41 protein-coding genes are annotated in these 44,563 nt (G+C 59.5%); 22 read left to right on the top strand and 19 right to left on the bottom strand.

Annotated elements, in window-relative coordinates; genetic code table 11:
* Window positions 1-81: 81 nt before the first annotated feature.
* The 3 genes from ccoM to VD17_RS26365 form a co-directional block, all read right to left on the bottom strand.
* The gene (ccoM, locus tag VD17_RS32925) at window positions 82-195 is read right to left on the bottom strand and encodes a cytochrome c oxidase subunit CcoM (RefSeq protein WP_010462558.1); all 114 of its coding nucleotides are present in this window, start codon (window positions 193-195) and stop codon (window positions 82-84) included.
* Between the two features lie 144 nt (window positions 196-339).
* Window positions 340-501 carry a hypothetical protein gene (locus VD17_RS32345; protein ID WP_095128014.1) on the bottom strand — a complete coding sequence of 54 codons (162 nt, stop codon included), beginning with the start codon at window positions 499-501 and terminating at the stop codon, window positions 340-342.
* 100 nt (window positions 502-601) lie between these two features.
* The gene (locus VD17_RS26365; protein WP_046056394.1) at window positions 602-943 is read right to left on the bottom strand and encodes a hypothetical protein; all 342 of its coding nucleotides are present in this window, start codon (window positions 941-943) and stop codon (window positions 602-604) included.
* A gap of 252 nt (window positions 944-1,195) precedes the next feature.
* On the opposite strand from VD17_RS26365, the gene rapA reads away from it, so the two are divergent.
* Complete coding sequence (rapA, locus tag VD17_RS26360; RefSeq protein WP_046056393.1) at window positions 1,196-4,042, top strand: RNA polymerase-associated protein RapA; 2,847 nt, start codon at window positions 1,196-1,198, stop codon at window positions 4,040-4,042.
* A gap of 162 nt (window positions 4,043-4,204) precedes the next feature.
* Here the strand turns inward: rapA and VD17_RS26355 are convergent, their stop codons facing one another.
* On the bottom strand, window positions 4,205-5,554 hold the full coding sequence (locus VD17_RS26355; protein ID WP_046056392.1) for a spinster family MFS transporter: 1,350 nt from the start codon (window positions 5,552-5,554) through the stop codon (window positions 4,205-4,207).
* 288 nt (window positions 5,555-5,842) lie between these two features.
* Here VD17_RS26355 and VD17_RS26350 point away from each other — a divergent pair, with 288 nt between their 5' ends.
* Entirely contained in the window at window positions 5,843-8,125 is a 2,283-nt protein-coding gene (locus tag VD17_RS26350; protein WP_080932077.1) for a putative bifunctional diguanylate cyclase/phosphodiesterase, read from the top strand.
* On the opposite strand, the gene VD17_RS31890 is transcribed toward VD17_RS26350, so the two are convergent.
* A complete protein-coding gene (locus tag VD17_RS31890) occupies window positions 8,016-8,912 on the bottom strand; it encodes an NAD(P)-dependent oxidoreductase (protein ID WP_080932076.1) in 897 nt (298 codons plus the stop codon). The two genes, VD17_RS26350 and VD17_RS31890, sit on opposite strands and share 110 nt — an antisense overlap.
* 196 nt (window positions 8,913-9,108) lie before the next feature.
* On the opposite strand from VD17_RS31890, the gene VD17_RS26335 reads away from it, so the two are divergent.
* The gene (locus VD17_RS26335) at window positions 9,109-11,310 is read left to right on the top strand and encodes a hypothetical protein (RefSeq protein ID WP_046056390.1); all 2,202 of its coding nucleotides are present in this window, start codon (window positions 9,109-9,111) and stop codon (window positions 11,308-11,310) included.
* A 295-nt stretch (window positions 11,311-11,605) separates the two neighbouring features.
* Here VD17_RS26335 and VD17_RS26330 read toward each other — a convergent pair whose 3' ends face one another.
* Window positions 11,606-11,911 carry a DUF2288 domain-containing protein gene (locus VD17_RS26330; protein WP_046056389.1) on the bottom strand — a complete coding sequence of 102 codons (306 nt, stop codon included), beginning with the start codon at window positions 11,909-11,911 and terminating at the stop codon, window positions 11,606-11,608.
* Between the two features lie 338 nt (window positions 11,912-12,249).
* Here VD17_RS26330 and VD17_RS26325 point away from each other — a divergent pair, with 338 nt between their 5' ends.
* From VD17_RS26325 to VD17_RS26305, 5 genes are all read left to right on the top strand, one after another.
* Window positions 12,250-13,377, top strand: coding sequence for a branched-chain amino acid ABC transporter substrate-binding protein (locus VD17_RS26325; protein WP_046056388.1), 1,128 nt, complete (start codon window positions 12,250-12,252; stop codon window positions 13,375-13,377).
* A 232-nt stretch (window positions 13,378-13,609) separates the two neighbouring features.
* Window positions 13,610-14,533 (top strand): high-affinity branched-chain amino acid ABC transporter permease LivH, encoded by a 924-nt coding sequence (gene livH, locus VD17_RS26320; protein ID WP_046056387.1) that lies wholly within the window; start codon window positions 13,610-13,612, stop codon window positions 14,531-14,533.
* Window positions 14,530-15,786 carry a high-affinity branched-chain amino acid ABC transporter permease LivM gene (locus VD17_RS26315; protein WP_046056386.1) on the top strand — a complete coding sequence of 419 codons (1,257 nt, stop codon included), beginning with the start codon at window positions 14,530-14,532 and terminating at the stop codon, window positions 15,784-15,786. Before livH ends, VD17_RS26315 begins: the two co-directional genes overlap by 4 nt.
* Entirely contained in the window at window positions 15,783-16,550 is a 768-nt protein-coding gene (gene livG, locus VD17_RS26310) for a high-affinity branched-chain amino acid ABC transporter ATP-binding protein LivG (RefSeq protein ID WP_033059026.1), read from the top strand. The genes VD17_RS26315 and livG overlap by 4 nt, the downstream gene beginning before the upstream one ends.
* Complete coding sequence (locus VD17_RS26305; RefSeq protein WP_008147292.1) at window positions 16,551-17,252, top strand: ABC transporter ATP-binding protein; 702 nt, start codon at window positions 16,551-16,553, stop codon at window positions 17,250-17,252.
* A 195-nt stretch (window positions 17,253-17,447) separates the two neighbouring features.
* On the opposite strand, the gene VD17_RS26300 is transcribed toward VD17_RS26305, so the two are convergent.
* A complete protein-coding gene (locus VD17_RS26300) occupies window positions 17,448-18,356 on the bottom strand; it encodes a LysR family transcriptional regulator (protein WP_046056385.1) in 909 nt (302 codons plus the stop codon).
* A gap of 105 nt (window positions 18,357-18,461) precedes the next feature.
* Between VD17_RS26300 and VD17_RS26295 the strand changes: the two genes are divergently transcribed.
* The 3 genes from VD17_RS26295 to VD17_RS26285 all read left to right on the top strand — a co-directional run bounded on the left by VD17_RS26295 (window position 18,462) and on the right by VD17_RS26285 (window position 21,608).
* Window positions 18,462-19,061, top strand: a complete 600-nt coding sequence (locus VD17_RS26295; protein WP_046056384.1) for a short chain dehydrogenase — start codon at window positions 18,462-18,464, stop codon at window positions 19,059-19,061.
* A gap of 172 nt (window positions 19,062-19,233) precedes the next feature.
* Window positions 19,234-19,899: a COG3650 family protein gene (locus tag VD17_RS26290; RefSeq protein WP_046056383.1), complete on the top strand. Its 666-nt coding sequence runs from the start codon at window positions 19,234-19,236 to the stop codon at window positions 19,897-19,899.
* Window positions 19,900-19,994: 95 nt separating this feature from the next.
* Window positions 19,995-21,608 (top strand): NAD(P)/FAD-dependent oxidoreductase, encoded by a 1,614-nt coding sequence (locus tag VD17_RS26285; protein WP_046056382.1) that lies wholly within the window; start codon window positions 19,995-19,997, stop codon window positions 21,606-21,608.
* Between the two features lie 139 nt (window positions 21,609-21,747).
* On the opposite strand, the gene VD17_RS26280 is transcribed toward VD17_RS26285, so the two are convergent.
* Window positions 21,748-22,842 carry a PLP-dependent cysteine synthase family protein gene (locus VD17_RS26280; RefSeq protein ID WP_046056381.1) on the bottom strand — a complete coding sequence of 365 codons (1,095 nt, stop codon included), beginning with the start codon at window positions 22,840-22,842 and terminating at the stop codon, window positions 21,748-21,750.
* 238 nt (window positions 22,843-23,080) lie between these two features.
* Between VD17_RS26280 and nhaA the strand changes: the two genes are divergently transcribed.
* The 3 genes from nhaA to VD17_RS26265 all read left to right on the top strand — a co-directional run bounded on the left by nhaA (window position 23,081) and on the right by VD17_RS26265 (window position 25,801).
* Entirely contained in the window at window positions 23,081-24,268 is a 1,188-nt protein-coding gene (gene nhaA / locus VD17_RS26275) for a Na+/H+ antiporter NhaA (protein ID WP_046056380.1), read from the top strand.
* Window positions 24,269-24,389: 121 nt separating this feature from the next.
* Window positions 24,390-25,574: a colicin E3/pyocin S6 family cytotoxin gene (locus VD17_RS26270; protein ID WP_046056379.1), complete on the top strand. Its 1,185-nt coding sequence runs from the start codon at window positions 24,390-24,392 to the stop codon at window positions 25,572-25,574.
* Window positions 25,571-25,801 (top strand): DUF7683 domain-containing protein, encoded by a 231-nt coding sequence (locus tag VD17_RS26265; protein ID WP_046056378.1) that lies wholly within the window; start codon window positions 25,571-25,573, stop codon window positions 25,799-25,801. Before VD17_RS26270 ends, VD17_RS26265 begins: the two co-directional genes overlap by 4 nt.
* 83 nt (window positions 25,802-25,884) lie before the next feature.
* Here the strand turns inward: VD17_RS26265 and VD17_RS26260 are convergent, their stop codons facing one another.
* Window positions 25,885-26,349 carry a glycine zipper 2TM domain-containing protein gene (locus VD17_RS26260; protein ID WP_046056377.1) on the bottom strand — a complete coding sequence of 155 codons (465 nt, stop codon included), beginning with the start codon at window positions 26,347-26,349 and terminating at the stop codon, window positions 25,885-25,887.
* A gap of 169 nt (window positions 26,350-26,518) precedes the next feature.
* On the opposite strand from VD17_RS26260, the gene VD17_RS26255 reads away from it, so the two are divergent.
* Window positions 26,519-26,755: a hypothetical protein gene (locus VD17_RS26255; protein ID WP_046056376.1), complete on the top strand. Its 237-nt coding sequence runs from the start codon at window positions 26,519-26,521 to the stop codon at window positions 26,753-26,755.
* Between the two features lie 5 nt (window positions 26,756-26,760).
* Here VD17_RS26255 and pdxH read toward each other — a convergent pair whose 3' ends face one another.
* The 5 genes from pdxH to dinG all read right to left on the bottom strand — a co-directional run bounded on the left by pdxH (window position 26,761) and on the right by dinG (window position 34,718).
* Window positions 26,761-27,408 carry a pyridoxamine 5'-phosphate oxidase gene (gene pdxH, locus VD17_RS26250; RefSeq protein ID WP_046056375.1) on the bottom strand — a complete coding sequence of 216 codons (648 nt, stop codon included), beginning with the start codon at window positions 27,406-27,408 and terminating at the stop codon, window positions 26,761-26,763.
* Window positions 27,409-27,432: 24 nt separating this feature from the next.
* On the bottom strand, window positions 27,433-28,557 hold the full coding sequence (locus tag VD17_RS26245) for an OmpA family protein (protein ID WP_046056374.1): 1,125 nt from the start codon (window positions 28,555-28,557) through the stop codon (window positions 27,433-27,435).
* A 113-nt stretch (window positions 28,558-28,670) separates the two neighbouring features.
* Window positions 28,671-29,816, bottom strand: a complete 1,146-nt coding sequence (locus VD17_RS26240; RefSeq protein ID WP_046056373.1) for an EstA family serine hydrolase — start codon at window positions 29,814-29,816, stop codon at window positions 28,671-28,673.
* 139 nt (window positions 29,817-29,955) lie between these two features.
* On the bottom strand, window positions 29,956-32,478 hold the full coding sequence (locus VD17_RS26235) for a beta-galactosidase (RefSeq protein ID WP_046056372.1): 2,523 nt from the start codon (window positions 32,476-32,478) through the stop codon (window positions 29,956-29,958).
* A gap of 95 nt (window positions 32,479-32,573) precedes the next feature.
* Window positions 32,574-34,718, bottom strand: a complete 2,145-nt coding sequence (gene dinG, locus VD17_RS26230) for an ATP-dependent DNA helicase DinG (protein ID WP_008153901.1) — start codon at window positions 34,716-34,718, stop codon at window positions 32,574-32,576.
* A gap of 367 nt (window positions 34,719-35,085) precedes the next feature.
* On the opposite strand from dinG, the gene VD17_RS26225 reads away from it, so the two are divergent.
* On the top strand, window positions 35,086-35,550 hold the full coding sequence (locus tag VD17_RS26225; RefSeq protein WP_046056371.1) for a CopD family protein: 465 nt from the start codon (window positions 35,086-35,088) through the stop codon (window positions 35,548-35,550).
* A gap of 171 nt (window positions 35,551-35,721) precedes the next feature.
* Here the strand turns inward: VD17_RS26225 and VD17_RS26220 are convergent, their stop codons facing one another.
* From VD17_RS26220 to VD17_RS26205, 4 genes are all read right to left on the bottom strand, one after another.
* Window positions 35,722-36,480 carry a hypothetical protein gene (locus VD17_RS26220; RefSeq protein WP_046056370.1) on the bottom strand — a complete coding sequence of 253 codons (759 nt, stop codon included), beginning with the start codon at window positions 36,478-36,480 and terminating at the stop codon, window positions 35,722-35,724.
* Window positions 36,473-36,751, bottom strand: a complete 279-nt coding sequence (locus VD17_RS26215; RefSeq protein ID WP_046056369.1) for a DUF1145 domain-containing protein — start codon at window positions 36,749-36,751, stop codon at window positions 36,473-36,475. The genes VD17_RS26220 and VD17_RS26215 overlap by 8 nt, the downstream gene beginning before the upstream one ends.
* 148 nt (window positions 36,752-36,899) lie before the next feature.
* Window positions 36,900-37,616: an OmpA family protein gene (locus VD17_RS26210; protein ID WP_046056368.1), complete on the bottom strand. Its 717-nt coding sequence runs from the start codon at window positions 37,614-37,616 to the stop codon at window positions 36,900-36,902.
* 90 nt (window positions 37,617-37,706) lie between these two features.
* The gene (locus tag VD17_RS26205; RefSeq protein ID WP_046056367.1) at window positions 37,707-38,402 is read right to left on the bottom strand and encodes an OmpA family protein; all 696 of its coding nucleotides are present in this window, start codon (window positions 38,400-38,402) and stop codon (window positions 37,707-37,709) included.
* A gap of 191 nt (window positions 38,403-38,593) precedes the next feature.
* Here VD17_RS26205 and VD17_RS26200 point away from each other — a divergent pair, with 191 nt between their 5' ends.
* Genes VD17_RS26200 through VD17_RS26185 form a run of 4 tightly spaced genes read left to right on the top strand, consistent with a single transcriptional unit; the run spans window position 38,594 to window position 40,317 of the window.
* Window positions 38,594-39,091, top strand: coding sequence for a DUF6231 family protein (locus VD17_RS26200; protein ID WP_046056366.1), 498 nt, complete (start codon window positions 38,594-38,596; stop codon window positions 39,089-39,091).
* 4 nt (window positions 39,092-39,095) lie between these two features.
* Window positions 39,096-39,572: a YchJ family protein gene (locus VD17_RS26195; RefSeq protein ID WP_046056365.1), complete on the top strand. Its 477-nt coding sequence runs from the start codon at window positions 39,096-39,098 to the stop codon at window positions 39,570-39,572.
* Window positions 39,573-39,616: 44 nt separating this feature from the next.
* On the top strand, window positions 39,617-40,111 hold the full coding sequence (locus VD17_RS26190) for an LEA type 2 family protein (RefSeq protein WP_046056364.1): 495 nt from the start codon (window positions 39,617-39,619) through the stop codon (window positions 40,109-40,111).
* Window positions 40,108-40,317 carry an SEC-C metal-binding domain-containing protein gene (locus VD17_RS26185; RefSeq protein WP_007906737.1) on the top strand — a complete coding sequence of 70 codons (210 nt, stop codon included), beginning with the start codon at window positions 40,108-40,110 and terminating at the stop codon, window positions 40,315-40,317. Before VD17_RS26190 ends, VD17_RS26185 begins: the two co-directional genes overlap by 4 nt.
* A 200-nt stretch (window positions 40,318-40,517) precedes the next feature.
* Here VD17_RS26185 and VD17_RS26180 read toward each other — a convergent pair whose 3' ends face one another.
* Window positions 40,518-41,075, bottom strand: a complete 558-nt coding sequence (locus VD17_RS26180; RefSeq protein WP_046056363.1) for a cysteine hydrolase family protein — start codon at window positions 41,073-41,075, stop codon at window positions 40,518-40,520.
* Between the two features lie 146 nt (window positions 41,076-41,221).
* Between VD17_RS26180 and VD17_RS26175 the strand changes: the two genes are divergently transcribed.
* Both VD17_RS26175 and VD17_RS26170 read left to right on the top strand, forming a co-directional pair.
* Complete coding sequence (locus tag VD17_RS26175; RefSeq protein ID WP_046056362.1) at window positions 41,222-41,866, top strand: glutathione binding-like protein; 645 nt, start codon at window positions 41,222-41,224, stop codon at window positions 41,864-41,866.
* 208 nt (window positions 41,867-42,074) lie between these two features.
* Window positions 42,075-44,525, top strand: coding sequence for a penicillin acylase family protein (locus tag VD17_RS26170; protein WP_046056361.1), 2,451 nt, complete (start codon window positions 42,075-42,077; stop codon window positions 44,523-44,525).
* Window positions 44,526-44,563: the final 38 nt, after the last annotated feature.

Genomic DNA, 44,563 nt, shown 5'->3' with positions numbered 1-44,563 from the left:
TGCGCCCATGCTGGGCGCACAAAAAAAAGGGCAACCGAAGTTGCCCAAAATGCCTTGCGTGCTCATTGCTTCCAGAAAGACCTACGGTTTGCGCTTATGCGAATCCTTCCAGATAAAAAATCCAAACCCTGCAAAAAACAGAACCATGAGGCCGACTGTCAGCACTCCGGCGATCACCACGTTGTCGAAAAACATGATTGGCCTCCTGCACTTGCCTTGTTGCGATGGGGCTAAGTTAACCAATCAGGCAGGCGAAAGAATTGACCGGGATCAATGTCGCCCGAGACTGGGCGTAAAGGAGGGGAAATAACTGACCTGCATCAACCGATGCAGGGTGTTTCAACGCTTTTTCGGTTTGTTCTTCGGCTTTTTCTTCGCTTTACCCAACGGCATGGCGTGCTCGAACGCCTGGCGTACTTCGTTCAGGCGCTTTTCGTTAAGGTCATGAACTCGCTTGGCGCGTTCGGCGTTGAGGTCGATCAGCTTGTCGTCTTGGCTCATGGTGTTCAGTGAATCGCTTGGAATGAAGTTCAGTTGCCGTGTCTGCAGGCAAGGATGTACCAATAATGCGGTCTGAGGGCGGCGCTGACCAGCCGTGACCTCAAATCTGGATATCGACCCACAACCCCTGGCGCGGCTGATCTTCCATCAATGGCGCCACTGGCACGGTATTGTCGGCATTGAGCTCATCACCGGGAATCGCGAGGTGTTCTTCAGGATCTTCATCGGCTTCGCGGCGGCGCCTTTGCTGTTCCTGCTTGCGGCGCTGTTCCTCGCGCAGCTGAAACGCCGCCTCTTCCGGATCGCGCTGTTGCAGGTCGATGGTGCTTTCGTTGGAGCTTTCCTGCACCGGCACCACGGGCGGAATATCCGGCCGCTGGCGAACCGGATCGTGCTGTGAGGTGATTGGCACGGCACTCAAGGGGAGCATCGGTGGCAGCATAATTATTAGTCTCCTGTCAGCAGGCTGTCGGCTGCGGGGATGGCGACTTGAGCCATCGGTCGCAAACTGTGACCCGTTTGGCACTTGTAGGAGCTGCCGCAGGCTGCGATCTTTATCGGACAACAAAGAACTCAAGCGTTCCCCAAGATCAAAAGATCGCAGCGTTCGGCAGCTCCTACGCCGTAAACCTTTTGGTCTGGAGGGCCGATTCCGTTAAGATAGCCCGCTTTTTCAAGGTGGGAGTCAGGCAGCATGGCGCAGCAGTATCAACCGGGGCAACGCTGGATCAGTGACAGCGAAGCCGAGCTGGGTTTAGGCACCGTTCTGGCACAGGACGGCCGCTTGTTGACCGTGCTCTACCCGGCCACTGGCGAGACTCGCCAGTACGCGCTACGGAATGCGCCCCTTACCCGCGTGCGGTTTTCGCCGGGTGACTCGATCACTCACTTCGAAGGCTGGAAACTGACCGTCCAAGAAGTCGACGACGTCGACGGCCTGCTGGTTTACCACGGCCTCAACGGGCATAACGAAGTGGTTACCCTGCCGGAAACCCAACTGTCGAACTTCATTCAGTTCCGTCTGGCCAGCGATCGTTTGTTCGCCGGGCAGATCGACCCGCTGGCCTGGTTCTCCCTGCGCTACAACACCCTGGAACACACCAGCCGCCAGTTGCAGTCCGCGCTTTGGGGCCTCGGTGGCGTGCGTGCACAACCGATTGCGCACCAGCTGCACATCGCCCGTGAAGTCGCCGACCGCATTGCGCCGCGGGTTCTGCTGGCGGACGAAGTGGGTCTGGGTAAAACCATCGAAGCCGGTCTGGTGATCCATCGCCAACTGCTCTCGGGCCGCGCCAACCGCGTGCTGATCCTGGTTCCGGAGAACCTGCAGCACCAGTGGCTGGTCGAGATGCGCCGCCGCTTCAACCTGCAAGTTGCGCTGTTCGACGAAGAACGCTTCATCGAAAGCGATGCCGCCAACCCGTTCGAAGACACCCAGCTCGCGCTGGTTGCACTCGAGTGGCTGGTGGAAGACGAGAAGGCCCAGGACGCGCTGTTCGCCGCCGGTTGGGACCTGATGGTCGTCGACGAAGCGCACCACCTGGTGTGGCATGAAGACAAGGCCAGCCCTGAATATTCGCTGGTTGAGCAACTGGCCGAAGTCATTCCCGGCGTCCTGCTGCTGACCGCGACCCCGGAACAACTGGGTCAGGACAGCCACTTTGCGCGTCTGCGCCTGCTCGACCCGAACCGTTTCCATGACCTGCATGCCTTCCGCGCCGAGAGCGAAAACTATCGCCCGGTGGCCGAAGCCGTTCAGGAGTTGCTGGACAAGGGGCGCCTGTCGCCTGAAGCGCACAAGACCATTCACGGTTTTCTCGGCAACGAAGGCGAAGCCTTGCTGACGGCGGTCAACGATGGCGACACCGAAGCCAGCGCCCGCCTGGTCCGCGAACTGCTTGACCGCCATGGCACCGGCCGCGTGCTGTTCCGCAACACCCGCGCCGCCGTGGCGGGTTTCCCGGAGCGCAAGCTGCATCCGTACCCGCTGCCATGCCCGGACGAATACCTCGAACTGCCGTTGGGCGATCACGCCGAGCTGTACCCGGAAGTCAGCTTCCAGGCCCAGCCGGACGCCAACGAAGAAGAACGCTGGTGGAAATTCGACCCGCGCGTCGAGTGGCTGATCGATCAGCTGAAGATGCTCAAGCGCACCAAAGTGCTGGTGATCTGCGCCCACGCTGAAACCGCCATGGACCTGGAAGACGCCCTGCGCGTGCGTTCCGGCATTCCAGCCACGGTCTTCCACGAAGGCATGAACATCCTCGAGCGTGACCGCGCCGCGGCCTACTTCGCCGACGAAGAATTTGGCGCGCAAGTGCTGATTTGCTCGGAAATCGGCAGTGAAGGTCGTAACTTCCAGTTCTCGCACCACTTGGTGCTGTTCGATCTGCCGTCGCACCCGGACCTGCTGGAGCAGCGTATCGGTCGTCTGGACCGGATCGGCCAGAAGCACATCATCGAACTGCACGTGCCGTACCTGGAAACCAGCCCGCAAGAGCGTCTGTTCCAGTGGTACCACGAAGCGCTGAATGCGTTCCTCAACACCTGCCCGACCGGCAACGCCTTGCAGCATCAGTTCGGCCCGCGCCTGCTGCCGCTGCTGGAAAATGCCGACGACGGCGAGTGGCAAGCGCTGATCGACGAAGCCCGCACCGAGCGCGAGCGTCTTGAAGCCGAGCTGCACACCGGCCGCGACCGCTTGCTGGAACTCAACTCCGGCGGCGCTGGCGAAGGTGATGCGCTGGTCGAGGACATCCTCGAACAAGACGATCAATTCGCCCTGCCGATCTACATGGAAACCCTGTTCGACGCGTTCGGCATCGACAGCGAAGACCACTCGGAAAACGCGCTGATCCTCAAGCCGAGCGAAAAAATGCTCGACGCCAGCTTCCCGCTGGGCGACGACGAAGGCGTGACCATCACTTACGACCGCAACCAGGCGCTGTCTCGCGAAGACATGCAGTTCATCACCTGGGAACACCCGATGGTGCAAGGCGGCATGGACCTGGTCTTGTCCGGTTCCATGGGCAACACCGCCGTGGCGCTGATCAAGAACAAGGCGCTGAAACCTGGCACCGTGTTGCTGGAACTGCTTTACGTCAGCGAAGTGGTTGCCCCGCGCTCGCTGCAACTGGGCCGTTACCTGCCACCGGCCGCCCTGCGCTGCCTGCTCGATGCCAATGGCAACGACCTCTCGGCCCGGGTGTCGTTCGAAACCCTTAACGATCAGCTGGAAAGCGTACCGCGTGCCAGCGCCAACAAGTTCATCCAGGCCCAGCGCGATCAGCTGACGCCACGGATCAACGCCGGCGAAGAGAAGATCTTCCCGCGTCACGCCGAGCGCGTGGCTGAGGCGCAGCGTCGTCTGGCCGCCGACACGGACGAAGAACTGGCGCGCCTGACCGCGTTGCAAGCGGTCAACCCGACCGTGCGTGACAGCGAACTGGTTGCCTTGCGCAAACAGCGCGAGCAAGGCCTGGCCATGCTCGATAAGGCTGCGCTGCGACTGGAGGCGATTCGGGTGTTGGTGGCGGGTTAACTCCCCTGCTCCACCGCTAAAACAAAGAAGGCCCGCAGCGATGCGGGCCTTTTTTTTGTCTGCTTGATTGTTCCGGTGTTGCTGATGGCCTCATCGCGAGCAAGCTCGCTCCCACAGGGGAATGCATTCCAAATGTGGGAGCGAGCTTGCTCGCGAAGGCGATTAGGCAGTCACCGCAGAACCCACAGGCTCAACCACCGCCACCAACCCTTCCTTCATCCGCTTGGCATCGCGCACAAAACACCGCGAAGCCAGGAACAGAAACACCATGGTGAAAAACAGCGCCACCGGGATCAAATACATCGCGTCATGCAAGCCGACAGCCTTGAACGCCTCGGTCATCTGTTCAGCACCGGCCGAGAGCATCGCCGTATGCGCAAAGTGGTCGGACAATGCGCCCACCACCACCGGCCCCAAACCACCGCCCAGCAAATACAACCCGGCAAAGAACAGCGCCATGGCCGTGGCCCGCAAGCGCGGCTCGACTACGTCCTGAATAGCGGTGTAAACGCAGGTGTAGAAGTTGTAGGCAAACAACCAGCCCACACTGAACACCGCCACAAATACCCCGATCTCGATCCGCCCGGAATGCAGCGCCCAAGCCGTGCACACCGTCGAAATGATCAAGCTGAACGCGGCAAACAGCAGTCGCCCATTGGCCACTCGCTGGTGAATCTTGTCAGCCACCCAACCGCCCAGTGTCAGACCGAACAACCCGGTCACGCCAACGATCACCCCGGTCGCCACCGCCGCTTCCTGCAACGGCATCAGGAAATAGCGCTGCAGCATCGGCACCAGAAACGAGTTGCAGGCATAGGTCGCGAAGTTGAAGCACAGCCCCGCCATTACCAGCCACAGGAAAGTCGGCACCGCCAGCACTCGGCGGATCGGCCGGTCTACGCGCTCCTGCGAGACTTGCACACTCTCTGCGGCGCCGCGTTTCGGTTCTTTGATGTAGAACATGAAGATCGCCAGGATCAGCCCCGGCACTGCCGCGATAAAGAACGGCGCGCGCCAGCTGTCGAAGGCCTTGACCATGGCGCCGATGGTGAAGAACGCCAGCAGCAGCCCCAACGGCAGCCCCAGCATGAAGATACCCATCGCCCGTGCCCGGCGGTGGGCCGGGAACAGGTCGCCGATCAGCGAGTTGGCGGCCGGTGCGTAACTGGCTTCACCGATGCCGATGCCCATGCGCACGATCAAGAAAGCCCAGAAACTCCCCACCAGTCCGTTGACGGCTGTCAGCCCGCTCCACACCGCCAGGCCCCAGCCCATCAACTTACTGCGCGAACCGGTATCGGCCATCCGCCCCAGAGGCAGGCCGGCAATGGCATAAACGAGGGTGAATGCGGTACCGATGATCCCCAGTTGAAAGTCGCTGAGGTGCCATTCCATGCGGATCGGTTCGATGATGATGGCCGGAATGGTGCGATCGAAGAAGTTGAACAGGTTGGCCAGGAACAGCAGGAACAGAATGCGCCAGGCATTCGCCGCTTGGGTCGAGTTCTGCATGGGTCCGTCTCTTTTATTGTTATTGGGGCTTCACTGCCAACGCATCCGAGCCCGGAACCTGCAATCTAGTCAGGCCCGCCTGAGCTGTCTGTCACTATTTGTAAAGCTGATATCCACCCATGGAGGATGTCGCAGCTGATACACCATTTATTTCCAAACGCACTAACGCTCATTCCAAAATGGTTAGCGCCAATTTGCCACTATCGTTTGCACTCTAAACACGCCTTCTATACTCCAAAGCATTCGCCAGCGTTCATGGCGTCAGCCAGGATGACAATGGGGCATGCTATGGAGTGGCTTGGTTTGCATTTCATTACCGAGCTGACGGCGAACGGCCAGGTAATACTCAACAGCACACATGACCCTTTTCTGGTATTGCTGGCCTATTTGGTCGCCTGTGTCGGCAGCTTTGCCACATTGGACATGGCCGAAAGGGTCGGTCACGTGGAAAAACCCGCCTCGCAGCGGCTCTGGCGCTGGGTGGGTGCCAGTTGCCTGGCGGGTGGGATCTGGGCCATGCACTTCATTGGCATGCTCGCGTTTCAGGCGCCGATCGACATTCGATATGAATTACCCATCACGCTCCTTTCTCTGTTGATTGCCCTGCTCGCCTCGTGGCTGGCCATGCATACGCTCAGTCATCCCCGCCTGAGTTTTTGGCAATATCTCCAGGCGTCGATCTGCATTGGCCTGGGCATCGCCACCATGCATTACGTGGGCATGACCGCCATGCGTTCGAGTGCGATGGCCTATTACCAACCCACGCTATTCGCCCTCTCCATTGTGATCGCTATCGGTGCCAGCCTTGCAGCCCTGCTGATATCAAGTCATCTGCGCGACGGCACCGGCCTGCTCCATCAACTGCTCAAATACAGCGCCAGTCTGGTACTCGGGGCAGGCATCATCAGCATGCACTTCACCGGCATGGCCGCCTTCAATCTGGTGCTGCCCGCCGACAGCCTCCAGCCGCCGCCCGGCGTAAACAATCATCTGCAACTGGGACTGACGGTGGCGATCATGACGCTGCTGATCATCGGCAGCAGCATCAGCGCGGCGCTGGCGGACAAGAAGTTGCAAAACAAGGAGCGCGACCTGCAACGGGTCAACGCCCTGCTCAGTCAACTGGACCAGGCGAGGATGTCGTTACAACAGGTGGCGCACTACGACCCCCTGACCAACCTGATCAACCGTCGTGGCTTCAACCAGATCTTCGCCGAGAAGCTCATGGAGAAAACCAACGAAGGCGGCATGCTGGCGGTGCTGTTCCTGGACATCGACCATTTCAAGCGGATCAACGACAGCCTCGGCCATGATGCCGGCGACGAATTGCTCAAAGTCCTGGCCACCCACATAAAGTGTTCGGTACGCAGCCACGAAGATGTGGTTGCGCGCTTCGGAGGCGACGAGTTTTGCATCCTCATCGGCCTGCATGATCGTGATGAAGCGCGGCACATGGCCCAGCGCATCATGGCGAGAATGAAGGAGCCCATCGAGCTCTCCGGACGGCGCATGGTCATGACCACCAGTATCGGCATCAGCTTGTTTCCGGAAGATGGCAAGACCTGTGAAGAGTTGCTGAAAAACGCTGACCTGGCGCTGTATCAGTCCAAGGACAGCGGGCGCAATGGCCTGAATTTCTTCAGCGAGGACCTGAAAACCCGCGCGACGCTGGAACTGCAACTCGAAGAAGAACTGCGCCACGCCCTGCGCGAAAACACCGGGCTGATGCTCTATTACCAACCGATCTATGACCTGAAAACAGCTCAGGTCAGCAAACTTGAAGCGCTGGTGCGCTGGCAACATCCGGTTCACGGGCTGCTGGCACCGGACCGGTTCATTGCCATCGCCGAGGCTAACGGCCTGATCGCCGAACTGGACAACTGGGTCCTGCGCAAAGCCTGTGAGGATCTGGGCGAGTTGTCGCGTCAGGGTTGCGAAGAACTGCGCATCGCCGTGAACTGCTCACCCCTGAACCTGGCGCGCGAAGAATTGGCCGATGAAATCGAACACGCGCTACGGGTCGCCGGAGTGGCGCCGCAGCGGCTGGAACTGGAAGTGACCGAAAATGCGCTGATGGGCAACATCGCCAATACGCTGGTGTTGCTGCTCCAGATTCGTGCCCTCGGCGTGTCGCTGTCGATTGATGACTTCGGCACCGGTTATTCATCACTGGCCTATCTCAAACGGCTGCCACTCAACACGCTGAAGATCGACCGCTCGTTCATACAGGACATTCCCAAGGCCACCCAAGACATGGAAATCGTTCAAGCAATCATCGTCATGGCCCACACGCTGCAGTTGCAGGTGGTCACCGAAGGCGTCGAAACCCTTGAGCAATACGAGTTTCTGGAGCGTAACGGCTGCGACTTCGTGCAGGGTTACCTGCTCAGTCGTCCAGTACCGCTGGCGCAATTGCGTCCCGTGCTGAGCGAAATCAACCAGCGCAAGCGCCCGCACACTGTCAGCCCTTTGAGTCTGGCTCGCGGTACAACTGCACTAGCGTCGACGGATCTTTTTCCAGAAATCCCTGGCTCCCATGCAGTCGCATCAGTTGTGCGGCCAGTCCACTGATCGGCGTGGCCGAGCCTTGCTCACGGGAAAACTTCACCGCGGTATCGAGATCCTTGAGCAGCGTGCGCACATGCCATTTCACCGGTTCGAAACGGCTTTCGGCCATTTGCGGCCCCAGGATCTGCAAGGGTTTTGAATCGGCAAACCCGCCTGCCAGAGCCTCGGCGATCAGACTGGCCTGCACCCCGGAACGCTCGGCCAACGCCACCACTTCGGCGATCACCAGCGCGTTGCAGGCGACGATCATCTGATTGCAGGCCTTGGTCACCTGCCCCGCTCCGACGGCGCCCATGTGGGTCACGCGCTGGCCGAGGCTCAACAGCACAGGCCTGACGCGCTCAAGGTCCGCCGTTTCACCGCCCACCATGATCGCCAGGCTGCCAGCCTCGGCACCGACCACTCCACCGGACACGGGTGCATCCAGCCAGCTCATGCCGGTTTGGCTGACCAGCGCTGTCGCCATTTCCCGCGTCGCGGTAGGTTCCAGGCTGGAAAAATCCACCAGCAATTGACCGCTTTTCCCACCCTCGGCAACCCCGGCCGGGCCAAACACCACCTCACGAACCACCGAGGTGTCCGCCAGGCACAGCATCACCACGTCGGCGTGCCGGCACAGCTCAGCCGGCGTGGCGACCTGTTGTGCACCGGCCTCGACCAGCGGCGCGCACTTGGCTGGATTGCGGTTCCACACCGTCAGCGGATAACCCGCTGCCAGCAAGCGCCGGCACATTGGCAAGCCCATCAGGCCGACCCCGGCAAACCCGAGCGAAGGTAACGATGCCATCATCTAGCCTCCTTTTGATTAAAGATTGGCGAATATTGGCCGATTCATCATGACTTAGGAAAGGATTCCCCCGAGTGATGCTCAGGTTTTAACCCTGACGCTTGGGCAAAATACGCGCTAAAAAGACGCGAGTTCTTATTCAGTGAAGGTTCGACGACACCGTGTCGCCGAGCCAACCAGCCCAGGTACATGGCGCCCAATGACTTCTAAAAATAATCCGGCCACTACGGTTTCCGACCTGACACTGAGCCCCGCGGCAAACAGCCCCTCATCGTCGAAGCCATTGATCCCGTCACGTCCGCTGGCCAGTCAGCAATACCTGTACTTCACCGAAACCAACACCGACCGCATCCTCGACAATCTCGACGGTCTGCGCGACATGGTGTTCCCGCGCCCACCGCATCTGGAAGGCGACAGCGAACATCACAGCGATCAGGAATTCCCGTCGGTGTGCCTGATCGGCTTGGGCCGCTGCGGTTCGAACATTGCGCTGGACGTCGCGGAACTGGTGTACAACGCCCGCAAGTTCTACCTCAACGAATTCAATAACGAAGATCGCCAGTCGCCGGACAAACGCTTCGCCGAAAAGGGCTACAGCCCGGCACAGTGGATTCGCAACAACTTGCGTCTGGGGCCGAACAAGGCCACCAAACCGGTGTTCCTGGTAGAACCGCTGGTCATGCTCGGCGACCTGGACAAAGACATCGCCGGCCGCATCCGTTTCTCGCGCAAAGGCGAAAAAAGCGGATTCCTGCGCGACTACAGCAAAATGAAAATCATGGACTTGTCGGAAGTCCACGCCGGTGGCGCCGGTAACGCACCGATCCTCGGTCAGTACCTGGCCAAGATCATCCTGAACAAGGACACCCAGCGTTTCTCCAGCCCTGACTGGAAGATGATTCACTCGTACCTGATCGACAGTTGCGGGATCAAGGCCAACCAGTCGCGCCTGTATTTCTCGATCTTCAGTGCCGGCGGCGGTACCGGTTCGGGCATGGCCTCGGAATTCGGCCTGGCCCAGCAGCACTCGTACATGAACAAGACGTTCGACACCAAGCCGATGGACGAGCACGACGGCAAGAGCGGTCATTCCTTCGTCTTCGAGCCGATCTTCACCAGCGGCATCTGCGTGTTGCCGAACATTTCCGATCACCGCAGCGAAATGTCCGAGGCGCTGCACATCAACGCCGGTCGCCTGCTGTGTAAATACCTGTCGGAAGAGTGGGACTTTTCCTACAACTTCGCCAACGAAGACAGCAGCGAAGCCAGTGTGATGGGGCGTATCCGTCCATGGAACGCCATGATGCTGATCTCCAACGACATCATGCGTTACGCCGAAGAAAGCGATGACGGCAACATTCAGAACATCGACGTCAACGCGATGGAAAAGCACGCCAACCAGTACATCTCACAGCAGATCTTCAACATTCTGACGGCTCAGGCGGTCACCACCGACTACGACCAGAACTATTTCCGTCGCGCCGGCATCGACATTGGCGAAACCATTCGCCTGGACGCCAACGACCTGTTCATGAGCCTGGCCGGCCCGGTAGCGATTGCCTACGCCGAGTCCGTGGTGCCGGAAACCCCGCCACCGAGCAGCGACAAGTTCAAGGTGTTCGAGAAAGAACCGCAGCGCCTGAACATCGACGACCTGTTCTTCCGCTCCATCGACTTGCCGCACTTCAACAAAGTGACCCAGGCGATTGAAGGCATCAGCCTGTTGCCAATCGAATCCAAGCGCTATCGCGCCTCGCTGGAGCAGTACAAGAATTCGGGATACGACGCGGCCGCGTTGCACGACCTGCACTTCTTCAAGAACTGCTCGTCGGTGGTCTCGATCGTTTCGTTGCCCAAAGACTACAAGCTGTCCTACATGGACTTGAACCGGTTGAAGACCCACCTCAACAGCCTGTTCCCGAACACCACGCTCAAGCGTTACGCGCTGGTCATCGGCGCCTCGGCCAACCTGTCGCTGACCACCCTGATCGCCAAGAGCCCGTGCCTGTCGGACGACTTCCTGACGCTGATCGTGGCCTTCATCAAGCGTTGCTTCGCTAAAACCCCGTACCGCTTTGACGAAACCCTGGATAACTCGATCCTGGACTTCATCATTAATGAAGAGTTCGACGAAGACCGGATCGACGAGCTGCTGAATGAGTTCGAGAACCCGGCGAAGATCCTCGACACCAACTGGTACGCGATCAAACCGATGTACGAGAAGAAGTACCGCGAACTGATCAACGACAAAGACAAGTTCGTCTCGATCAATGACATTCGTCTGTCCCGGGATTGCGTGAAGAAGTCGATCAAGTACTTGCGCGAGATTTATCGTCATCGCATTGGCAAGACCAAGGTTATTTCGCTGAATAACCATACCGGCAAGACGTTCTCGGTCTGACGCCAGACCCAGTCGCCGCCATCGCGTGCAGGCTCACTCCTACATTTGGAATGCGTTCCCCTGTAGGAGTGAGCCTGCTCGCGATGAGGCCCTCAAACTCACTGAAGATCTCAGCCTTTCCAACATCCAGAAACAATTAAGCAGCCCTCAAGCTGCTCGATAAACTGTTCCCGTTACGTTTACGTCACCGTGATGCTGGCCACGCCTGTGGCCTTTCTCTACGGCAACATGCCATCACGCTACTCACCTACACACTTTTCTTCGCCGGAGCTACGCACCAACTAAGTGCACTGATTCAGCTCGTCGCCCTTTCCTGGATCAGAATCCACGGCGAAACGACCACTGCCCACAACTGCGGATCACGTTCAAAAAGATCCAGCGCCCGCGTTTCAGACAGCTTGGCCACCTTGTCGGCGGCCAGCCAGGCAGCCACTTTCTCGCCTTCATCGGTCGCTACTGCCTCTGCTGCAGCAATCAAATCCAGACCGGGATCGACCCACAATAGGGCACCCTTGGCGAAGAACGGCTCAAGCTCTTTCCAGGTAATAGATGCGGTTTCACCAAGCAGCTTGGCATAGAGGGTGCTAGGTTCTTGAGTCATGGGTCCTGTCCGGAAAAGAAATCGACGTAATCATAACGTTGGTGGTCTGGCAGAAAAACCCGGATGCAATAGAGTTACCGATTGAAAACAGCAGGAAAGCCAAGGATTGCTGATATTTCAGCTATAACCCCCGCCGCCATTCTGTCTTTTTCTTTCAATAAAGCGACACCCTCAGGTTTTGCCCCCTGGCGCCAGCTTCCCAGGCTAACAATTGGCGCTCTACACTGTACCGGTACAGTTGCCGGGGGCATTTTCCGGAGGATATCGAAGATATCTGACCCGGTTCTGCTGCTACGGCGCCAGGACTATAAAAACTACAACAGTAAGAGTGGAGCACTATGACTAAGGCTACTAAGCAGATTTCCAAACTGTTTGCCGCTATGGTTCTGGCCGGGGTTGCCAGCCATTCGTTCGCAGCTGACACCATCAAGATCGGCATCGCCGGCCCTAAAACCGGCCCTGTAGCCCAATACGGCGACATGCAGTTCAGTGGCGCCAAAATGGCCATCGAACAGATCAACGCCAAAGGCGGCGTAGACGGCAAGAAACTCGAAGCCGTTGAATACGATGACGCCTGTGATCCAAAACAAGCGGTAGCGGTCGCGAACAAAGTCGTCAACGACGGCGTCAAGTTCGTGGTCGGTCACCTGTGCTCCAGCTCCACTCAACCGGCTTCGGACATTTACGAAGACGAAGGCGTGATCATGATCACCCCGGCTGCCACCAGCCCGGACATCACTTCCCGTGGTTACAAAATGGTGTTCCGCACCATCGGTCTGGACAGCGCCCAGGGCCCTGCCGCCGGTAACTACATTGCCGATCACGTAAAACCGAAAATCGTTGCTGTTCTGCACGACAAACAGCAATACGGTGAAGGCATCGCCACTGCCGTGAAGAAAACCCTGGAAGGCAAAGGCGTCAAGGTTGCCGTGTTCGAAGGCATCAACGCCGGCGACAAAGACTTCTCTTCGATGATCTCCAAGCTCAAGCAAGCCAACGTCGACTTCGTCTACTACGGCGGCTACCACCCGGAGCTGGGTCTGATCCTGCGTCAATCCCAGGAAAAAGGCCTGAAAGCCAAGTTCATGGGTCCGGAAGGCGTGGGTAACGACTCCATTTCGCAGATCGCCAAAGACGCTTCCGAAGGCCTGCTGGTGACCCTGCCGAAATCCTTCGACCAGGATCCGGCCAACATCGCCCTGGCTGATGCGTTCAAAGCCAAGAAAGAAGACCCGAGCGGTCCGTTCGTGTTCCCGGCCTACTCGGCTGTGGAAGTGATCGCCGACGGCATCAAGGCTGCCAAGTCCGAAGACACTGCCAAGGTGGCTGCTGCCATCCACGCAGGCACCTTCAAGACTCCGACTGGCGACCTGAGCTTCGACGACAAGGGCGACCTGAAAGACTTCAAATTTGTGGTTTACGAGTGGCACTTCGGCAAACCTAAAACTGAAGCCAAGCCTCAGTAAGGCGTTGCCTGACTGACTGCCAACAAAGCCCACGGCGTGCCGTGGGCTTTGTTTTACGAACGTATTGGGCCGCGCTGGCGTGATCCGCCAGTCTCCCCACCTGAAAATCTCAAAACCGTCATCAGCGGTTCGCTGGCAAACCTCGCGTTCGAAGTGGATGCAGATCCACGGGGCTCGAGCGGGAAAATGACTCCACCAGTGAAATGCGTATCAGGTTTTTAGGAGCGCTGTAATGCCTGACATCTATCACTTTTTCCAACAGCTGGTTAATGGTCTGACCATTGGCAGCACGTATGCCCTGATCGCCATCGGCTATACGATGGTTTACGGCATCATTGGAATGATCAACTTCGCCCACGGCGAGGTGTACATGATTGGTTCCTACGTGGCGTTCATCGCCATTGCGGGCCTGTCCATGATGGGACTCGACAGTGTTCCGCTGTTGATGACCGCCGCTTTCCTCGCGACCATTGTCGTGACCAGTGCCTACGGTTACAGCATCGAACGGATCGCCTACCGCCCTTTGCGCGGCAGCAACCGTCTGATTCCGCTGATTTCCGCCATCGGTATGTCGATCTTCCTGCAGAACACGGTTCTGCTGGCGCAAGACTCCAAGGACAAATCCATCCCCAACCTGATCCCCGGCAACTTCGCCATCGGGCCAGGTGGCGCACAAGAAGTGCTGATTTCCTACATGCAAATCGTGGTGTTCGTGGTGACCTTTGTCGCCATGCTCGGCCTGACGATGTTCATCTCCCGCTCTCGCCTGGGTCGCGCCTGCCGTGCCTGCGCCGAAGACATCAAGATGGCCAACCTCTTGGGTATCAACACCAACAACATCATCGCCCTGACCTTCGTCATCGGTGCCGCACTGGCAGCCATCGCGGCTGTGTTGCTGAGCATGCAATACGGCGTGATCAACCCGAACGCCGGCTTCCTGGTCGGTCTCAAGGCCTTCACCGCAGCGGTATTGGGCGGTATCGGCAGCATTCCCGGCGCCATGCTCGGCGGGATCGTGCTTGGGGTGGCGGAAGCCTTTGGTGCCGATATCTTCGGCGACCAGTACAAGGACGTCGTGGCGTTCGGCTTATTGGTTCTGGTGTTGTTGTTCCGGCCAACCGGCCTGTTGGGCCGTCCGGAGGTTGAAAAAGTATGACTAGGAATCTTAAACAGGCGTTGTTCAGCGCCTTGCTGGTGTGGGCCGTTGCCTACCCGGTACTCGGTCTGAAACTGACCATTGTCGGCATCAACCTCGAAGTCCATGGCACCAGCACTACAACGCTGATCACCATCGCCGTGTGCTCGGTGCTGATGTTCCTGCGGGTGTTGTTCGACCAGCAGATCAGCTCGGCCTGGAAAGCTTCGCCGAACCTGCCGGTGATGCCCGCCAAGGCCAGTACATTCCTGACCCTGCCGACCACCCAGCGCTGGATCATCATCGCGTTGATCATCGGTGCGCTGGTCTGGCCGTTCTTCGGCTCCCGCGGTGCGGTGGATATCGCCACGCTGGTGCTGATCTACGTGATGCTTGGCCTGGGCCTGAACATCGTGGTCGGCCTGGCCGGTCTGCTCGACCTCGGTTACGTCGGCTTCTATGCCGTCGGCGCCTACAGCTATGCGCTGCTGTCGCACTACTACGGTCTGAGCTTCTGGATCTGCCTGCCAATCGCCGGGATGATGGCGGCCACCTTCGGCTTCCTGCTCGGCTTCCCGGTCCTGCGTCTGCGCGGTGACTATCTGGCAATCGTGACGCTGGGCTTCGGTGAAATCATCCGTCTGTTCCTGCGTAACCTGACCGGCCTCACGGGTGGTCCGAACGGCATCAGCAACATCGAGAAACCGACGTTCTTCGGCCTGACCTTCGAACGTAAAGCCGCTGAAGGCCTGCAGACCTTCCACGAGTACTTCGGCCTGGAATACAACTCGATCAACAAGGTGATCTTCCTTTACCTGGTCGCCTTGTTCCTTGCCCTGTTCGCGCTGTTCGTGATCAACCGCTTGCTGCGCATGCCACTGGGCCGTGCCTGGGAAGCGTTGCGTGAAGACGAAATCGCCTGCCGTGCGTTGGGTCTCAATCCTACCGTCATCAAGCTCTCCGCCTTCACCCTCGGTGCGTGCTTCGCCGGTTTCGCCGGCAGCTTCTTCGCCGCGCGTCAGGGCCTGGTGACACCGGAGTCCTTCACCTTTATCGAGTCGGCGACCATCCTCGCCATCGTGGTGCTGGGTGGCATGGGCTCGCAACTGGGCGTCGTACTCGCCGCCACGGTGATGATCCTGTTGCCGGAAATGATGCGTGAGTTCAGTGAATACCGCATGTTGATGTTCGGCGCCTTGATGGTGCTGATGATGATCTGGCGTCCTCAAGGTCTGCTGCCTATGCAACGCCCCCACATGGAGCTGCGCAAATGAGCCGCGAGATCCTTAAAGTCGAAAATCTGAGCATGCGCTTCGGCGGCTTGCTGGCGGTCAACGGCGTAGCCCTGAGCGTGAAGGAAAAACAGGTCGTGGCACTGATCGGCCCCAACGGCGCCGGCAAGACCACCGTGTTCAACTGCCTGACCGGCTTCTACCAGCCGAGTGGCGGCAGCATCCTGCTGGACGGCGAGCCGATCGAAGGCCTGCCCGGCCACAAGATCGCCCTCAAAGGCGTGGTGCGCACCTTCCAGAACGTGCGGTTGTTCAAGGACATGACAGCGGTCGAGAACCTCTTGATCGCCCAGCACCGTCACCTGAACACCAACTTCCTGGCAGGCCTGTTCAAGACCCCGTCGTTCCGCAAGAGCGAGCGCGAGGCCATGGAATTCGCCGAATACTGGCTGGACAAGGTCAACCTCAAGGCCTTCGCCAACCGTCCGGCCGGCACCCTGGCCTACGGTCAGCAACGTCGTCTGGAAATCGCTCGCTGCATGATGACCCGCCCGCGGATCCTCATGCTCGACGAACCGGCCGCCGGCCTGAACCCGAAGGAAACCGAAGACCTGAAGGCGCTGATCAGCATGCTGCGTGAAGAGCACAACGTCACCGTGCTGCTGATCGAACACGACATGAAACTGGTCATGAGCATTTCCGACCACATCGTCGTGATCAACCAGGGCACGCCTCTGGCCAACGGCACGCCTGAACAGATCCGCGACAATCCCGAAGTGATCAAAGCCTACCTGGGGGAAGCGTAAATGCTGCAATTCGAAAACGTTTCCACCTTCTACGGCAAGATCCAGGCCCTGCACAGCGTCAACGTCGAAGTCCGCCAGGGCGAGATCGTGACCCTGATCGGCGCCAACGGTGCCGGCAAGTCGACCCTGCTGATGACGCTCTGCGGTTCGCCGCAAGCCCACAGCGGCAGCATCCGCTATATGGGTGAGGAATTGGTCGGCCAGAGCTCCTCGCAGATCATGCGCAAGAGCATCGCAGTCGTGCCGGAAGGTCGTCGGGTGTTTGCCCGTCTGACCGTGGAAGAAAACCTCGCCATGGGCGGATTCTTCACCGACAAGGGCGATTATCAGGAACAGATGGACAAGGTTCTCGGACTTTTCCCACGCCTGAAAGAACGCTTCGCCCAACGCGGCGGCACCATGTCCGGCGGCGAACAGCAAATGCTCGCCATCGGCCGTGCGCTGATGAGCAAACCCAAGCTGTTGCTGCTCGACGAACCTTCGTTGGGCCTGGCACCGATCATCATCCAGCAGATCTTCGACATCATCGAACAGCTGCGCAAGGATGGCGTGACGGTGTTTTTGGTGGAGCAAAACGCCAACCAGGCGCTGAAAATCGCTGACCGTGCATACGTTCTGGAGAACGGCCGGGTGGTGATGACAGGCACCGGGGAAGCGCTGCTGACCGACCCGAAAGTTCGTGAAGCGTACCTGGGTGGTTGAGTCTTCGCGGTAACCAAAAAACGGCCTTCGGGCCGTTTTTTTTGTGCATGCTGCAATCTCAAAAACAATGTAGATCCCTGTGGGAGCGAGCTTGCTCGCGATAGCAGTGTGACAGTCAACATTGATTTCGACTGACCCTCTGCCATCGCGAGCAAGCTCGCTCCCACAGGTTTTTTGTTCTGGCGGACATTGTCGTTAAAGCCGATCCAGCGCTTCACCGCTGCGCTTGAACCATCCAATCAAGTAATCCGCCAGCACTTGCGTACGCTTCGGCAAACCGCCCTGATAGGGATGCACCAGGTACATCGGCATGCGGCGGGTCTGATAGTCACGCAGGAGCCAGCGCAAACGGCCGTCAGCCAATTCCGCTTGCAGCAAGTAGGACGGCAACCGCGCAATGCCGGCGCCGGCCAGTGCCGCTTTTTTCAGCAAGCTGTAATGGTTGCTGGCGAACGGTCCCGACACCCGTACCCGCAACAATTCGTGTTGCTGGTGATAGAGCCACTCTTCGCGACCGCTGTAGTGACTGTTGAGCAGACAGCGGTGTTCAGCGAGTGCTTGAGGCGTCAACGGTTCGCCGTATTGCTCAAGGTAAGCCGGGCTGGCGCAGGTCATTTCGTGCCAGGCTAAAAGCGGTCGGGCTACCAGGCGCTCGTCATTGCCCACTTCGGAGCGAACCGCGAGATCAAACCCGTCGCGGGACAAATCACGGTAGCTGTTGCTCAGGTCCAGTTCGATCTGCACCTCGGGATATTTGCCAGAGAACTCCAGCAACAAGCCATCGAAGAAGGTTTCCCCCAGCGAAACCGGAACCGTCATACGCACCGGTCCAGCCATATCGTCCTTCAACCGCGCCAATGCCTGACGCGCCCTTTCGACTTGGACTACGAGCGCCTGGGCTTGCGGCAACAGCGCCGCACCCGCAGCGGTCAGGCTCAAACGGCGAGTGGTGCGTTGCAGCAGCACCACTGAAAAGCGCGATTCCAGTTGGCTGATGCGCTTGGATAACTGCCCCTTGCTGCACCCCAATTGCTGCGCCGCCAGGGTAAAGCTCCCCGCTTCGATCAACACCGCAAACGCCGCCAGATCATCCATCTCGCTCATGGATTGTTTCCATTTGAAAACCAAAGATTGCCTATTAGCGCGCTTATCAACAGAAAAAACCACTCTAGACTTCAACCTCGTTTAACCACTTCGAGAAACAGCACGATGAAAATTCTTTTGATAGGCGCAGGCGGCACCATCGGTTCGGCGGTCGACAAGGAGCTGTCCGAGCGTCACGAGATCATCCGCATCGGCCGCAACAGCGGTGATTTCCATGTGGATATCAGCGACAGCGCTTCGATTCGCAAGCTGTTCGAGCAAACCGGCAAGTTCGATGCTCTGGTCTGCGCCGCCGGCAACGTGACCTTCGCCCCCCTCGGTGAAATGACCGAAGAAAGCTTCGCGCTGGGCCTGAAAGACAAGTTGATGGGCCAGGTCAATCTGCTGCTGATCGGCCGCGAGTTCGCCAATGACGGCGCCTCGTTCACCTTCACCACTGGCGTGCTCAGCCACGACCCGATTCGCAGCGGCGCCTCGGCAGCGCTGGTCAATGGCGCCCTTGACAGCTTTGTCCGCGCCGCAGCGATCGAACTGCCTCGCGGTCTGCGCATCAATTCTGTGAGCCCTAACGTACTGGTCGAGGCCATGGGCAAATACGCGCCGTATTTCCGTGGTTACAAACCGGTTCTGGCAGCGGATGTGGCATTGGCCTACGCCAAAAGTGTGGAAGGCCTGCAAACAGGTCAGACCTTTCACGTGGGCTGAGCACTCCACTTTGTAGGAGCTGCCGCAGGCTGCGATCTTTTGACTGCTACGAAAATGTTGAAGATCAAAAGATCGCAGGCTTCGCCAGCTCCTACAGAAAGCAAGCGCAATGCAGGGTTGTGATGAACGGTCAGGCTGAGTAACGTGGCGGCACTTGTCTGGAGACTCAAAGATGCGTGCTGCCCGTTCCTTAGTCCTTGTTGCCCTGCTTCCGTTGTTCGCCGCTTGCCAGTTGCTCGATGGCCCGCGTGAAAGTGCCTCCCACGCGGGCCAGACCCGCATGCAGGGCCAGTTGACGGCTGCCGACGGCAAGTTGCTGTTCCAGCCGTGCAACGAGCAGCGCAGTTATGTGGTCAACGACACCGGCGGCACCAGCGTCCTGCAAGAGGCCGCAACCTTGGCCGACGCCCAGGGCAAGCTGTTTGCCGACGTGCGCGGCAGTATCGTAGCCAGTGGTGCCGACAGCCGCCTCGATCTTGCGCAGCTGTACCGCGTCGAGCGCTCGGGCACCGCGTGCAACGATCCGAATTTCAAATTGCTGATCCTGCGCGCCGCCGGCCATGGGCCTGAATGGAACGTGAAAGTCAGCGGCAAAGGCATGGTCATCGAGCGCGCCGGTCAGCCGCCATTGGCCGTGCCCTACGTTGAAGAGCAACTGGGCGATGGCCGCTTCAACCTCAGCACCGAAGCCAATAACCAGCGCATCGAACTGTGGGTTGCACCGCAACGTTGCGTCGACAGCAGCACCGGCAGTGTCCAGCACATGAGCGCCGAACTGCGCGTCGACGGCCAGGTTCAGCGTGGCTGCGGGTATTTCGGCGGATCGCGTAACGACTGATCGTTTTAGCCTCACGGGAATCATTCTTTGAGGCTTATAATCGCGGGCTTCAAACGCCTTGGCGCAGTTGTGCGCCCCGCGAACCGGATCCTGTCATGTTACGAATCACCGAACTCAAGCTGCCGATCGACCATCCCGAAGAAGACCTGCGCCCTGCCATCGTGCAGCGCCTGGGCATCACCAGTGATGACCTGCTCGACTTCACCTTGTTCAAGCGCAGCTACGATGCGCGCAAAAAGTCCTCCGAACTGTGCTTCATCTACACCATCGACCTCAACGTTCGCGATGAGGCGGCGGTGCTGCACAAGTTCGCCGATGACCGTAACGTCAACGTGGCGCCGGATGTCAGCTACAAAGTGGTCGGCCAGGCGCCGGCTGATCTTGAGCAACGTCCTGTCGTCGTGGGTTTCGGCCCGTGCGGGATTTTCGCCGGGCTGCTGCTCGCGCAAATGGGCTTCAAGCCGATCATCCTCGAGCGCGGCACCGAAGTGCGTCAGCGCACCAAGGACACTTGGGGTCTGTGGCGTAAAAGCGTGCTTAACCCGGAATCCAACGTGCAGTTCGGTGAAGGTGGCGCGGGGACGTTCTCTGACGGCAAGCTCTACAGCCAGATCAAGGACCCGAAGTTCATCGGTCGCAAAGTCCTGCACGAGTTCGTCAAAGCAGGCGCGCCGGAAGAAATTCTCTACGTCAGCAAACCGCACATCGGTACGTTCCGTCTGACCGGTGTTGTGGAAAACATGCGTGAGCAGATTCGCGCGCTGGGTGGCGAAGTGCGCTTCCAGCAGCGCGTGACCGACGTGTTGATCGAGGACGGCCAACTGGTCGGCGTCGAACTCAATGGCGGCGAGCAGATCCATTCGAAACACGTGATTCTGGCCCTCGGCCACAGCGCCCGCGACACCTTCCGCATGCTCCACGGCCGTGGCGTGTTCATGGAAGCCAAGCCGTTCTCGGTGGGTTTCCGCATCGAACACCCGCAATCGCTGATCGACCGCGCGCGTCTGGGCAAGTACGCCGGCCACCCGAAACTCGGGGCTGCGGACTACAAACTGGTGCACCACGCCAGCAACGGACGCTCGGTCTACAGCTTCTGCATGTGCCCGGGCGGCACCGTCGTAGCAGCAACATCCGAGCCGGGCCGTGTGGTCACCAACGGCATGAGCCAGTACTCGCGTAACGAGCGCAACGCCAACTCCGGGATCGTCGTCGGGATCACCCCGGAAGTCGATTATCCGGGCGGCCCGCTGGCGGGTATCGAGTTGCAAGAACGCCTGGAATCTCACGCCTTTGTGCTGGGCGGCAGCAACTACGAAGCGCCGGCGCAACTGGTCGGTGACTTCATTGCCGGCAAGCCGTCCACCGAGCTGGGCAGCGTAGAACCGTCTTACAAACCAGGGGTTGCCTTGGGTGATTTGGCGTTGGCCTTGCCAGCGTTCGCCATCGAAGCCATTCGCGAAGCCTTGCCGGCGTTCGAGAAGCAGATTCGCGGTTACTCGCTGCACGACGCCGTGTTGACCGGGATCGAGACGCGTACGTCGTCACCGCTGCGGATCACCCGTGACGAGTCGATGCAGAGCCTGAACGTGAAAGGCTTGTTCCCGGCCGGTGAAGGCGCGGGTTATGCGGGCGGGATTCTGTCGGCGGGAGTCGACGGGATTCGGATTGCTGAAGCCGTGGCCCGCGACATCCTCGGCCTCGAGGCCTGATACAAATCCCTTGTGGGAGCGAGCTTGCTCCGGGCGGCGTTCCGACGATAGCGGTAGATCAGCCAACAATTCTGTTGAATGTTAATCCGTCATCGCGAGCAGGCTCGCTCCCACATTGGATCTTCAGTGCTGAACAATCTCAGATGTTGGCGCGCAGCACGCTGGCCGGCAGCGGCTCGCCGCGCTCAACGCTTGCCGCGACGGCATCCATCAAACCACTCAACTCATACCCTTGAGCCTTGAGCCAAGCCTGATCGTAATAGGTGGTGGCATAGCGCTCGCCGCCATCACACAGAATCGCCACGATTGACCCCGACTCCCCCGCCGCCGCCATCTGCTGGGCCGCCATCAACGCGCCGATCAGATTGGTCCCGCTCGACCCGCCGACCCGACGTCCCAAACGCTGCGCCAGGTAATGCATGGCCGCCAGCGACAACGCGTCCGGCACTTTGACCATCGCATCGATCACTTTGGGCAGGAACGACGCTTCCACCCGAGGCCGGCCAATGCCTTCAATCCGCGAACCGCAATCCAGGCGCAGACTGGCGTCGCCGGTCTGGTAGTAATCGAAGAACACCGAGCGCTCGGCATCGGCGCAGAGCACGCGGGTGCAATGTTGGCGGTAACGCACGTAACGGCCCAGCGTCGCGGTGGTGCCGCCAGTGCCGGGGCTGGAAATCAGCCAGGTCGGCTCGGGGTGCAGCTCGAAACGCATTTGCTGGAAGATCGACTCGGCAATGTTGTTGTTCGCCCGCCAATCGGTAGCGCGCTCGGCATAGGTGAACTGGTCGATGAAATGCCCATCGTGTTCGCGAGCCAGGCGTTCGGATTCGGCGTAGATCTGCGTCGGATCGTCGACCAAGTGACTCTTGCCGCCGTAGAAAGCGATCTGCGCGATCTTCTCTTTGGAGGTGGTCGCCGGCATCACCGCAATGAACGGCAAGCCCAGCAAACTGGCGAAGTACGCCTCGGAAATCGCCGTCGAACCGCTGGACGCTTCAATCACCGGCGCCCCGGGTTTGAGCCAGCCGTTACACAGCGCATACAGAAACAGCGAGCGCGCCAAGCGGTGCTTCAGGCTGCCGGTGGGATGGCTGGACTCATCCTTGAAATATAACTCGATGCCCGGAAAACCCGGCAGCGGCAAGGGAATCAGGTGGGTGTCGGCGCTGCGCTGGAAGTCGGCTTCGATGATCCGGATGGCTTCGCGGGCCCACTGTCGGTTGTCGCTCATGGTGGTTTTCTCGTTGAGTCGGCCTTGTTGCAAGGCTCAGCTGACAAGCTTAGGAAAAAACCTACATCACGCACAGGTACAGCTGAGGTTCAATACGCCGGACAACTGCTAGGCTCAGGTCCTTGCCGTCGTTCGTGTTGTAACGGTATATAACAAAAAAGAATATAACTTTTGTTTTAACAACTAACGGTACGGGTTAGGGTGTGCCACCTTTTGAATTCATCGATGGAGAGCGACCTTGCCTCTGCGTAGCACTTTCACGCGTTTCTTCCAGTTGGAAGCTGCCAGCGGACTGTTATTGATTGCCGCTGCGGCCCTGGCTTTGATCATCAACAATTCCCCACTGTCGTGGCTTTACAGCAGTTTTCTGGACACTCCGGTAGTGGCGCAGGTCGGCGCGTTGCAAATCGCCAAACCGGCACTGCTGTGGATCAACGATGGCCTGATGGCTCTGTTTTTCCTGCTGATCGGCCTGGAGGTGAAGCGCGAAGTCCTCGACGGCCAGCTGTCGAAACCGTCGCAAATCGTCCTGCCCGGCGCAGCGGCGATTGGCGGCATGGTGGTGCCGGCGCTGGTCTACTGGTTTCTGAACCGCGAAGACCCGGCAGCCCTGGGTGGCTGGGCCATCCCGATGGCCACCGACATCGCCTTCGCCCTTGGCGTACTGGCCCTGCTGGGTAAGCGGGTACCGGTGTCGCTGAAACTGTTCCTGATGACTTTGGCGATTATTGACGACCTCGGTGCAATCATCGTCATTGCGATCTTCTATTCGGGTACGCTCTCGACCCTTTCGCTGACTCTGGCCGCGACGTGCATCGTGGCACTGATCGCGATGAACCGGCTCGGGGTGGTCAAGCTCGGGCCGTACATGATCATCGGTTTGATCCTCTGGGTTTGCGTGCTCAAGAGCGGCGTTCACGCGACACTGGCCGGTGTCACCCTGGCCTTCTGCATTCCCCTGCGCACGAAAAACGCCGAACCGTCGCCGCTGCTGACCCTCGAACACGCCCTGCATCCATGGGTGGCCTACGGCATCCTGCCGCTGTTCGCCTTCGCCAACGCCGGCCTGTCCCTGAGCGGCGTGACGGTCGAAAGCTTCACCCACCACGTACCGATGGGCATTGCGGTCGGCCTGCTGCTGGGCAAGACCCTTGGCGTCTTCGGCCTGACCTGGCTGGCGGTGAAAATCGGCATCGCCGCCCTGCCCCAAGGCGCTAATTGGGGCCAGGTGCTGGGCGTGGCAATCCTCTGCGGCATCGGCTTCACCATGAGTCTGTTTGTCGGCTCCCTGGCGTTTGAACCGGGTGTCAATGAATACGCCGGGATGGATCGGATGGGGATTTTGACCGGGTCGATTCTGGCCGCATTGATTGGTTATGCGGTGACGGCGGCAGCGAGTCGCAAGAGCACCGCGCTGCAATCCTGATAAACAGAGACAACTCTTAGAGTCATTCAGGACTCGTCCTACAGCCACGATCAGCCTCGTTCGTTAACGTCGCACAGCCCCTTTTCTGGGGGCTGTCGACGTACGAACGCAAGGAAGATCAGTGGCTGGCAATAAGGACATTCCCCGGGTTCAGAACCCACCCTCAGGCGACGGGCATCACGTCACTCACCGCTTCATGACGGCCACCGAACTGGCCGCGCGGGATGCTAGACAAAACGCTTACGACGCCATGCTCGCGAGGCAAGACGCCTACGAACGGAGTCGTGAGATTGCTGCGAAAAAGAACGAAACCGTTCGTGCGGGGTGTGTCTTCGCCAAGTCCTGCAAGCTGCCGGACGCCATCATCGATTACTCGAATCCTTCGGGAATGGTGCCCACCGACAGCCTCAAAGACTACGGAGAAGTCGCCTGGTTCGGCGCTCGTGAGGTAGACGACGCCGGGCTGCTGAATCTTGAAACCATCAGTGGCAGTACCGTCTCACTCGGCATTGGCCGACTTGCGCTTCATGGCCCGACTCTCGCCGCTCCAGTTGCCGCACTTGGCGCTGCCGGATCCATCGCATTAGCCACTGTGGTCGCGCTGTTCTGGACGCCCAACCTGGGCGACAGTGCGCTCTATACCGAAGATCAACTGCGCGCCCTGAAACAGGCCAGAACCCGTGTGCGTCTGCAGGTCGAACAACAAGCTGACGGCAGCCTCAAGGGTTATGCGTTTTACACCGGCAAGAACCGCGATTGGGAAATGGTTGATGTCGCGCAGTTCAGCTGGCGTGACAGTCGGCAGGTGGCGGATCTGGGGGATGGCGTTGAGCTGATCTGGACGCCGGCGGTGGATGGTTCGGACATTCTTGGTATTCCCGCTTTGGAAGCGGCACCACAAGCACCGCACATTTGGGTTTATCCGCCGACGAAAGCGGCTGACAGCATTATCGTGAATCCGGTGTATCCGCCTGATTACAAGGATTTCATTCTTGTGTTTCCGGCGAATTCGGGGGTGTTGCCGGTTTATATTGTGGTCAGTGTTTCTAACCACAAATATTATCCGGCGCCAAAGGGACTGACCGCTTTTCCCGATGCTACGAGAGCAACTCGTAAGACCCCAATTAAAGGTGGTGGCGGCCTTAGAAAACGCTGGAAAACTCCAAATGGGAAAATTTTTGAATGGGACTCACAGCATGGGGCTGTCGAGATGTACGACAAACGTGGCCGTCATCTCGGTGAATATGATCCGACTACTGGCGAGCAGACCAAACCAGCGGATAACACTAGGAAAGTAGAACCATGATTTACGTTATAGAGGCATTTGATAAAAAAACCGAACTCCTCGCATTCGAAGAAGAGTTGCCGAACGGCTACGAAAAAGAATTAAAAGCAATTATGGGATGGACAACGGATCAACAAGGCTGGGAGGGATACAACCTCACGACCGAGCAGCTTGATGCCTTGGAAGAAATACTGGGGAAGAAAATATACGACCCAGCCTATCTTTTTCAACTGACCTGCAACGTTTAGAAATTGCAGCGCCTGTTTCTCATCCCAAACAAAAAACCCCGACCAGTCACCTGATCGGGGTTTTCTTTTACCCGTATTCCCGCTTAGTGCGAAACGCGGCTAGTCCCATCAACAGTGGCAATCCGCACTCGCTCGCCAACGCGGAACACTTCATTTTCCTGAACCTGTTGTACGTAGGCGCGCATGCTGCCGTCGTCTTCGCGAACGGTGATTTCCACGCCTTGGGCGCGGGTCAGGCCTTCTTCTGTGGCTGAGCCGATCAGGCCGCCAGCAACGGCGCCGATAACTGCAGCAACGATGCTGCCGCGACCGCCACCGACCGCGCTGCCGCCAACACCACCCACCGCCGCACCGGCAAGGCCGCCGATAGGGGTTTTGGTGCCTTCGATTTTGACCGGTCGCAGGGATTCGATGGTGCCCATACGAACGGTCTGCACGCGACGCGCTTCGTCACGGGAGTAGGAGTCACCGGTCAGGCTCGATTGGCAGCCAGTGAGCAACATCGCCATCGTGGAAAAGGAAGCAACCAGCAGAACAGACTTACGCATAGCATCAACTCCAAAGGACAGGTATTCATTAAACTCCGCAGCTTGACGCCTGTCACGGCCCTGCCCGGATAAAATTGGTTTGATTCAGGCCCGGTACAGGGCGCTACCACGAACTTGACACACAGTAGCGGCAAATTCCGCAATCTGCGCCACAGAACCAAGGATTTTCATGGATTACTTCATCATTGTCATCACCACCGTTGCCGGATTGTATTTCCACTGGTGGCTATACGTGCGGATCAAACGCTGGATGGACCGCGATCTGGCGTTGGCCCTGGCGGGTAAAGACGATCAGAAAAAGGCGTTCATGCTCCAGCAACTGGCGAACGCTCAAGCGCAGAAGATCAAGCGCCGAGACCTGCCGCAGTGGCTTGAAGCCGCTGCGGCAGGTTATCCCGATCGGTAGACGGTTTAAGGTGCCAGACGTTCAAGAATCCAGTCGGCGCCCTGCAAACGATAGTTGAGGCGATCGTGCAGGCGGCTCGAACGGCCTTGCCAGAACTCGATGCGCTCCGGTAACAAACGATAACCGCCCCAGTGCTCAGGGCAATGAGGTTGCGTGTCGCTGAAACGCTGCTCGGTGTTCTTGAGCAGCGCTTCCAGTTCGGCGCGATCGGCGATCACCCGGCTTTGCGGCGAAGCCCAGGCACCGAGGCGACTGCCCAGCGGCCGGACCTGGAAGTAGGCGTCGGACTCGTCAGGCGTAACCTTCACCACCCGCCCTTCGATGCGCACCTGGCGCTCCAGGGCCGGCCAGAAAAAGGTCATGGCCGCGAACGGATTCGCGGCCAGATGCTGGCCCTTGGCGCTGTCGTAGTTGGTGAAGAAGGTGAAGCCCTGCTCGTCCAGCCCCTTGAGCAGCAGAATGCGGCAATGCGGCCGACCGTCCTGATCGACAGTGGCCAGGGTCATGGCGTTGGCTTCCACCGGCGCCTGCTCGGTTTTCACCGCGTCGGCGAACCAGTGATGGAACAGCGCGAATGGCTCGGCCGGGGCTTGCGCCTCGGTCAGGCCATCACGGGTGTAGTCGCGACGCATATCAGCCAGGCCCTGGGTCATGGCGCATTCCTTTTGGTTAACGAATCACTTTTTTACAGTATCGGCGGATTCGGCGACTTTTTTCGTGTCGGCAGCGGCTTTGGCCGGCGCAGTCTTTTTCGCTGGAGTCGCGGTTTTAGCCGGTGCCTTCTTGGCGGCGGCTTTCTTGGCCGGGGCTTTTTTCGCCGCAGGCACATCGGCTTTCTTCGCGGCTGGTGCCGGAGTGACTGGCTTGACCACTGGCTTGGCGTCCTGGGCAGCGACCAACTTCACTGGCGCCGGGGCTGGCATGTTGTACTTGCTCAGCAACGCGACCATGGTGTTTTGCGGGGTCACCAGCAGTTCGACGCGACGGTTCAAGGCACGGCCTTCATTGCTGTCGTTGGCAGCACGCGGGGCTTCGCCACCCATACCGCGCAGCATCAGGCGATCACGTTGCAGACCGCTGAGGCGGAAAATCGCTGCCACGGCCTGGGCACGTTCCTGGCTCAGTTTCACGTTGGCCGGTGCGGAGCCCGACGTATCACTGTGACCGAGAACCAGCACGGCAGTTTTCGGATCGACTTCAAGGATTTTCGCGACGCGAGTGAACGGGCCGAGAGTCACCGGCAGCAGCATGGCCGGACGGTCAGGGTTGAACGAGCCCTCTACAGGCGCGGTCACCACCAGCACGTTTTCACGGCGCTCGAGTTGCAGGTTGCTGCCCTTGATCGCTTCGCGCAGGCGCGGTTCGTAGTCGTCGAGCCAGGCTTGGGTAACTTTAGGATCAGGCATTGGCACGACTTTAGCGGTGCTTTGCTCTTTGCCGCCGAACGGCCACCACCATTTGCCACCTGCATCGGCCTCAGTCTTGGCCTTGGCCACCTCGACCGGTTTGGCTTCAGGCTTGGCTTCAGCTTTCACCTCAGGCTTGGCTGGCGTCTTGTCGGCACTGTCATCGGAGCCGAACGGCCAGTACCAATGACTGGCGCTTTCAGTCTTGGCCACCGGCGCGGTTGCCGCAGGCTTCAGAGGTGCCGGGGCCGGAGCTGGAGCCGGGGTTTTAGCGGCGACTTTGTCGGAGGACCCGAACGGCCACCAGCTGCTGCCATCCGAGTCATTTTGTGGGGTTTGTGCGCAACCGGTAATAGCGAAGCACAGGGCCAAAGCGAGGGTTTTATTGGAAGACATTGGATATCCACAAAATGAAGTAATGAACTATCAGGCCGGAGTGACCCGGATAAACAGACGCTTGGAAATCAAAAAGGCCTTGGGGTTCCGGCCCTGGAACCCCTGAGCGCGTTTTACAGACAAGTGGCCAGTGCGCGCACAAGCTTTTGTGCGCGCGGATCCATCAAGACGTACGGCCCCAGGGTATTTGTCACAAAGCCGAAGGCCACATCGTGTTCCGGGTCGGCAAAACCGGTGGAACCGCCCGCCCCCGGATGACCGAACGCACGAGGGCCGAGGCCGTAGGTGGCGTTGGGGACGTCCGGTTGATCGAGCATGCAACCCAGGCCGAAACGGGTCCGGGTCAGTAATGTCTTGTCCTCACCGACGCTGTGCTCACGCGTCATTTCGTCGAGCATTTCGCTTTCCAGCAAGCTGCCGTCGAGCAGACCGGCATAGAACCCGGCCAGGCTGCGGGCATTGCCGTGACCATTGGCGGCGGGCTGCTGCATGCGTCGCCACTCGGGTTTGTTGGTGCTGGTCATGATCGACGGCGGGTTAGTGAACGCCCTCGTGGTCATGGCTGTTGGCTCGCGCATGGTCACTTGCAGCAAGCGCTGGGCCGCGGCATCGCCGACATTGCCCTTGCCACGGGCGATGTGCGCCACGCGATGGAACTCCTGGTCCGCCAGGCCGACGTGGAAATCCAGCCCCAAAGGCTTCGCGACCCGCGCCACGATGGACTCACCCGGCCCACGACCGTCAGCACGACGCAGCAACTCACCGACCAGCCAGCCGTAGGTGATCGCGGCGTAACCGTGACCGACGCCCGGCGTCCACCACGGTTCTTCGGCGGCCAGGGCATCAACCATGGTTTGCCAGTCGTAAAGGGCTTCCGGGGCCAACAGCTCACGCAGTGCCGGCAGACCGGCCTGATGGCAGAGCAATTGACGCAGGGTCACGGACTCTTTGCCGGCGGCGGCGAATTCGGGCCAGTAGCGGGCAACCGGGGCATCCAGTTGCAGCTTGCCTTCGGCCACCAGTTGCAGGGCGGTCACCGCGGTAAAGGTCTTGGTGCAGGAGAACAGATTGGCGATGGTGTCGCTGTTCCAGGCTTCGGTGCCATCCTTGTCAGCGTTACCGGCCCAAAGATCGACCACGGTTTCACCGCCAATCTGGATGCACAACGCTGCGCCACGTTCCTGTGGATCGTCGAACAGCGCCGCGAAAGCCTCACGCACCGCTTCGAACTTCAGCTCGTAAAAACCCTGAATCTGCACCCGCAACTCTCCGATATAAAGCTCTACAAAGTGGCCCGCATTGTTCCAGCCCTAGCGGGTTTTGGGAACTGTGACGGGCTGGGCGGTCGCCATACCGCCCGGCGAAAAACACTCAGAAATTCAACGTACCTGTCAGCACTCAGTGGCCATTGCCGGAATGCCCACCCGCATGGCCAGCGCCCTGCCCTGCGCCTTTGCCAGCCTCGCCTTTTTTGCCGCCCTCAGCTTCGTGACCGGTTTTATCCGCCTCAGCCTTGGCCTTCTCGGCCTCTTTGCCGAGCTGATCGACGGTCTGCAAATTGCTCTTGCGCACGCTATCGACGAAACCCTGGAACGGCAGATCGGTAATGCCCACCAGGCCAAAATGCCCGTTCTCACCATCCAGCAGACGACCGGTGACCGGTTGATCAAGGTATTGGAACCAGTGAACGCCGACGATCGACGGTTCGCTCATCGCCTGTTTGAGGAAATTGGCGTAAGCCGCCCCACGGTCTTCCTCCTTAGCCAATTGCGTCACGCCGCCCCAGAACGGGCCACGATCGGCCGAGCCGAAGTTGAACTCGGTGATCAGCACCGGTTTGTCCAGACTGCGCAGCTTGGCGAAGTCGTAACCGTCCTGCGGTTGCAGGGTGTACATGTTGAAGCTCAACACGTCGCAATACTGCGCGCAGGACTCAACCGCTTCCGGGGTGCTGATGGCAAACCGGCCACCCAGCAACAGCTGATTCGGCGCGTGCCACTTGAGTGAATCGGAGAGGGTCTTGAAGTACGTGTCGGCGAAAACCTTCTGGAAGTATTTGAAGTCGGCTTCGATTTCCGGGTGTTCGGCGCTTGGCAGCGGCGGCACGAAGCCTGGGTCTTCCATCAATTCCCAGGCCGGCAAATCAATGCCCCAGGCTTTGGAAAGGCCCGCCTGATTGCGGTATTTATCCCGCAATTGCTTGAGGAATGCGCGCTTGGCCGGCACGTCGGTGGTCATTTTCAAGGTGCCATAGGCTAAGGCGTAACGGGCTTTCGGGTCGTCGCCCGGACCGGCCCAGGCCAATTCGTTATCGGCAAAGTAGCCTATCAGCCATGGATCATCGCGATGATCGCGCGCGGCGATGGCCACGGCACGTTCGGTGGCCATGGCGAAACGCGGGTCAAACGGGTCGGGCATCCCCCCCCACCAGTCGGTGCCAGTGCTGATGCTGGCGTAATCGCCGACGATCGACAGCGGCAAGGTGTACGGCACACGGTCAGCGCTGGCCAACGCCGGGGCGCTCCAGTTGCCGATGGTGTTGAAGCCCCAGGCTTGCAGGCGATCAAGGGTGTGGCTGGCCCAGCGTTGTTCATCAACCACCGCTTTGCAGGGTTCGGCAGGTGTTTGCTCAGCTGCTTTAGCGGCGGTCGCTTCAACGGCGCCGGTCTTGGCGGCTTCGGCGACACCGGATTCGGCCGTCGAAGGCGCAACAGGTTGCTCGGCGGCCTTCTCGGCCGTTGCCTCAACGGCGTCGGCCTTGGCGGCTTCAGCGACACCCGCTTTGGTGTCGCTGCCCTGGGCGCAAGGCGCGCCATACAGACGCTGCAAGTTGGCGCCATAGAAGTCGTACCAACGACCGGCATTGTAGCCTCGGCCCTGATCGACACCGTTGCCGCCCCGGTTGTCGCCTTCGCCATAGTGGCTGGCCAGCGGCTCGTCGGGTTTGGGCAGCGATTCAAACATCCACTCGCGGCCGGCGACGTAGGTCTGATCGACGTCCGGGGTGACGGTGTTGACCCCGAGCGAATAGAACGGATGGCCTTCCGGGGTCACCAGGTACCAGCGACCGTCGCGTTTTTCGGTGCGGAAAAATCCGCTGGCCTTGAATGCCGGGCCTTTGTTCCAGCCACCAAACTTGTCCAGGGACGACTTCTCGCGCTCGGCCAGCCAGGTTTTCAGTTGCTGCTGTTCCTTGGCCGCGGCGCTTTTCAGTTGCTCGTCGCTGCTGACTTTCTCAGGCCATTTGGCCCGGGTCGACTGGCCGTAAGCGTCTACAAGACCGCCAAAAGCCGCTTGAGTCACCGCATCGCCGTCCTGTACGCCAAAGCGCTCAAGCAAAATGCTTTGCGCGACTTTCGGCTGATCCATCGACAAGGTCACCGACACCACCTCGCTGCGTTCCAGCTCACCGGCGCTGCTGGCCAGCAATACGCGCTGCCCCTCAAACGTCATCGGCATCGGCGGACCCGCTTTCAGGCCCAGGCTCAATGGCGTAAAGGGCTGCAGCGGCACCAACAAGGTTTGTGCAGGGCCGGCCGGCAAGTCGACGCGGCTGACTAACGTCTTGCCGTCGTTGCTCTGGATTTTCACGTACAGGGTCACAGCCCAGTTCATTGCGCTCTGAATCCGCAAACTCATGAAGCCCGACTGCGACCAGTCCCAGGCGCCCGTCTGCGGGGTCAGACGCAAGGTCGGTTGTGCCACCGGGTTGAACGTCACCCGACGCAGCACTTCGCCTTCGGCCGTTTGCTCGGCGTTGGATTGCGGCAGGCTGGCATCCTGAGTCGCCACCTGGACCACATCGGCGGGGCGCACAAAGTTGAACAGCGTCTGTTGGCCGGCAGGGGCCGCCAGCAACGGGGCTGCGAACATCAGAGTGAAAACGGCAGGTAACGAACGGCGCAGCGAACGGCGAATCATGAGAACGAAATTCTCCCTAACGACCCAGATGGGCCCGTGGAAAAGCGATGGCAGAGAGATAGACAACGCGGTGGGCAAAATTGCCCACCGGTGTATCAGGAAATTTCACGACGGAAGGGTGGCAACGCATTGAGGATTGCCTTGCCGTAACGCTGGGTGACCAGACGTCGATCGAGCAAGGTGATGGTGCCTCGGTCTTCTTCGGTGCGCAGCAAGCGACCGCAGGCCTGGACCAGCTTCAGCGAAGCGTCCGGCACGGAGATTTCCATGAACGGATTGCCACCCCGAGCCTCGATCCACTCGGCCAAGGCTGCTTCGACCGGATCATCGGGCACCGAGAATGGAATCTTGGCGATCACCACGTGCTCGCAATAGGCACCGGGCAAGTCGACCCCTTCGGCAAAACTCGCCAAGCCGAACAACACGCTGGAATCACCACCATCGACCCGCGCCTTGTGCTTGTTCAGGGTTTCCTGTTTCGACAGGTTGCCTTGAATGAACACTTGCTTGCGCCAGTCACGATCAAGGCCGTCGAACACGTCCTGCATCTGTTTGCGCGAAGAGAACAGCACCAGGGTGCCGCGCGAACCTTCCACCAAGGCCGGCAAATCACGGATGATCGCTGCGGTGTGGGCCGGCGCATCACGCGGATCGGCCTTCAGGTCCGGCACTCGCAGCACGCCAGCGTCGGCATGATGGAAGGGACTTGGAACCACAGCGGTCACGGCTTTTTTCGGCAGGCCGGCGCGCATGCGGAAGCGGTCGAAGGTGCCGAGCGCGGTCAGGGTCGCGGAGGTCACCAGAGCGCCGTAAGCCACGTTCCACAAATTGCGACGGAGCATTTCCGCCGCGAGGATCGGGCTGGCGTTGACCTCGATGTCGAACAGCGAGCCGCTTTCGGCCAGGGTCAGCCAGCGGGCCATCGGCGGGTTGTCTTCCGGGTCTTCAGCGGTGAAAGCGACCCACAATTCCCAGTTGCCCGAAGAGCGGGACAACAGGCTGCCGAACAGCGGGTACCACTCTTCAGCCTGGTTGCTGGCGATGCCGATGTTGACCTCGCCGTCCATGCCTTCCTTGAGCAGTTCGGTGAGCCGGGTGAACAGGTCAGTCAGACGGGCAAAGCCCTTCTTCAACTCGACGCCCATTTCGCGCATGTGCTCGGGAATCACCCCGCCGACGAAGCGATGACGCGGCCGCTCGCGACCTTCGACGTCTTCACCGGGTTTGAAATCGGCAACCTGTTCGCAGGCGCTGAACATGAATTGCTGTTGGGTTTTGATTTCCCGTGCCAGTTCCGGCACCTGTTCGATCAACTTGCCCAGGTCGCCCGGCAGAGGATGCTGGGCCAGCAATTTGGTGAGGTTCTTGGCGGTGGTTTCCAGCCAGTCGGCGGTGGAACGCAGACGCGTGTAATGGGCGAAATGGCCGATGGCCTTGTCCGGCAGGTGGTGGCCTTCGTCGAACACGTAGATGGTGTCGCGCGGGTCCGGCAGCACGGCGCCGCCGCCCAGCGCCAGGTCGGCCAGGACCATGTCGTGGTTGGTGACGATCACGTCGACCTTGCCCATGCCTTCGCGGGCCTTGTAGAAGGCGCACTGGCCGAAGTTCGGGCAATGACGGTTGGTGCACTGGCTGTGATCCGTGGTCAGGCGCGCCCAGTCGGCATCTTCCAGGGCGGTGGACCAACTGTCGCGGTCGCCGTCCCACTTATTGCCGGCGAGTTTCTCGATCATGCTGGTGAACAGCTTCTGACTGGCCTCGTCGACCTCGATCTTGAAACCTTCTTCTTCGAACAACTGCGCCGTAGCGGTTTGGGCGTGACCTTCCTGGAGCAACATGTCGAGCTTCGACAGGCACATGTAGCGCCCACGGCCCTTGGCCAGGGCGAAGCTGAAATTCAGCCCGCTGTTGCGCATCAGGTCAGGCAAATCCTTGTAGACGATCTGCTCTTGCAGGGCCACGGTGGCCGTGGCGATCACCAGGCGTTTGCCGGCGGCCTTGGCCGTGGGGATGGCGGCCAGGCTGTAGGCCACGGTTTTGCCGGTACCGGTGCCGGCTTCCACCGCGACAATCGCGGGGTCGCCACTGCGCCGGCCTTCGTCGTCGGTGTCGATGTCGCCGAGGACCTTGGCAATTTCGGCGATCATCAGGCGTTGGCCGTAGCGCGGCTTGAGGCTCTTGGCTTCGAGAAAACGCGAGTAGGCGCCCTGGATCGTGGTTTTGAGTTCAGTGCTGATCATGGATTGTCGGGCGCAAAAAACGCTGGATAAATTTTCAGTGGTTTGGGGGGCGTTCTCAGTTAGTTTCCACGCCGCGTTGTTGCCTTAAAGCGAGCCAGGCAAGGCGCAGGCCGCTGGAAATGGTTGTTCCCTTTCCAAGGCCTGCAACGCAGCCTGGCTCGCTTTAAGGCACAACCCGAAGGGCCGGGCCTGCTGTTGTGCAGGGCTGCGTTGCTCGAAGCTTATTTGGAATGACCAAACCACGCTTCTCGCGCCTTGCCCTGCACAACAGCAGACCCGGCGCGGCGCGGAAACTAACTGAGAACGCCCCCTGATTCGGCGGCTATCATACCCCGCTAATTAATCCCGCGCAGAACGGAGTACCCCAATGACACCTTTTGGCATCGTTTACACCCTGCATGTCCTGTCCGCTCTGGTGTGGGTGGGCGGCATGTTTTTCGCCTGGATGGTCTTGCGCCCCGCGGCGATGAAGGCGCTGGAGGGCCCTGCCCGGTTGAAGTTGTGGGTGGAAGTGTTTCAAGGTTTTTTCCGCTGGGTCTGGGTCGCGGTGGTGCTGTTGCCGGTCAGCGGTGTGGGCATGATTCATTTTCAGTACAGCGGTTTTGAAGCGGCGCCGCGGTATGTGCAGGTGATGATGGGGTTGTACGTGGTGATGACGGCGCTGTTTATCCGGATTCAGGCGTTGTTGTTGCCGGAATTGCGTACGGCGGTGGCGGCGCAGGACTGGCCGACCGGGGCTGCGACGCTTGGGAAAATTCGCAAGTTGGTGGGGATTAATCTGATTGTCGGGTTGGTGCTGGTGGCGATTGCTGCGGCGCGGCCGATGTTTTGAGAAAAAGATCAACATCCCCCTCACCCTAACCCTCTCCCCAAAGGGGCGAGGGGACTGATCGAGGTGTTCATTCGAGCTACATCGACCTGAACTACCGAGTCGAACTCAGGCTTTGAAAAGCAAGGAGATCGGCCCCTTTCCCCCTCTCCCCACTGGGGAGAGGGGTGGATCTTATAAACGCTGAACAGTCACCGAACCCGCCGCACCGGCAGGCCCCGGCTGACCGTCAGCGCCAGGGCGGCCGCTCTTGCCGCCATCGGCCTTGTAAACGAAGCAGCCCTTGGCCTTGCCACCCGCGCCCGGCTTACCGCCAGGCCCGGCCACACCACCGTCACCGCCAGCCACCTGAACCTTGATCAGTTCCGCCGGGAAATCACGTGGCACTTCCAACCGAACCAGTGCACCCGGAGCGCCGGGCTGACCGTCGCTGCCATCACTGCCATCGGCACCACGACCGGCCTGGCCCCAAGTGCAACCCGGTGCCTGACCGTTGGCCCCATCGAGACCGACGAAACCCGGTGCGCCTGCGCCGCCGCGAGCGTCTACCAACAATTGCGGCGCTCTCAGTGCCTTGATCTGCAAGTTCAGGTTACGCCCGGAGCGGGCTGCCTTGAGGTAAGTCCCCGGCGCGCCGCGAGCCGTGATTTGGCTGCCTTCCGACAACTGCGCACGAATGACCTTCAGCTCAAGCGGCTGTTCGCCGGGTACGATGGCGATCCGCGCTTCACGACCCAGACGCAATTCACCGACGGATACCTCGGTCACATTCGAGGGAATCAACAACGTGCCGTAGTCGGCCACTTCCAGGCGTTCCAGCCGCAAGGTGCTGGCAGTGTTGGGCAAACGCATCAGCGAGTTGGTTTCGACGCTCACCACCTGGGCGCAGGCCAACGGGCTGATGAGTGCAGCGAGCAGACAAAGTTTACGCATGGGAAGCCTTAGGCGCGGTCGGAGCCGGGATGGTTTGCAGGTGGAAAACGCCGAAAAAAAGGATCTTCAGGCGATCAAGCCAAGGGTGGGCGCGACCTCTGAGGCTGCGGGAACAGAACACCGCCTCAAGAAGATGAAGGCATGCCAGCAGGCCGCCGGCCAGATCGACCAGCAGATGCAGAGGATTGACGAACGGCGTGAGCTGATTGACCAGCACCACCAGCCAGAACAGCAGGGTCAACAACTTCCCCAGCCCCCAAAACACGTTCATACGCTCCCCCGCTGAGAATTATTCTTTGCGCGCACAGTAACGGCTTCCACGCGGGATAAGCCAGAGGGCAACGGAAAATTCTTCGTGAAGACCGCCGAATGGCCGCCGAACCGATATTAATTGTCGTCCGACGGCTCTATCACGTGGCTCAGCGATTGACGTGCAACTCCACCCGACGGTTTTTCGCCCGTCCTTCTTCCGTTTCGTTATCGGCCACTGGCTGACTTTGGCCCTTGCCCTCGCTGGTGAGCTTGTTCGGTGCCACGCCCTGACTCAACAGGTAGGCCGCCACGCTGCTGGCGCGACGCTCCGAGAGTGCCTGGTTATAGGTGTCCGAGCCGATGCTGTCGGTATGACCGATCACCTTGATGCTCACCACATCGTCGCTTTGCAGTTTGGGCATCAGCGAATCCAGCTTGCTCTGCGCGGCAGGGGTCAGTTCGGATTGGTTGAAGGCAAACAGTACGTCGCCCGCGTCGCTCAGGGTGATGACCTCCGATTGCACAGGTTCAGGTTTCACTCTGGCCGGGTACTGCGGCAATGGGCAACCATGATGTTCGACGGGGGTATTGGCCGGCGTATCTGGGCAGCGATCGCGTCGATCGAAAACACCATCGCCGTCTTCGTCGCCATCCTGGGCGTAACAGATCAAGCCACCGGTCAAGATACCAAGCGCCGCCCCACCGGCCGCCCAACCGCCACTTTCGAGAGCGCCCAGACCGCCACCGACCAGGCCGCCGATAACGCTGCAGATTGGCCAGGTTCGTTGATTGAGGGGGGCAGTGCCATCGCTGTGAGTAGCGCAACCGGTCAACAGGCTGCCCAGCAGCACAACCGGCAAGACGGTCCGTGTGAAAACACTCATGGTGAAAGCTCCTGTGTTACCGGCCAATGCCGGTCACACAGGAGTAAAGACCCGCATCCGCGACTGCACAAGCCGCGGAGTACGAGGGGTTTAGCGGTTGATTTTGATTTCCGTGCGACGGTTCATCGAGCGGCCGTCAGCGGTTTTGTTATCGGCAACCGGTTGGCTTTCACCGGCACCGGTAACAGACACGAATTCGCTACGGGGTACACCTTGGGAAATCAGATATTCAACCACCGAGTGTGCACGACGATCCGACAGTTTCTGGTTATAGGTATCGCTGCCCACGCTGTCGGTGTGACCGGTTACAGTCAGTTGGGCGTTAGGCGCTTCCCCTTTCAAGCGAGTGGCGATTTTATCGAGTACCACTTTGTCGGCAGGGGTCAGTGTGGCTTTGTCGAACTGGAAGTGAACATCGCGAATGACGATGACTTCTTCTTTAACCACAGCCGCTTCTTCGACCACTGGCGCAGGCACCGGTGGAGGGCAACCATCGGCATCGACGCGTACGCCTCTAGGTGTACCCGGGCACTTGTCGCGGCTATCCGGCACGCCATCGCCGTCTTCGTCGCCATCACCGTGAACCCAGCAATAGGCCGCAGCCGTGCCGCCGACGAGCAGCGCGCCATACCCCGCCCATGCCGAGCTCTCGGTCGCGCCGAGACCTGCACCCACGACACCACCAACCGCCGCACAGGTCGGCCAGTCGGTTTTCTGCAAACCTGCGCAACCAGTCAACACACTGGTTAGCAGAACCAAGGGTAATGCTGTGCGAACTATGCTCATCTAGTTTTCTCCTGAGGGGATCGGCTTAGAACCGATTCAGGTAGTAAAGACCCGAGTTTTAATCTCCGCCAGCAATAGGCCATTGCAGTTTTGTCCCGTGTTCACAGTAGATCGACGCTTTTGGCACAAACCACCTCTAGGCCCGGCCCTTTGAGCAGGCTAGTCTTGGCAGCTCTGATTGAGGATCTTCGATGATTGCAGGTATTTCTTCGCGCACGCCCCAGCAGGCGTTGGCCGCTTTGCTTGATCTTTACGCCCCCGCGCGCCTGTTGCTGATTGGCGCCAGCGAGTTCCCCGCGCTGGAAGCCTTCAAGTTGGCGCACCCGGACACTTGTGTGGCCCATGCGGCACCCGGGGCGTTGCCGGCCGAACTGGCGGCGCGCCGGTTTGACCTGGCGCTGGTGGTCGATTGCCTCGAACACTTGCCCAAACGCGATGGCCTGAACCTGCTTGGCGGGATCCGCAACCTCAACGCCAGTCGCATCGCGGTGCTGGCGGACTTGCCGGCCAGCGGCTGGCAGGAAACCGATTTTTTCTCCCTGGCCCTGCAAGCCAGCGAACGCTTCCAGCGCGACGATCAAGTGCTGACCCTGTTCACCTATGATTTGCTTGACTACAAACAAGTCCCCGACTGGCTCAACTCACGGTTCTGGGCCAATCCGGAAAACTTCGGGAAATATTGGTGGTAACGCAATGAGTACATCCATTTGCCCCTGCGGTAGCGGCACCCCGCTTGATGCCTGCTGCGGTCATTACCATGCCGGCCATCCGGCGCCGTGTGCCGAAGCCTTGATGCGTTCGCGCTACAGCGCCTACGTACTGGGGCTGATCGACTATCTGGTGGCGACCACCCTGCCCGCACAACAGGCAGGCCTGGATCGACAGTCCATCAGCGACTGGAGCGCCCAAAGCACCTGGCTGGGCCTCGAAGTGGAAAGCTCCGAGGTTTTGGGCGGTCAGCCGGAACATGCCTTCGTGACCTTTACCGCGCGCTGGCACGACGGCAGCGGTGAACACAGCCACCGCGAGCGCTCGTCGTTCGTGCAGAACGCCGGCCGCTGGTATTTCATCGACCCCACCGTACAACTCAAGGCCGGACGCAATGATGCATGCCCTTGCGCCAGTGGGCAGAAGTTCAAGAAGTGTTGTGCGGGTTATTTCAGCAGTTGAGGTAATCGCAAGCGACTAGACTGGGCATCAAAAGGAGTCACTCCATGCTCAGTCAGCGGCGCGTCTTTCAAACCCTCACCCTGCTCCTGTTTCTGGGGCTCGGGGGCTGCGCGTCCTGGTTCGGCGACGATGAACCGGAACCGCAGGTGCATCTGGTCAAGGTCGAAGTCGTCCAGGCTAAACTGATGCAGCAACGATTCCTGCTGCACTTTCGCATCGACAACCCCAACGACAGTGACCTGACGGTGCGGGGCATCGAGTACCGCATTCACTTGGGCGAGATGCTGCTGACAGAAGGTGAGCACGAACACTGGTTCACCGTCGGCCCCAAACGCAGTGCCTACTTCAAAGTGCCGATCCGCACCAACCTGTGGCCCAAGGTGCGGGATCTGGTGAAACTGCTGAAAAAACCCGACCAGCCCATTCCCTATCGTCTGGAAGGTGAACTGGAAACCGGTTTATTCATCGCGCACTACGTGCACCTGGCGCGCAATGGCGTGATAATCCCCGCCGATTTAATTCCGGAGCAAAACCGATGACCCAGCAACCCCATGTCCATGGCCCTGACTGCAACCACGATCATGACCATCACGACCACCATGATCACGACCATGGCCATGTCCACGGCCCGAACTGCGGCCACGCCCACCAGGAACCGGTGCGCAACGCCCTGAAAGACGTCGGCCGCAACGACCCTTGCCCCTGCGGCAACGGCAAGAAATTCAAGAAGTGCCACGGCGCTTGATGCTTCGGGCGAAGAGCTTCTTCGCCGGTTGAATCGCCTTCGCGAGCAGGCTCGCTCCCACATTTGAACTGCACCAGGCCCAATTATGCGGCCACTGCAAATCCCTTGTGGGAGTGAGCTTGCTCGCGATGGCGTCGGCACATTCAGTATCGCGTTGTCAGTTAGACCGCTATCGCGAGCAAGCTCGCTCCCACAGGTTTTCAGTCAGCCTTCAAAATCTGCGCAGTGCTGACGACCGTCGCATATTCCCCGTGCAAATTTCCTAGCGACATCGCATGTACTTCCTCGGCTGAATGAGCTTTACCAAAGTAGTCAGTCTTGTCGAAGGTGAAACACGCATCCTCCGCCACCCACGCATCAAACCCCAGATTACCGGCCGTTCGCGCCGTGGATTCCACCGAATTGTTAGTCGCTACGCCAACGATGACCAACTGAACGATCCCCGCCTCTCGCAAACTTTTCTCAAGCCCCGTCGCACAAAACGCATCCGGCACCTGTTTTTGAATCAGCTGCTCACCGGTCTGTGGCTGAAACCGCTCCTGAAATTCCACCCCTGATTGCTGCGGCCAGAACACTGAGTCAGGTGAACGGGACAGGTGCTGTACATGAATGATCGGTCGCCCGGTACGACGCCAATGCGCTAACAAATCGAGGATTCGCTGCTCGGCCTGAAGATTATTTCGGCGACCGAGTTTGGGGTGCAGGATGCCTTTTTGTTGATCGATGATGATCAGCGCCGCGTTTGTTTTGAGCTCCATGCCGGTTTTTCTCATGCGAGGTCATTGAATTCCCCGCACTTCAGCATCACCTGTTCCTACAGGCAAGCTATCGAACGCAAACAGGACGACCTGATGCCGGCGTTTGCTGTCCGCAAGTAACGACATCTTTTGATTTGGAGTACTCCATGATCGACCTGTATTACTGGACCACCCCCAACGGCCACAAAATCTCGATATTCCTGGAAGAAGCCGGCCTGCCGTACAACGTGTATCCAATCAACATCAGCCAGAATGAGCAGTTCCAGCCTCACTTTCTAAAAATCTCCCCGAACAACAGAATCCCGGCCATCGTCGATCTCGAGCCAGTCGATGGCGGCGAGCCTTTATCACTGTTCGAGTCCGGGGCGATTTTGCTGTACCTGGCAGAGAAAACCGGCAAGTTCCTGCCCAAAGACCTGCGTGGTCGCCAGCAAGCGCTGCAATGGTTGTTCTGGCAGATGGGTGGCCTCGGGCCGATGGCCGGGCAGAATCATCACTTCAGCCAGTTCGCGCCAGAGAAAATCCCCTACGCGATCAAGCGCTACATCGACGAAACCGCCCGCCTCTACGGGGTACTCGACAAGCAGTTGGCCGATAAAGACTTCGTCGCCGGCAGCGAATACAGCATTGCCGACATGGCGATCTACCCATGGATCGTTTCCCACAAGTGGCAGAGCCAGAACCTGGAAGACTTCCCCAACGTGCTGCGCTGGTTCAACCACATCCAGAGCCGTCCGGCGACGGTGAAGGCGTATGCCCTCGCGGCCAAGGTCAATCCGCCTAAATCCTGATGGAAGATCAAAAGATCGCAGCCTCGTTTCACTCGACAGCTCCTACACGGTTTTGCATTCCCTGTAGGAGCTGTCGAGTGAAACGAGGCTGCGATCTTTTGCGTTTGGCAGACAATTCCTGAAATAACCTGACACCCCGCTTGCGCGGCCACCTCCTGCTCACTAACGTAGCGCCTTTAATGACGCTACCCCCCGCAGGAGCTTTGCCATGGCCTCGCCAGCCCTTACACATTTTCTTCCCCGGTTCGGCGTTGCCGCAGCAGTGGCCGGTGTTTTGAGCCTGACCGGTTGTCAGACCTGGAACACTCAGGACACCCTCCCGCCGACCACCGGCGTACAGCCGCTCAAGGGCCTGGCGCAAAACGTTTCGGTACGCCGCAATGCCATGGGCATGCCGTTGATCGAAAGCAATACCTTCCACGACGCACTGTTCACGCTGGGTTACGTGCACGCCACCGACCGCATCACGCAAATGGTCACCCTGCGCCTGTTGGCTCAGGGCCGTTTGTCGGAGATGTCCGGCTCGGACCTGCTCGACGCTGACCGCTACATGCGCGCCGTCAATTTGAAGAAAAGCGCCGACGAGCTGTACAAGGCGTCTTCGCCACGCCTCAAACGCTTCTTCGAAGTCTATGCCCGCGGCGTCAACGCCTACCTGTTCCGCTATCGCGACAAGCTGCCAGCGGACCTCGCGGCCACGGGCTACAAACCTGAATACTGGAAGCCGGAAGATTCGGCGCTGATTTTCTGCCTGCTGAACTTCAGCCAAGCGGCCAACCTGCCGGAAGAGATTGCCTCGCTGATGCTGGCCCAGACCGTCAGCACCGACAAACTCCCGTGGCTGACGCCGTCCGCTCCCGATGAAAAACTGCCGCTGGCCGAAGCTGAAAAACTTCAGGGCATCAAGCTCAACGGACAAATCCCGGGCCTGGCCGAGATCAGCAAAGCCACGAGCCAACTGTCCGATCTGAATCTGCTGGGCGCCACCTCGTCGAACAACTGGGCGATCGGCCCGCAACGCAGCCGTAGCGGCAAAAGCCTGCTGGCCAGCGACAGTCATGGCCCACTGGGTGTGCCGTCGCTGTTCAGTTACGTGCAGATCCGCACACCGAAGTACCAGGCCTCTGGCGTAACCATTGCCGGTTTGCCGATGGTGCTCGGCGGTTTCAACGGCAAAGTGGCGTGGAGCATGACCACCGTCATGGGCGACAACCAGGACCTGTTCCTGGAAAAAATCAAACGCCAGGGCAACGGTCTTTCCTACGAGGTCGGCGGCAAATGGCAGCCGGCTATCGCGCGAAACGAAACCTACTTCGTCAAAGGCCAGCGGCCGATTCGCGAAGTGGTGTACGAAACCCGCCATGGCCCGCTGCTCAACAGTGCCCAAGGCACGACGCTGGCCAACGGTTTCGGCCTGGCCTTGCAGACGCCGAACTTCACCGATGACAAGACCCTGGACGCGTTTTTCGACCTGTCCCGCGCCCAGACCGTCGAGAAAGCCTCGGACGCCAGCCGTGAAATCCGCGCCATCGCGCTGAACCTGGTATTTGCCGACGCCAGCAACATCGGCTGGCAAGTCACCGGTCGCTTCCCGAACCGTCGCGAAGGCGAAGGCCTGCTGCCGTCGCCGGGCTGGGAAGGTCGTTACGATTGGGATGGTTACGCCGACCCGATGCTCCATCCCTACGACCAGGATCCGGCCCAAGGCTGGCTCGGCACTGCCAACCAGCGAGTCATTCCCCATGGCTACGGCATGCAGTTGTCCAATTCATGGTCGGCGCCGGAGCGTGGCGAACGCCTGGCCGAGCTGGCAGGTGTGGGCAAACACGACACGCGCAGCCTGATCGCCATGCAATACGACCAGACCACCACTTTCGCTGCCAAGCTGAAGAAAATGTTTGAAGCACCGGGCATGTCGCAACCGCTCAAGAAGGCCATTGAAGCGTTGCCTGAAGCGGATCGCGGTAAAGCTCGCGAGGCGTATACCCGCCTGATGGCCTTCGACGGCAAACTCAGCCCGACCTCCGCTGATGCAGCGATTTACGAATTGTTCTTGCAGCAAAGCACCCAGCAAATCTTCCTCGACGAACTGGGCCCGGAAACCAGCCCGGCGTGGAAAGCCTTTATCGCCAACGGTAAGTTGTCCTACGCGGCCCAGGCCGATCACCTGCTGGGTCGTGAGGACAGTCCGTTCTGGGATGACGCTCGCACGCCGCAGAAAGAAGATAAACCGGCGATCCTCGCTCGCAGCCTGGCGGCAGCGATCACCGCGGGCGACAGTCAGTTGGGCGGCGATCACAAAGCCTGGCAATGGGGCAAGCTGCACCGCTACGAATGGAAAAACACCAGTGGCCAGACGGTGCGCGGCCCGCTTGCGGCTGGCGGCGACCACACCACGCTGAATACCGCAGCATTCGCCTGGGGTCAGGATTTCAACACCACCCTGGCGCCGGCCATGCGCTTTATCGTCGACTTCGGCCAGGCGGAACCGCTGATGGGGCAGAACGGTACGGGGCAATCCGGTAATCCGGCGAGTCCGAACTACCTCGACAGCATTGATCCGTGGCTGAAGGGGCAGTACATGAGTTTGCCGATGCAGCCGCAGAACTTTGACAAGGTGTATGGGAAGACGCGGTTGACGTTGACACCTGGAAAGTAAGAGATCGTCTTTGAGATCCACCCCTCACTGTAGAGACC

Origin of the sequence: Pseudomonas fluorescens (assembly GCF_000968015.1) — a bacterium.
In the GTDB taxonomy this organism is placed as follows: domain Bacteria; phylum Pseudomonadota; class Gammaproteobacteria; order Pseudomonadales; family Pseudomonadaceae; genus Aquipseudomonas; species Aquipseudomonas fluorescens_W.
Note: the sequence above shows the minus strand (reverse complement) of the source record. Positions and strands in the feature narration are given on the sequence as shown.

Bases quoted from the DNA above. Each gene is read 5' to 3' on its own strand.
- ccoM (WP_010462558.1), bottom strand. From the start codon at position 195: ATGTTTTTCGACAACGTGGTGATCGCCGGAGTGCTGACAGTCGGCCTC.
- VD17_RS32345 (WP_095128014.1), bottom strand. From the start codon at position 501: ATGAGCCAAGACGACAAGCTGATCGACCTCAACGCCGAACGCGCCAAG.
- VD17_RS26365 (WP_046056394.1), bottom strand. From the start codon at position 943: ATGCTGCCACCGATGCTCCCCTTGAGTGCCGTGCCAATCACCTCACAG.
- rapA (WP_046056393.1), top strand. From the start codon at position 1,196: ATGGCGCAGCAGTATCAACCGGGGCAACGCTGGATCAGTGACAGCGAA.
- VD17_RS26355 (WP_046056392.1), bottom strand. From the start codon at position 5,554: ATGCAGAACTCGACCCAAGCGGCGAATGCCTGGCGCATTCTGTTCCTG.
- VD17_RS26350 (WP_080932077.1), top strand. From the start codon at position 5,843: ATGGAGTGGCTTGGTTTGCATTTCATTACCGAGCTGACGGCGAACGGC.
- VD17_RS31890 (WP_080932076.1), bottom strand. From the start codon at position 8,912: ATGATGGCATCGTTACCTTCGCTCGGGTTTGCCGGGGTCGGCCTGATG.
- VD17_RS26335 (WP_046056390.1), top strand. From the start codon at position 9,109: ATGACTTCTAAAAATAATCCGGCCACTACGGTTTCCGACCTGACACTG.
- VD17_RS26330 (WP_046056389.1), bottom strand. From the start codon at position 11,911: ATGACTCAAGAACCTAGCACCCTCTATGCCAAGCTGCTTGGTGAAACC.
- VD17_RS26325 (WP_046056388.1), top strand. From the start codon at position 12,250: ATGACTAAGGCTACTAAGCAGATTTCCAAACTGTTTGCCGCTATGGTT.
- livH (WP_046056387.1), top strand. From the start codon at position 13,610: ATGCCTGACATCTATCACTTTTTCCAACAGCTGGTTAATGGTCTGACC.
- VD17_RS26315 (WP_046056386.1), top strand. From the start codon at position 14,530: ATGACTAGGAATCTTAAACAGGCGTTGTTCAGCGCCTTGCTGGTGTGG.
- livG (WP_033059026.1), top strand. From the start codon at position 15,783: ATGAGCCGCGAGATCCTTAAAGTCGAAAATCTGAGCATGCGCTTCGGC.
- VD17_RS26305 (WP_008147292.1), top strand. From the start codon at position 16,551: ATGCTGCAATTCGAAAACGTTTCCACCTTCTACGGCAAGATCCAGGCC.
- VD17_RS26300 (WP_046056385.1), bottom strand. From the start codon at position 18,356: ATGAGCGAGATGGATGATCTGGCGGCGTTTGCGGTGTTGATCGAAGCG.
- VD17_RS26295 (WP_046056384.1), top strand. From the start codon at position 18,462: ATGAAAATTCTTTTGATAGGCGCAGGCGGCACCATCGGTTCGGCGGTC.
- VD17_RS26290 (WP_046056383.1), top strand. From the start codon at position 19,234: ATGCGTGCTGCCCGTTCCTTAGTCCTTGTTGCCCTGCTTCCGTTGTTC.
- VD17_RS26285 (WP_046056382.1), top strand. From the start codon at position 19,995: ATGTTACGAATCACCGAACTCAAGCTGCCGATCGACCATCCCGAAGAA.
- VD17_RS26280 (WP_046056381.1), bottom strand. From the start codon at position 22,842: ATGAGCGACAACCGACAGTGGGCCCGCGAAGCCATCCGGATCATCGAA.
- VD17_RS26265 (WP_046056378.1), top strand. From the start codon at position 25,571: ATGATTTACGTTATAGAGGCATTTGATAAAAAAACCGAACTCCTCGCA.
- VD17_RS26260 (WP_046056377.1), bottom strand. From the start codon at position 26,349: ATGCGTAAGTCTGTTCTGCTGGTTGCTTCCTTTTCCACGATGGCGATG.
- VD17_RS26255 (WP_046056376.1), top strand. From the start codon at position 26,519: ATGGATTACTTCATCATTGTCATCACCACCGTTGCCGGATTGTATTTC.
- pdxH (WP_046056375.1), bottom strand. From the start codon at position 27,408: ATGACCCAGGGCCTGGCTGATATGCGTCGCGACTACACCCGTGATGGC.
- VD17_RS26245 (WP_046056374.1), bottom strand. From the start codon at position 28,557: ATGTCTTCCAATAAAACCCTCGCTTTGGCCCTGTGCTTCGCTATTACC.
- VD17_RS26235 (WP_046056372.1), bottom strand. From the start codon at position 32,478: ATGATTCGCCGTTCGCTGCGCCGTTCGTTACCTGCCGTTTTCACTCTG.
- dinG (WP_008153901.1), bottom strand. From the start codon at position 34,718: ATGATCAGCACTGAACTCAAAACCACGATCCAGGGCGCCTACTCGCGT.
- VD17_RS26225 (WP_046056371.1), top strand. From the start codon at position 35,086: ATGACACCTTTTGGCATCGTTTACACCCTGCATGTCCTGTCCGCTCTG.
- VD17_RS26220 (WP_046056370.1), bottom strand. From the start codon at position 36,480: ATGCGTAAACTTTGTCTGCTCGCTGCACTCATCAGCCCGTTGGCCTGC.
- VD17_RS26215 (WP_046056369.1), bottom strand. From the start codon at position 36,751: ATGAACGTGTTTTGGGGGCTGGGGAAGTTGTTGACCCTGCTGTTCTGG.
- VD17_RS26210 (WP_046056368.1), bottom strand. From the start codon at position 37,616: ATGAGTGTTTTCACACGGACCGTCTTGCCGGTTGTGCTGCTGGGCAGC.
- VD17_RS26205 (WP_046056367.1), bottom strand. From the start codon at position 38,402: ATGAGCATAGTTCGCACAGCATTACCCTTGGTTCTGCTAACCAGTGTG.
- VD17_RS26200 (WP_046056366.1), top strand. From the start codon at position 38,594: ATGATTGCAGGTATTTCTTCGCGCACGCCCCAGCAGGCGTTGGCCGCT.
- VD17_RS26195 (WP_046056365.1), top strand. From the start codon at position 39,096: ATGAGTACATCCATTTGCCCCTGCGGTAGCGGCACCCCGCTTGATGCC.
- VD17_RS26190 (WP_046056364.1), top strand. From the start codon at position 39,617: ATGCTCAGTCAGCGGCGCGTCTTTCAAACCCTCACCCTGCTCCTGTTT.
- VD17_RS26185 (WP_007906737.1), top strand. From the start codon at position 40,108: ATGACCCAGCAACCCCATGTCCATGGCCCTGACTGCAACCACGATCAT.
- VD17_RS26180 (WP_046056363.1), bottom strand. From the start codon at position 41,075: ATGGAGCTCAAAACAAACGCGGCGCTGATCATCATCGATCAACAAAAA.
- VD17_RS26175 (WP_046056362.1), top strand. From the start codon at position 41,222: ATGATCGACCTGTATTACTGGACCACCCCCAACGGCCACAAAATCTCG.
- VD17_RS26170 (WP_046056361.1), top strand. From the start codon at position 42,075: ATGGCCTCGCCAGCCCTTACACATTTTCTTCCCCGGTTCGGCGTTGCC.